General features: G+C 36.6%; 76 protein-coding genes and 1 pseudogene. 11 read left to right on the forward strand and 66 right to left on the reverse strand.

Features of this window, described 5'->3' with window-relative positions; all coding sequences use genetic code 11:
- Nucleotides 1-121 precede the first annotated feature (121 nt).
- The 37 genes from MKY00_RS29685 to MKY00_RS29865 all read right to left on the reverse strand — a co-directional run bounded on the left by MKY00_RS29685 (nt 122) and on the right by MKY00_RS29865 (nt 28,780).
- A complete protein-coding gene (locus MKY00_RS29685) occupies nt 122-523 on the reverse strand; it encodes a hypothetical protein (protein ID WP_153474204.1) in 402 nt (133 codons plus the stop codon).
- 12 nt (nt 524-535) lie between these two features.
- On the reverse strand, nt 536-1,909 hold the full coding sequence (locus tag MKY00_RS29690) for an outer membrane protein assembly factor BamB family protein (RefSeq protein WP_074585798.1): 1,374 nt from the start codon (nt 1,907-1,909) through the stop codon (nt 536-538).
- Nucleotides 1,906-3,417: a hypothetical protein gene (locus tag MKY00_RS29695; RefSeq protein WP_074585799.1), complete on the reverse strand. Its 1,512-nt coding sequence runs from the start codon at nt 3,415-3,417 to the stop codon at nt 1,906-1,908. Before MKY00_RS29695 ends, MKY00_RS29690 begins: the two co-directional genes overlap by 4 nt.
- A 4-nt stretch (nt 3,418-3,421) precedes the next feature.
- Nucleotides 3,422-3,994, reverse strand: a complete 573-nt coding sequence (locus MKY00_RS29700; protein WP_074585800.1) for a putative phage tail protein — start codon at nt 3,992-3,994, stop codon at nt 3,422-3,424.
- The gene (locus tag MKY00_RS29705) at nt 3,981-5,126 is read right to left on the reverse strand and encodes a baseplate J/gp47 family protein (protein WP_153474233.1); all 1,146 of its coding nucleotides are present in this window, start codon (nt 5,124-5,126) and stop codon (nt 3,981-3,983) included. The genes MKY00_RS29700 and MKY00_RS29705 overlap by 14 nt, the downstream gene beginning before the upstream one ends.
- Complete coding sequence (locus tag MKY00_RS29710; protein WP_153474234.1) at nt 5,123-5,578, reverse strand: DUF2634 domain-containing protein; 456 nt, start codon at nt 5,576-5,578, stop codon at nt 5,123-5,125. Before MKY00_RS29710 ends, MKY00_RS29705 begins: the two co-directional genes overlap by 4 nt.
- A complete protein-coding gene (locus MKY00_RS29715; protein WP_153474235.1) occupies nt 5,565-6,011 on the reverse strand; it encodes a hypothetical protein in 447 nt (148 codons plus the stop codon). The genes MKY00_RS29710 and MKY00_RS29715 overlap by 14 nt, the downstream gene beginning before the upstream one ends.
- An 8-nt stretch (nt 6,012-6,019) precedes the next feature.
- Entirely contained in the window at nt 6,020-7,009 is a 990-nt protein-coding gene (locus tag MKY00_RS29720; protein WP_262726457.1) for an XkdQ/YqbQ family protein, read from the reverse strand.
- Between the two features lie 11 nt (nt 7,010-7,020).
- Nucleotides 7,021-7,668 carry an SH3 domain-containing protein gene (locus MKY00_RS29725; RefSeq protein ID WP_153474199.1) on the reverse strand — a complete coding sequence of 216 codons (648 nt, stop codon included), beginning with the start codon at nt 7,666-7,668 and terminating at the stop codon, nt 7,021-7,023.
- Nucleotides 7,665-11,375, reverse strand: a complete 3,711-nt coding sequence (locus MKY00_RS29730; protein WP_074585892.1) for a phage tail tape measure protein — start codon at nt 11,373-11,375, stop codon at nt 7,665-7,667. Before MKY00_RS29730 ends, MKY00_RS29725 begins: the two co-directional genes overlap by 4 nt.
- A 15-nt stretch (nt 11,376-11,390) precedes the next feature.
- Nucleotides 11,391-11,555, reverse strand: coding sequence for a hypothetical protein (locus MKY00_RS29735; RefSeq protein ID WP_153474111.1), 165 nt, complete (start codon nt 11,553-11,555; stop codon nt 11,391-11,393).
- Between the two features lie 14 nt (nt 11,556-11,569).
- Entirely contained in the window at nt 11,570-12,046 is a 477-nt protein-coding gene (locus MKY00_RS29740) for a phage tail assembly chaperone (RefSeq protein WP_074585893.1), read from the reverse strand.
- 62 nt (nt 12,047-12,108) lie between these two features.
- Nucleotides 12,109-12,555, reverse strand: coding sequence for a phage tail tube protein (locus MKY00_RS29745; protein WP_074544195.1), 447 nt, complete (start codon nt 12,553-12,555; stop codon nt 12,109-12,111).
- A gap of 15 nt (nt 12,556-12,570) precedes the next feature.
- Nucleotides 12,571-13,962 carry a phage tail sheath subtilisin-like domain-containing protein gene (locus tag MKY00_RS29750; RefSeq protein WP_074585894.1) on the reverse strand — a complete coding sequence of 464 codons (1,392 nt, stop codon included), beginning with the start codon at nt 13,960-13,962 and terminating at the stop codon, nt 12,571-12,573.
- Between the two features lie 4 nt (nt 13,963-13,966).
- Nucleotides 13,967-14,161, reverse strand: a complete 195-nt coding sequence (locus MKY00_RS29755; protein WP_074544193.1) for a hypothetical protein — start codon at nt 14,159-14,161, stop codon at nt 13,967-13,969.
- Nucleotides 14,162-14,166: 5 nt separating this feature from the next.
- Nucleotides 14,167-14,625 carry a hypothetical protein gene (locus MKY00_RS29760; RefSeq protein ID WP_074585895.1) on the reverse strand — a complete coding sequence of 153 codons (459 nt, stop codon included), beginning with the start codon at nt 14,623-14,625 and terminating at the stop codon, nt 14,167-14,169.
- Nucleotides 14,606-15,082 carry an HK97 gp10 family phage protein gene (locus MKY00_RS29765; RefSeq protein ID WP_074544191.1) on the reverse strand — a complete coding sequence of 159 codons (477 nt, stop codon included), beginning with the start codon at nt 15,080-15,082 and terminating at the stop codon, nt 14,606-14,608. The genes MKY00_RS29760 and MKY00_RS29765 overlap by 20 nt, the downstream gene beginning before the upstream one ends.
- Nucleotides 15,079-15,435 carry a hypothetical protein gene (locus MKY00_RS29770; RefSeq protein WP_074544190.1) on the reverse strand — a complete coding sequence of 119 codons (357 nt, stop codon included), beginning with the start codon at nt 15,433-15,435 and terminating at the stop codon, nt 15,079-15,081. Before MKY00_RS29770 ends, MKY00_RS29765 begins: the two co-directional genes overlap by 4 nt.
- Complete coding sequence (locus MKY00_RS29775) at nt 15,432-15,758, reverse strand: hypothetical protein (RefSeq protein WP_074585896.1); 327 nt, start codon at nt 15,756-15,758, stop codon at nt 15,432-15,434. Before MKY00_RS29775 ends, MKY00_RS29770 begins: the two co-directional genes overlap by 4 nt.
- A complete protein-coding gene (locus tag MKY00_RS29780) occupies nt 15,758-16,753 on the reverse strand; it encodes a major capsid protein (RefSeq protein WP_074544188.1) in 996 nt (331 codons plus the stop codon). The genes MKY00_RS29775 and MKY00_RS29780 overlap by 1 nt, the downstream gene beginning before the upstream one ends.
- A 15-nt stretch (nt 16,754-16,768) precedes the next feature.
- Complete coding sequence (locus tag MKY00_RS29785; protein WP_074544187.1) at nt 16,769-17,119, reverse strand: hypothetical protein; 351 nt, start codon at nt 17,117-17,119, stop codon at nt 16,769-16,771.
- Between the two features lie 13 nt (nt 17,120-17,132).
- On the reverse strand, nt 17,133-17,804 hold the full coding sequence (locus MKY00_RS29790; protein ID WP_074585897.1) for a phage scaffolding protein: 672 nt from the start codon (nt 17,802-17,804) through the stop codon (nt 17,133-17,135).
- A complete protein-coding gene (locus MKY00_RS29795; RefSeq protein ID WP_074544185.1) occupies nt 17,804-18,808 on the reverse strand; it encodes a minor capsid protein in 1,005 nt (334 codons plus the stop codon). The genes MKY00_RS29790 and MKY00_RS29795 overlap by 1 nt, the downstream gene beginning before the upstream one ends.
- Complete coding sequence (locus MKY00_RS29800) at nt 18,805-20,385, reverse strand: phage portal protein (protein ID WP_074585898.1); 1,581 nt, start codon at nt 20,383-20,385, stop codon at nt 18,805-18,807. Before MKY00_RS29800 ends, MKY00_RS29795 begins: the two co-directional genes overlap by 4 nt.
- Nucleotides 20,386-20,395: 10 nt before the next feature.
- Entirely contained in the window at nt 20,396-21,808 is a 1,413-nt protein-coding gene (locus MKY00_RS29805; protein ID WP_074585899.1) for a DEAD/DEAH box helicase family protein, read from the reverse strand.
- Nucleotides 21,801-22,664, reverse strand: coding sequence for a phage terminase small subunit (gene terS / locus MKY00_RS29810; RefSeq protein ID WP_341035570.1), 864 nt, complete (start codon nt 22,662-22,664; stop codon nt 21,801-21,803). Before terS ends, MKY00_RS29805 begins: the two co-directional genes overlap by 8 nt.
- Nucleotides 22,665-22,949: 285 nt before the next feature.
- On the reverse strand, nt 22,950-23,222 hold the full coding sequence (locus MKY00_RS29815) for a Thoeris anti-defense Tad2 family protein (protein ID WP_000990090.1): 273 nt from the start codon (nt 23,220-23,222) through the stop codon (nt 22,950-22,952).
- A gap of 14 nt (nt 23,223-23,236) precedes the next feature.
- A complete protein-coding gene (locus MKY00_RS29820) occupies nt 23,237-23,476 on the reverse strand; it encodes a hypothetical protein (protein ID WP_000525645.1) in 240 nt (79 codons plus the stop codon).
- 206 nt (nt 23,477-23,682) lie between these two features.
- Nucleotides 23,683-23,874, reverse strand: a complete 192-nt coding sequence (locus MKY00_RS29825) for a hypothetical protein (RefSeq protein WP_341035569.1) — start codon at nt 23,872-23,874, stop codon at nt 23,683-23,685.
- Nucleotides 23,875-24,272: 398 nt separating this feature from the next.
- The gene (locus MKY00_RS29830; protein WP_074585885.1) at nt 24,273-24,512 is read right to left on the reverse strand and encodes a hypothetical protein; all 240 of its coding nucleotides are present in this window, start codon (nt 24,510-24,512) and stop codon (nt 24,273-24,275) included.
- A 933-nt stretch (nt 24,513-25,445) separates the two neighbouring features.
- On the reverse strand, nt 25,446-25,817 hold the full coding sequence (locus MKY00_RS29835; protein ID WP_074585887.1) for an ArpU family phage packaging/lysis transcriptional regulator: 372 nt from the start codon (nt 25,815-25,817) through the stop codon (nt 25,446-25,448).
- Between the two features lie 138 nt (nt 25,818-25,955).
- On the reverse strand, nt 25,956-26,585 hold the full coding sequence (locus MKY00_RS29840; protein ID WP_074585888.1) for a Holliday junction resolvase RecU: 630 nt from the start codon (nt 26,583-26,585) through the stop codon (nt 25,956-25,958).
- Between the two features lie 38 nt (nt 26,586-26,623).
- Nucleotides 26,624-26,842, reverse strand: a complete 219-nt coding sequence (locus tag MKY00_RS29845; protein WP_016718361.1) for a hypothetical protein — start codon at nt 26,840-26,842, stop codon at nt 26,624-26,626.
- Nucleotides 26,843-26,859: 17 nt separating this feature from the next.
- Nucleotides 26,860-27,108 carry a helix-turn-helix transcriptional regulator gene (locus MKY00_RS29850; RefSeq protein ID WP_016718362.1) on the reverse strand — a complete coding sequence of 83 codons (249 nt, stop codon included), beginning with the start codon at nt 27,106-27,108 and terminating at the stop codon, nt 26,860-26,862.
- A gap of 210 nt (nt 27,109-27,318) precedes the next feature.
- On the reverse strand, nt 27,319-27,630 hold the full coding sequence (locus MKY00_RS29855) for a hypothetical protein (RefSeq protein ID WP_061182770.1): 312 nt from the start codon (nt 27,628-27,630) through the stop codon (nt 27,319-27,321).
- 97 nt (nt 27,631-27,727) lie between these two features.
- Nucleotides 27,728-27,991, reverse strand: a complete 264-nt coding sequence (locus MKY00_RS29860) for a hypothetical protein (RefSeq protein ID WP_016718364.1) — start codon at nt 27,989-27,991, stop codon at nt 27,728-27,730.
- 33 nt (nt 27,992-28,024) lie between these two features.
- Entirely contained in the window at nt 28,025-28,780 is a 756-nt protein-coding gene (locus MKY00_RS29865) for a DNA cytosine methyltransferase (RefSeq protein WP_016718365.1), read from the reverse strand.
- A 128-nt stretch (nt 28,781-28,908) separates the two neighbouring features.
- Between MKY00_RS29865 and MKY00_RS29870 the strand changes: the two genes are divergently transcribed.
- Nucleotides 28,909-29,376, forward strand: a complete 468-nt coding sequence (locus tag MKY00_RS29870) for a hypothetical protein (RefSeq protein WP_060630990.1) — start codon at nt 28,909-28,911, stop codon at nt 29,374-29,376.
- A gap of 72 nt (nt 29,377-29,448) precedes the next feature.
- On the opposite strand, the gene MKY00_RS29875 is transcribed toward MKY00_RS29870, so the two are convergent.
- The 23 genes from MKY00_RS29875 to MKY00_RS29985 form a co-directional block, all read right to left on the reverse strand.
- Nucleotides 29,449-29,670: a hypothetical protein gene (locus tag MKY00_RS29875; RefSeq protein WP_001216585.1), complete on the reverse strand. Its 222-nt coding sequence runs from the start codon at nt 29,668-29,670 to the stop codon at nt 29,449-29,451.
- 508 nt (nt 29,671-30,178) lie between these two features.
- On the reverse strand, nt 30,179-30,745 hold the full coding sequence (locus MKY00_RS29880) for a hypothetical protein (protein ID WP_074585850.1): 567 nt from the start codon (nt 30,743-30,745) through the stop codon (nt 30,179-30,181).
- Between the two features lie 37 nt (nt 30,746-30,782).
- Nucleotides 30,783-31,025: a hypothetical protein gene (locus MKY00_RS29885; protein WP_229137026.1), complete on the reverse strand. Its 243-nt coding sequence runs from the start codon at nt 31,023-31,025 to the stop codon at nt 30,783-30,785.
- A gap of 203 nt (nt 31,026-31,228) precedes the next feature.
- The gene (locus tag MKY00_RS29890) at nt 31,229-31,735 is read right to left on the reverse strand and encodes a dUTP diphosphatase (protein ID WP_074585946.1); all 507 of its coding nucleotides are present in this window, start codon (nt 31,733-31,735) and stop codon (nt 31,229-31,231) included.
- Between the two features lie 13 nt (nt 31,736-31,748).
- Complete coding sequence (locus MKY00_RS29895; protein WP_167738248.1) at nt 31,749-31,916, reverse strand: hypothetical protein; 168 nt, start codon at nt 31,914-31,916, stop codon at nt 31,749-31,751.
- 10 nt (nt 31,917-31,926) lie between these two features.
- Nucleotides 31,927-32,166: a glutaredoxin family protein gene (locus MKY00_RS29900; RefSeq protein ID WP_074585945.1), complete on the reverse strand. Its 240-nt coding sequence runs from the start codon at nt 32,164-32,166 to the stop codon at nt 31,927-31,929.
- Nucleotides 32,167-32,232: 66 nt separating this feature from the next.
- The gene (locus MKY00_RS29905; RefSeq protein WP_080495939.1) at nt 32,233-32,427 is read right to left on the reverse strand and encodes a glyoxalase; all 195 of its coding nucleotides are present in this window, start codon (nt 32,425-32,427) and stop codon (nt 32,233-32,235) included.
- Nucleotides 32,411-32,554, reverse strand: coding sequence for a Fur-regulated basic protein FbpA (locus MKY00_RS29910; protein WP_074585943.1), 144 nt, complete (start codon nt 32,552-32,554; stop codon nt 32,411-32,413). The genes MKY00_RS29905 and MKY00_RS29910 overlap by 17 nt, the downstream gene beginning before the upstream one ends.
- A gap of 8 nt (nt 32,555-32,562) precedes the next feature.
- Nucleotides 32,563-33,276 carry a hypothetical protein gene (locus tag MKY00_RS29915; protein ID WP_074585942.1) on the reverse strand — a complete coding sequence of 238 codons (714 nt, stop codon included), beginning with the start codon at nt 33,274-33,276 and terminating at the stop codon, nt 32,563-32,565.
- An 11-nt stretch (nt 33,277-33,287) separates the two neighbouring features.
- Entirely contained in the window at nt 33,288-33,560 is a 273-nt protein-coding gene (locus MKY00_RS29920; protein WP_074585941.1) for a hypothetical protein, read from the reverse strand.
- Complete coding sequence (locus MKY00_RS29925) at nt 33,557-33,802, reverse strand: helix-turn-helix domain containing protein (protein ID WP_141114941.1); 246 nt, start codon at nt 33,800-33,802, stop codon at nt 33,557-33,559. Before MKY00_RS29925 ends, MKY00_RS29920 begins: the two co-directional genes overlap by 4 nt.
- On the reverse strand, nt 33,759-34,022 hold the full coding sequence (locus MKY00_RS29930; protein ID WP_074585939.1) for a hypothetical protein: 264 nt from the start codon (nt 34,020-34,022) through the stop codon (nt 33,759-33,761). The genes MKY00_RS29925 and MKY00_RS29930 overlap by 44 nt, the downstream gene beginning before the upstream one ends.
- Before the next feature lie 15 nt (nt 34,023-34,037).
- Entirely contained in the window at nt 34,038-34,796 is a 759-nt protein-coding gene (locus tag MKY00_RS29935) for an ATP-binding protein (RefSeq protein WP_080495938.1), read from the reverse strand.
- Nucleotides 34,780-35,655 (reverse strand): phage replisome organizer N-terminal domain-containing protein, encoded by an 876-nt coding sequence (locus MKY00_RS29940; RefSeq protein ID WP_074585937.1) that lies wholly within the window; start codon nt 35,653-35,655, stop codon nt 34,780-34,782. Before MKY00_RS29940 ends, MKY00_RS29935 begins: the two co-directional genes overlap by 17 nt.
- Complete coding sequence (locus tag MKY00_RS29945) at nt 35,656-35,916, reverse strand: hypothetical protein (RefSeq protein ID WP_074585936.1); 261 nt, start codon at nt 35,914-35,916, stop codon at nt 35,656-35,658.
- Nucleotides 35,916-36,092, reverse strand: a complete 177-nt coding sequence (locus MKY00_RS29950) for a hypothetical protein (RefSeq protein ID WP_000884829.1) — start codon at nt 36,090-36,092, stop codon at nt 35,916-35,918. Before MKY00_RS29950 ends, MKY00_RS29945 begins: the two co-directional genes overlap by 1 nt.
- Nucleotides 36,093-36,105: 13 nt before the next feature.
- A complete protein-coding gene (locus MKY00_RS29955; protein ID WP_074585935.1) occupies nt 36,106-36,774 on the reverse strand; it encodes an ERF family protein in 669 nt (222 codons plus the stop codon).
- 15 nt (nt 36,775-36,789) lie between these two features.
- Nucleotides 36,790-37,314, reverse strand: coding sequence for an HNH endonuclease (locus tag MKY00_RS29960; RefSeq protein ID WP_074585934.1), 525 nt, complete (start codon nt 37,312-37,314; stop codon nt 36,790-36,792).
- A 2-nt stretch (nt 37,315-37,316) separates the two neighbouring features.
- Nucleotides 37,317-37,799, reverse strand: a complete 483-nt coding sequence (locus MKY00_RS29965) for a siphovirus Gp157 family protein (RefSeq protein ID WP_341035563.1) — start codon at nt 37,797-37,799, stop codon at nt 37,317-37,319.
- A gap of 2 nt (nt 37,800-37,801) precedes the next feature.
- Complete coding sequence (locus tag MKY00_RS29970; RefSeq protein WP_262731621.1) at nt 37,802-37,966, reverse strand: hypothetical protein; 165 nt, start codon at nt 37,964-37,966, stop codon at nt 37,802-37,804.
- Nucleotides 37,967-37,978: 12 nt separating this feature from the next.
- Nucleotides 37,979-38,128 (reverse strand): hypothetical protein, encoded by a 150-nt coding sequence (locus MKY00_RS29975; protein WP_262731623.1) that lies wholly within the window; start codon nt 38,126-38,128, stop codon nt 37,979-37,981.
- Nucleotides 38,129-38,587: 459 nt separating this feature from the next.
- On the reverse strand, nt 38,588-39,361 hold the full coding sequence (locus tag MKY00_RS29980; RefSeq protein WP_153474126.1) for a phage antirepressor: 774 nt from the start codon (nt 39,359-39,361) through the stop codon (nt 38,588-38,590).
- Complete coding sequence (locus MKY00_RS29985) at nt 39,336-39,602, reverse strand: helix-turn-helix domain-containing protein (RefSeq protein ID WP_262731588.1); 267 nt, start codon at nt 39,600-39,602, stop codon at nt 39,336-39,338. The genes MKY00_RS29980 and MKY00_RS29985 overlap by 26 nt, the downstream gene beginning before the upstream one ends.
- Before the next feature lie 227 nt (nt 39,603-39,829).
- On the opposite strand from MKY00_RS29985, the gene MKY00_RS29990 reads away from it, so the two are divergent.
- Entirely contained in the window at nt 39,830-40,174 is a 345-nt protein-coding gene (locus MKY00_RS29990) for a helix-turn-helix domain-containing protein (RefSeq protein ID WP_001052324.1), read from the forward strand.
- Between the two features lie 309 nt (nt 40,175-40,483).
- Here the strand turns inward: MKY00_RS29990 and MKY00_RS29995 are convergent, their stop codons facing one another.
- The gene (locus tag MKY00_RS29995; RefSeq protein ID WP_000770087.1) at nt 40,484-40,636 is read right to left on the reverse strand and encodes a hypothetical protein; all 153 of its coding nucleotides are present in this window, start codon (nt 40,634-40,636) and stop codon (nt 40,484-40,486) included.
- A 34-nt stretch (nt 40,637-40,670) separates the two neighbouring features.
- Entirely contained in the window at nt 40,671-41,810 is a 1,140-nt protein-coding gene (locus MKY00_RS30000; RefSeq protein ID WP_001191118.1) for an AimR family lysis-lysogeny pheromone receptor, read from the reverse strand.
- Between the two features lie 529 nt (nt 41,811-42,339).
- On the opposite strand from MKY00_RS30000, the gene MKY00_RS30005 reads away from it, so the two are divergent.
- From MKY00_RS30005 to MKY00_RS30045, 9 genes and pseudogenes are all read left to right on the forward strand, one after another.
- Entirely contained in the window at nt 42,340-42,657 is a 318-nt protein-coding gene (locus MKY00_RS30005) for a helix-turn-helix transcriptional regulator (RefSeq protein WP_073530787.1), read from the forward strand.
- Nucleotides 42,658-42,972: 315 nt separating this feature from the next.
- On the forward strand, nt 42,973-44,070 hold the full coding sequence (locus MKY00_RS30010; protein WP_239693944.1) for a hypothetical protein: 1,098 nt from the start codon (nt 42,973-42,975) through the stop codon (nt 44,068-44,070).
- A 479-nt stretch (nt 44,071-44,549) separates the two neighbouring features.
- A complete protein-coding gene (locus tag MKY00_RS30015; RefSeq protein ID WP_239693945.1) occupies nt 44,550-45,590 on the forward strand; it encodes a hypothetical protein in 1,041 nt (346 codons plus the stop codon).
- Nucleotides 45,591-45,621: 31 nt separating this feature from the next.
- Entirely contained in the window at nt 45,622-46,284 is a 663-nt protein-coding gene (locus MKY00_RS30020) for a hypothetical protein (RefSeq protein WP_074585864.1), read from the forward strand.
- Nucleotides 46,285-46,565: 281 nt separating this feature from the next.
- Nucleotides 46,566-47,597, forward strand: coding sequence for a ParM/StbA family protein (locus MKY00_RS30025; RefSeq protein WP_073530784.1), 1,032 nt, complete (start codon nt 46,566-46,568; stop codon nt 47,595-47,597).
- The gene (locus MKY00_RS30030; RefSeq protein WP_073530783.1) at nt 47,557-47,889 is read left to right on the forward strand and encodes a peptidylprolyl isomerase; all 333 of its coding nucleotides are present in this window, start codon (nt 47,557-47,559) and stop codon (nt 47,887-47,889) included. Before MKY00_RS30025 ends, MKY00_RS30030 begins: the two co-directional genes overlap by 41 nt.
- A 130-nt stretch (nt 47,890-48,019) precedes the next feature.
- Nucleotides 48,020-48,400, forward strand: coding sequence for a hypothetical protein (locus MKY00_RS30035; protein ID WP_074585865.1), 381 nt, complete (start codon nt 48,020-48,022; stop codon nt 48,398-48,400).
- An 11-nt stretch (nt 48,401-48,411) separates the two neighbouring features.
- Nucleotides 48,412-48,942, forward strand: a complete 531-nt coding sequence (locus MKY00_RS30040) for a hypothetical protein (protein ID WP_074585866.1) — start codon at nt 48,412-48,414, stop codon at nt 48,940-48,942.
- 87 nt (nt 48,943-49,029) lie between these two features.
- Nucleotides 49,030-49,263 (forward strand): annotated as a pseudogene (locus MKY00_RS30045) (helix-turn-helix domain-containing protein).
- A 297-nt stretch (nt 49,264-49,560) separates the two neighbouring features.
- Here the strand turns inward: MKY00_RS30045 and MKY00_RS30050 are convergent.
- From MKY00_RS30050 to MKY00_RS30065, 4 genes are read right to left on the reverse strand one after another with little or no spacing between them, the layout of a single operon-like run.
- Complete coding sequence (locus MKY00_RS30050; RefSeq protein ID WP_341035581.1) at nt 49,561-50,625, reverse strand: N-acetylmuramoyl-L-alanine amidase; 1,065 nt, start codon at nt 50,623-50,625, stop codon at nt 49,561-49,563.
- Nucleotides 50,622-50,861: a holin gene (locus tag MKY00_RS30055; RefSeq protein WP_341035582.1), complete on the reverse strand. Its 240-nt coding sequence runs from the start codon at nt 50,859-50,861 to the stop codon at nt 50,622-50,624. Before MKY00_RS30055 ends, MKY00_RS30050 begins: the two co-directional genes overlap by 4 nt.
- A complete protein-coding gene (locus MKY00_RS30060; protein WP_000398738.1) occupies nt 50,861-51,097 on the reverse strand; it encodes a hemolysin XhlA family protein in 237 nt (78 codons plus the stop codon). The genes MKY00_RS30055 and MKY00_RS30060 overlap by 1 nt, the downstream gene beginning before the upstream one ends.
- Before the next feature lie 47 nt (nt 51,098-51,144).
- Nucleotides 51,145-52,104: a tyrosine-type recombinase/integrase gene (locus MKY00_RS30065; protein ID WP_341035583.1), complete on the reverse strand. Its 960-nt coding sequence runs from the start codon at nt 52,102-52,104 to the stop codon at nt 51,145-51,147.
- Between the last annotated feature and the right edge of the window lie 149 nt (nt 52,105-52,253).

A 52,253-nucleotide genomic window follows, 5' to 3' on the forward strand; every position in this document is an offset into this window, starting at 1 on the left:
AGGTATTTATCAATTCTTTCTTTGTAAGTCTTCATTTTTACGATAATAAATGTATACGTAAACACTTCATCAATCACTCGCTGTGCCATGTACTCAGCCATTCTACATCCGCTCCTTTTTATTAAATGCTTGCAATGATTAATTCATCCAAAGCCTTTTGCATCAACGCTTGTTGCTCATTTAACGCCTTCAATTCTTCCTTATCTGGGCTGTTAATAATAATTTCATCTAATGCTTGTTGCATTAATTCCTGTTGTTTTTTAAGTACTATTAATGCGTCTGCGTTGGAATCATCCGCTTGGATAACTTCCCACTCGTAATAAAAAGAATTCTCCTGCTTATTGTAGTAAACACGGCCAATTCGATTTCCTTCGATTTTATCGCTTGGTATTTCGCCATTATATAAAATCCAGCCTTGTTTTATAGCATCTTGTGCGTTTTTTGCGAATCCGTTTAATTCATCTAACGGCATTAGATGTCTACTTACAACTAGCCCTTTTTCGTTTGCAATAAATGCTTGCATCCATTTCACTCCTTACTCCCATAAAAACGGGAATGCTCCATACGGACTTTGATCTACAACTAATGTTTTTACAGAATCGACTGTAATTGGGTAAGTCCATACTACTTGTCCAGCTGATGAAATTTTCTTAACTGAATCCTTGAAAGCCGCAAATACATTTCCTGTTTTATCAACAGTAATATCTTTTATATCACCTGGTACAGACCAAGTAACTTTTAAATCTGGTCCCATCTTAACAAGCTGACTAGATAAACCCGCTCCATCGGTGTGAAGTGCATATAAATTTTTATATTGATCAAGAGTAGTGCGTAAAATCGCTACTACGTTGGTAGCGGCAGTAGCTACCTCTTTACCATTTGGATCTACTTTTTTATACGTAGCTTTATCATTACCAGCTGTATTCATAAATGTGTAAATATAGCCTTGGCTATCTATAGATAGATTGGGGGCTTTGTTTGACGCAAAAGAGTAATTCCAAATATCTTTTCCGCCAGGAGAAACCTTTTTAATTTGACTGTTGCCAGATGAATAACTAATATATACATTTCCGGTTACGTCTACAATGATATCCTCCAAGAAATCTGTTTGGTTAATTTCCCAAATTCTTTCACCATCAGGATTAAACCTCAGTAGTTGCCTAATATCGTTAAATGCATAAATGTATCCATCTTTATCTACTGCTAGCTTCTGAATACTTCTACTATAACTTTTAGACCATATTACTTGTCCTGTAGGGGATATCTTTTTAATTTCACCTATAGTGGCCGCTGCGTTCGGTGCTCCAGAAGCACTGTAAATATACCCATTTTTATCAACAACCACATCGTTAACAGCGCCGATATGGTTATTTACTGACCAAACCTCTTTCCCTGTATCGGGTGCAATCTTTTTAACCATTTTATCGGTTGTTCCAATATATACACTGAGCTCTAAATTGCTAAAGCTTCGCCAACTTGCGCCATCCCAATATTGACCGATTAACCATTCCCATTTTCCGTTTTTGTAAATACGAGAGGTACCAAGCAACGAGTAGACTTGCATAAATTTATTTTTTAAGACATTAATTTTGCTAGAATCCATTGAACTAATGAAATTCTCTCTTGAATACTCGATGTTAATTTCTTTTTTGTTAGAGAACACTTTAAGCGCTCGTTCTAACATGAATTTAATATCAATATCGTAAAGACTGATCCACAGCGTTCCTTCCACTTTCGGTGGCTCTAATCCATACTCTCGGAATACAGTTTTGGTTGCTGGCGTAGCAGACTTGATCCATACTGTACCTTTATCTTTTGTTGTTGGCTCGGTGTTTTGGACAAATACTTTTACTGCTCGTACCAATCCAAGGTTCGCCCCACCTATACCATGTTCCTCTAAAAAACTCATCGCGGCACCTCCTTTACAAAATCACCGTCTTCATCATATTTCAAATCGAATATTTTTGTTTTGTATGATACCCCATCTTTGTAATACGTAACGGTACGGACAAGGTAATTACCATCTGCATCAGGACTGGAAAGAACTGATCGTTTCCAAAGCTTTCCGTCCTCTTGTGTTTCCTCGTAGGTTGTAAAAATACCATTATCATCTTTACCGCTTCTAGATGGAATCTTTTCTTCTGCATCACTTGTTGTTAGGACTCGTTCACCTTTTACTTTTACCCCTTGCGTGTTTACTTCACCATCAGGATTTATCCATATAGCCTTTGCCCATTGCCAGTCATCTTTATTTGTAGTTCCTGATGGAATGAATTTCAATCCCTCTTGGTTCGTATTTATTAACCACCACTTTTTATCTTGTGGCCGGAACTGCATAGGATTAGGGTTATAGTAAGCGAAGTCTCCTGTTAGATTGTCCCCACCTTTAGCCACTAGATTATTTGCATTGACGATAAATTCCCCAGTTTTACGATTGAGAAACCACAGATATTTATCGCCTGGGGAGTTCCAAGCAAAAAAGTTCCCGTCACCATCTACAGCTAAAGCTGCCTGTGAAACACCTTCTTTTGTCTGGAACTGTAACTCTTGATTATTAAGGAATCTTAGCCAGCCATCCATCGTATCCCCTGATTTCTTCAAGAGATTGGTATTCTGCAGGATGTTAAACGATTTAGTAGTTGGATCGTAAATAGCGTAATCTATCCCATTCACTCCATCTGTAAAGTACGTCTTATTGTCCCCACCAGTAGTAATTGAATGGATATCTTTTACACCATCATTCCAAGCAATACCTCGGTCACGGTTGAACTTAAGAGGACCTGTCATGGTGTCGCCTGTTTTCTTTACAAGGTTAGTTTTAGAAGCTTTTAAATCAAAACCTCCATCTTTTGAGTAATGGAATATAAACTCTTTATTTGTACTGTCATATAAATTAACTGAAGGATTAGTTCCTGCATCAGAGTTAGTTAATGATACTGATAAGTTTGGACTTTTTAGGAATACACCTCTTTCTCCCTTAGCAGGTGCTACGATGTCTAAATTACCTGTCATGACATCTCCAGTTTTCTTCAGAAGATTAGTGCTAGAAAGTACATTGAAGGACTTTGAGACTGTATCGTATTCGAATGCTGTCAAGGCGTTTACATTATCATATAACCTTAGTTTATTCGCACTATTCATACCTAAATTAGTTTGAACAACATTATCTTTAGACCATTGGATGTCCCTTGCTGCTGTACCTGTTCTTTCAAGTTTTAAATCACCTGTCATGGTGTCACCTGATTTAGAAAGCTTTTTTGCTAAATTCTCATCGATTTCTTTTTTAGCTACATCAAAATCGCCCTGCAGCATTACTAATCTATCAATGTCTTCAAATATTTTATTCAACGCTACTCTATTTACATATTCATTACCATTCGGCAATGCGAATTTTAATCGATTTGTTAAGCTAGGCACATTCTCACACCTTTCTATACGTTTCTAATTGATCCCAAGTTAGTTTAAGAGCATCGAGTTGATCCCACGTATATTTATAACTTTCAAGTTCATCCCATGTTAGATATGTGAATACAAACTTCACATCCAAGTGAGCAGGAATGATTTCTCTTAGGGCCAACTGAATATCATCGATGTTAGGCGGAATACCGAATTTACTCGCAAATGTAATTGTGACAGTGTAATTCGGTATATCTTGCTTTACATCCACTTCACCATACTCAAATGATTCTGCTACTTTCTTAATCAGCATGAGCCTTGTGGAACCAGTGCTTCGCATTTTACTTTTTACAACCGACTTCCTTTGTTCTAACGGCTTTTTGCTATCAATCTGTATACCGAATTCAAATTCCCAATCACTAATGGACCAAGTAGCTGTATCGATATCAAACTGTAATCGTACATCTTCAAATTCCTGATTTTCTTCAATGGCAGTTCCTGCACTGATCTGCATAAGATTCACAAATAAATCCGAATCTCGGTACTCCTTCATGGAATCATTTAGAAACGCTTCTACTAATGCATCACGTTCCTTCATAGAAAATCACATCTCCAAGTACTGCAATTTGACCAGATTGAATGGTGACGTCTTTCTGCTCACCGTTCATTAATAGCCTATTTACTCGAATAAGCTGCATTACGTCTACTGCCACAGAACCTACTTTTAAATAACTAATTTGATAAGGTTCTTTTAATATGGATTGTTTACGTGCATTTTCGCGCCAATAAAGGCGGTTGGTAAATTTAAAGTATTCATTTATACCTTCAATCAGTTGTTGCTTTAATGCTTCTGCTTCTTGTTTTGAAGAAACATATACAGCTAAATTTACTTTTACTGGAATGGCTGCTACAACAGATACAGAAGCTCCAATTGGCGCCTGTCCCTCGCCCATTTCGTTAGAAGGGGCAATGTAATCTTGTACTCTCTTCACCAATTCTGGTGAGGCAGGAGTAAAGCTTGTATTGCATACCGATAGTTGTACAGTACCTTTCCCTTTCGCCACAGGAAAGACCAGCACGCCACCCACGTCAGGTATACTAAGTGACCAACGAATGTAATCACCGATATTCCCAGAGTTAGAAGATTCACGCAGCCATGTAAAATAGCGTGATCGTAAATCCTCATCACTTTCTTTTTCTTCTCCACCAGTGATTTTCTCTACATTCGTAACGTTAGCGACGCCAAATACAGCTTCGATTAGTTCAATTGTGTTTTCGGATGTGTTTCCGATTAAACCAGGAAGTACAGCTTCAATTTCAACAATTGTATTACCATTCGGGCCAATAACCGCATCTGCTAATTGCGTATATTCAATGATTTTATTATCCAAGTCATATCGAACCGCCACGTATACAGAGCCTTTCGCAAGCTTTGTGCCCTCATTACCTGAAACAGTAACCTTCCCCTTTGCTTTTTTGGCAGGATAGCGCTTCAAAGGAGTCCTTGATTCTACAACTGCATCCAAATCATCACCGGTTGCATATTGAGCGAATCTTGTGTGATACCATTTCTTAAATTCTTCACGCTGTTCCGAACGAACAATTGATAAAGGCTTTAAAACATCATAAATAAAGCCGCCTTCTCGTTTGTCCCATCGTTTATCTACTTGATTTAATGCACGATTAAAAATTTCTTGTTCCGTTTCATTCCACCACGCAGGAGCTGTCATACTTTCACTTCCCTTCTTACCGGAACGTCACCGTATATTGTGTAGACGGTATAGGAAGCTATATAAGTATCTTTTTCGCCTTTTGTAATCCCTATTTCACTTACATCTATAATTCTCTCGTCATAGATCAAGGAATCTCTTATCGCTTCTTTTACCCGTGAAATACGTCCCTTTTCACCAAGTTCACTATCTAGTAATACGTTACGTACCTCAGAGCCATAATCGTCTGTATAAACCCGATAGACACCTCTTGGGGCACGGTGTGTTTTTTCAATAAGGTTTGCTATTCCTCTTTGTCCATCATCTAGCACAACTGCCCCACTAGCATCCGTAAAAAATTCACCCTTTGAAAAATCAAAAAGAGGTGTCATATACCCGACAACCTCTTCACTCTCAAAATTATTAACTTCAGGTAGTTCCCATTCAATTCGCGGTAATTTAGGAAATTGCATACGTATTAATCACCACCCATAAAGAATTTGACGAAGGGAAGCGATTAGGAAGCAACATCACATTCGTTCCAGGACTAATATTCCATGGACAAAATGTTTGTGAAGCAGGGTAGCGCACTTTTTCATCAACTATCGATACAAATTCCGAACCAGTATAACGGCATAGCGATACCATTTCATTGAGTGGCTTTACTACAAATTGCCGATCCGTAGCACCTGCTCCAGATATACGTTGTATTAAAACTGTTTCTCCTCTAGAAAACTTCACATTTGGCATAATAAAAAATGCACTCGGTAAAGCTTTATCGGATCCGTGTATTTGGATTGTAACGTGCGGTTCGGCTGTGATGATTTTCCCTAAAGAAAAAGAATCCTCTGTTATATCTGGTCCGTGCATATGATGTAAAATACGTTCAATTCCTCGCTTTTCCACCTTCTCACCTACCCTTCATCGTTTTGTTGCGGTGGAACATACTCTTTATCTGGCAAAGCAGCTGAATGAGCAATGTCAGCACTAAAAATAACCCTATTTTTATAGATTTGATAAGCGGCTTTTTTTACATAGTACCCACCAAGTATTGTACTAGTTGGGTCTTCCAAATAAATAAAGTCACCGGACCATATCCGTGGCTCTTCTATGCTGTGTACATGTTCGATTTGCCGTGAAACTTCCGGTAAAGTCCTTGTTCTAAGTAAACTATTGGCATAACTAATTGCAGCTGCTTCCGTTTCACCACTGAAATCTTCCACTGTATACAGAGGACCGTATTTCCGAACTGATTCTTCATCTGATCTAAACACGAATATATTTTTTTCTCTGTTTACAACATTGATTCTGTTCTTAATTTCCTCGGTAGAAACAGTCTTTTCAACGTTTGTTAATCCTGAACCTAGTACCGGGATGAATTTTGCAGGTTTCCACTCAAATACCCGTAGTCCCTCAGGCTCAAAACGAATCCAATACTTCTTACCTGTTACCTTTTTGCTTTCATATAAAATAACAATCAGCATTTCAAATACACTTTGAGCACTATTACTATCTAAGTACATAAGCGGGAATATCGTATTAATTTCTACTAATTCTTTAATCGGATAGTTGTACTTGCTCAATATAGAACGTATCATTTGGCTTGCTGTACGATTTTGAAATATAAATTCATCGCTAGACTTAACTAAGTTAAACAGGTGATCGTACGCAGTAATATCAATATTACGACTCTTTGCATTTTTGTACGCTCTCACTACTCCAGCAAACCAAGTTGTTCCATTAACGATTATTTGTATCGGTTTCCCATCAATTTCATCTAATTCTTTTTTATAAATCAAAGTCATTTCCGCTTTTACTGGTCCCGACTGATAATCATCATCCAATTTGATAGGAGGAACAATAGCATCTGTTACTACCATGTTCCCAATAATAACTTCTAACATCATTCTTCCTCCTATCTAATATAATTTGCAGCAGCATAACCATGTAAACTGCCTGATTGAATGTATATCCATCCTGATTGGTTTTTCCTGTCTCTAGCGAATGTTACACTCGATCCCTGTTTTAACGTCCCAATAATTTTACCGCTTTGTGACGGTGCATCACGAACTGCTAACATGTGCGTGCCAGTCACTTTACCATCAGTTAATGCGTATTTATTTAAATCATTGGAAGGCGGTCTTTTAATGTTTCCTGCCCCATCTTTATATCCAAGTTTAATTTCACGATATTCTTTAAAGGTAATATTAAATTCGATATAACCAGGTGCATCTTTCCAGTATTCAAAGTTCTTCACTATCATTTCCCTCTTATAATTGATATCAGGAATGTTTAATAGTACGACTTCTCCCGATTTTTTTAGATCTGAAAGGAAACGACATGACGAAAGCGGATCTTGTCTCACTTCTTCGCCAGGTACTTTATTAAAAGAAAAGAAGGAGGTAAATGTAACCTCCTCCAGTTCCTTCCCATCAAAAAAAGGAACAACTCCTTGTCCCAATGTATTTACTTCTTCTATTTTGGCATCGCCACCTTTTGGCCCGACCCCTTTAGGAGTGTGGGGAAAGGTGTATTTTGCCCATTTTGTAAGGAGAAATATCACGACTCCATCACTCCTAAATTAACTTTTGTTTTTCCTGTAGATGCATCATCTAGTTTATCAGCAATATAATTTACAAGTTTATCAGCTAACTCTACGAAAGTACCGTCATCACCATGCATTGCTTTTGCTGTACTACCAGAAATATTAATATTAAATTCATTCTTAACACTAGTCGTTTGCGTTTGATTTCCACTTGTAGATGATCCAGAAGCTACTTTACTTGGAGTAGCAGGAGCAAATGGTACGCTAACATCTTTAGCTATTTCTACAGCTTTATCGCGTGTGTAATCCTTACGTGCTTCAATACCACCCTCTAAACCTTGCATAGTCCATATACCATATTGGTGGAAAAGCTTCGAGGGGCTATTTATACCAAGCAGTTTTTTTACCGGCCCAGGAACAACACTGTCTATTAAACTAGACACTTTATCTCCTAATCCTGCTGCTGCAGACTTAATACCATTCCAAAGACCTTCCATCATATTTTTTCCTATTTCTAGGAATTTTGCAGGTAACGATTTTACAGAATTCAAAATATCGTCCCAAGTGCGTTTAAAGAAATCTTTTATACTACCTAAAATTTCTTGCACCTTATTTTTCATGCCGCTGATCGCTTCTGTTACCCCTGTACGCACGCTATTCCACGTCGTAGTTGTAAATTCTTTCACCGTGGTCCAGATGTTTTTCACGATATTCCCAGCAGCTTCTAAACCTGTAGAAATGGCATTTCTCACTGCGGAAACCGCAGATGTAACTACTTGTCTTATCCCATTCCAACTCAGACGGAAAACATTCCAAATAACTTGTAAAACAGTAGTAATTACATTTCTGATAACTGAAAATCCAGTATCTATTACTGTACGGATTAAATTAACTGAACCTTTGACAACATTAACTGTTCCATTAAATGCAGCTTTAAATCCAGTCATCAAAGCTTTTCCGATTGCATTAACTGAAGTTGTGAAAATGTTTTTAGCGCCATTCCAAACTGCTGTAAGACCTGTCATGAATCCAGTTTTTATGGCAGCCCATCCACCAGTAAAGATTGCTTTCATAGCGGCAAAACCAGCTTTGAATACACCAAGTAACCGTCCGACGAATAGTAATTGCACACCATTCCAGATAGCCATAAGAGCATTAGTGAATAAGGATTTTACCCCTTCCCACAATCCTTTCCAGTTCCCAGTAAATAATGAAGCGAAAATTTTAATGATTGCTAGAATTACACCAACAACACCTTGGATAAATCCAGCTATATTTTGAAGTGTACCAACTACAATTATTTTCAATACTGTAAACACAACAGAAAGAACAGGTTGCATTGTTTTAAAAAGTGTTATTACTGATTTAATGATAGTTGATACAGCTGACATAATGCCAGGACCGCTACCTTTAAATGCAGAGGCTATTTGTGTTACAAGTGATTTCACAAATGAAACAATTCCTGAAAAGGCTTGTTTTACAGCGGAAACAGTGGATGTTATTTGCCCAACCATTTCAGGCGAAATGCCAGCCATCTTTAAGAAAGATGCGCCTTCCTTAGTTTGTTTCGATCCACCTTTAAGAATCATGAAAAGACCTTGTATAGCCATTTTTACGCTATTAATCACACTAATGGATTGCCTAATTGTAGAAGGGTCTAAACCAGCACTACTTAATAACGAGGTCGCTTTTCCTTCGTTACCACCAAGCAATGCCCCAAAGCCTTTAACGGTATTAATAACGGATGAAATAGCATTCTTCACACCAAAAATAACCCCGATTGCACCATCGGAAAATCCAAGTGTTTTTAGAAAACCACCCGCTTGTGTGTCATTTCCTGCCACTAAGGCTTTAATGCTGGAGATGGCCAATTTAATATTAGTGGAAACGCTCATCACGGTTTTAATTGTATCTGGGCCGAAACCTAGACCTCCTAAAATAGAAGCGCCTTTTCCTTCATTCCCAGAAAAAATAGCTTTGACTCCTGACCAAGTAGACACAAGGAATGACTTAACTTGATTCACCTTAACCATCAATGAATCAAATGCAGATTTCACACCAGAAATTGCACCATTCACGATATCTCGGAAAGTCGTACACTTATTATAAAGAACTACTATAGCTGCCCCGATGGCTACTACTGCAGTAACTACACCAAAAGCAATTCCAATAGTTGTTGCTAATGCACCTGCTGTTAATCCTAATGCACCTGCAATAAGTGTAAACCCTGATACAACACTTGGAACTAGCGCTAGTACAATACCAAATACACCGCCTAACGCAACGAAAATCCCAATAATTGCAGCGACAACAGCGATTGTTGTTTTTGTACCATCACTCAAACTATTAAACCAGCTTACAGCGGATTGCAAACCAGACACAACCATTTTTATCGCAGGCAATAACGCATTTCCTAACGATATAGCTGCACCTTCTAGACCAGACGTTAATTCTGTAATCTGCCCATTGAGGTTGTCAGTCATAGTTTTCGCCATTTTAGATGCAGCGCCATCAGCTTGCTCTAATGCTTTGGTATTCTTCTCTAATTTACCACTACCTTCAGCAAGTAATGCAGCCCAGTTTTTATATGCTTCTGCACCAAACAAGGTTGTTAATGTCGCTGATTTTTGCTGTGCTGTCATCTTACCCGTTTTTTCTTCTAAATCTTTTACAATTGATGGTAGTGGTTTGATATTACCCTGCGCATCAAAGAATGATAGATTTAATTTATCCATCACTTTTGACATTTCCTTCGTTGGTTTAGCAAGACGCCCAAGCGAGGTTGCGAATGCTTGGCCGGCAACAGACCCTTGTAAACCGCTGTTACCCATCGCCATAATTGCTGCTGCCGTTTCTTCCATACTAAAACCGACCGTATGAGCGGTACCAGCAGCATATTTCATCGCTTCACCCATTTGACTAACGTTTGTATTTGCGTTAGCGGCTGAAAAAGCCAATACATCCGCTGTATGACCAGCCCTATCAGCTGATAAACCGAACGAACTCATGATATTAGAAGAAATATCAGCGGCAGCTCCAAGATCAAGAGCTCCAGATGCAGCTAAATCCAACATACCAGGCATAGCTTTCATGATGTCTCCGGTTTTAAAACCCGCCATCGCTAGATATTGCATACCTTCTGCCGCTTCTGAAGCAGAATATTTAGTAGAGGCACCTAATTGCTTTGCTTGTTCAGTAAGCTGCCCTAATTCCCCTCTTGAGGCACCAGATATCGCTGCCACTTTACTCATGGCTTCTTCAAAATCAGCAGCCGTTTTTACACTTGCTCCAAGACCAGCAACTACAGCTCCGCCTGCTGCACCAGCAACTGCACCCGTAGTAAGTAATGACCCTTGCGCTCTTTCAAGTCCGTTCAGCATTTGAGCATTTCTTTCACTCACACCGCCAAAACGTTGTTGGAGCTGGCTCATTCCGTTACCTGCTTCTACTGCACTTTGACCGGTTCGCCGTACCGAATCACTGGTTTGGTTCGCTTGTTGATTAGTTTGTTGCATAGCAACATTAAATCTTTGCGTTTGTTGGGTTAATTGCGCAGTTCTCTGTGTTGTTTGTTGTAATGCTGCTGCCCCTGTGTTTTGTATACGCAGCGAACTATTTAACTGTCTTGCAGCTTGCGATGTCCGCTCCATTTGTTGTGTAATTCGCTTTAAAGGAGCGGACATAGCGTCCATTAAACTAATCTTACCAGTTACTTCTTTACCCATATTCCACCGCCTTTATCATTCTTGGGCCTCGGCAGCTGCATTATCTTGTGCTTCTTTATCCCGTTCGTCTTGAATTAAGCAAGAAGCAATTAAAAAGAGTTTTTTCTCATACTTCATGAGAAAAAACTCTTCAGGATCAATATGATGTTGTTGAAACAGCCTATGGGCCCAAGATGCCATCGGGTCGGTGCTTATTAGTTTTTTACGTCTTCAAGCTCACTTTCAAATGAACCTGAACCTAGTCCGGATAATTCGATAATGTATTGTGTAGCCGTAACAATACCGCCTAGAGATAACATTTTAGGGATAATTAACCATGGGCTTGGTACAGGAACACCAACTTTTTGGGCTAATTCAGGACTATCCCATCTAATATCAGTACGAGTTTCGTCCGTAGCTGTAGCGATTAATAACGCATTGTACTTTTGCTCATCTTGAACCTCTAAGATTTGACCATTAGGCTGTTTGACACGCTTAGTTGCAGCTTTGCGAATATTTTGCTCTTCTTCTGCTGTAATTGACTTAAATGGAATGGCTAATCTATTACCATTGATAGCTTGAATTTTTTCTTCTCCACGAACACGGTCTTCTACGTTTACTCCAAATAAATCTTCTAAACTAGCGAATTTTGATTTTTTAGTTTCCACTGCTTCTTTATTTAAATTAGTCATAATATAATCCTCCGTTTTTTTATTGTTAATAGAAAAGAGAGGGAATCCCCTCTCTTTATTGTTTATAGAAAGTCGTAATCATCAAAAGTGAACGGGAAATCTCGTTCAATTACATCTTTTGTTTTAAATGCAGCAATTGTTACCTCATCAAATGAAATGTTCTTAAGTGCTACCTTCGAATTGGCCGAACCTACCATTTCATCAGGATCATGCAGCTCTGAAATAAGTGTAAGTAGTGCATCTGGATCGTTTAAAATATCCTTTGTCATTTCCCATGTTTCTGCTGTTAAGTAGACCTTCATTTTCCCTGATCCACTTGCCCCCATAATTCTGTTACCTTCCATAAATGCATTCGCTCGTTCAATCTTCTTTTTATCGAACTTGATTTTCGCTTCGAATTCAGTCACTTCAAGTAATTGGCGTCCTTTTTGGTCAATAACACCGCCATATTTACCACGTACAGTCTTACGAGTATTTAAAGTTGGTAAACTATTATCGAATACTGACATACGCTCTCTCCTTTACTAAGCTACTTTATTTTTGTTGTACACTTTTTCAATCGCGTCGATTACAACGTATTCTGTAATGAAATAAGCTTCATCTTTATATACCACCTTACCGTTACTTTCAGTATGGCGAGGATCTTCATAACAATTAAATGTACCTGTTTCAATAACTTCATTTTCTGCTAACTTTTCAAGCAGTTCATCCTTAATCGCTTGTGCTGCTGCTAATCTACGAGCCTGTGTATTCGCTCGTGCCATGAAACGATTGAAAATCTTTTCTTCTGCTGTTGTAATATAATCAATAGCTTGTACTACTTTAACCTTTTGTAATGTACGAATAGCAGAGCGCTCATCAGCTTCTTTGGAAATACCAACTGCTTCATCGATATTTCTAATCGTCGTCATCGTATTAACTGCAGTGTTAAAACGAACTGTTTTTCCCTCTTGGAAGAATAATAAATTACCTTCTGCTAATCTACGTTTCGTTTCAGTTACAGATAATTTTTCTACTGAAGTGAAAGGTGTCTCTTTTTGCGTCATACTCTCATTCAGTGGGCAGGAAATTAGTGCTGCAGCTACATAAACGGCTACTTCTTCAGCTGTATATTGTCTGTCATACGTAGATGCTTTTTGAATATTGTTTGTTACTGCATAATAATCGATTTCTTTCGCGTCTTCTCCACCTGTGTAACCAGTAATAAGTCTTCCTGAGGAACGACTAGTCTGCACAAATTGGGTTAGCATTGTTTTAACAGCTTTGTCTTGTACGCCATCAAGACAAATTCCATTGAAGTCTTCTTCTTTTGCTAAGGCAAAGAAATTAGCGTAATCCTCTACCTTCACTGCTTCACCACTTACACCGCCAGCAAGAGGTACATTGTTAATATCTTCAATTGTTTTTGATCCATCTACCTTAGTAACTGTTATATACAAACTATCCTTCGTTTTCGTTACCAACTCGTCGATTGCGGAAAATGTAATTCTTTCAAGCTCCACGTTATTTTCAACAAGAATTAACTGTTTAGCGGATTCATCACCGATTTTAGGACGAATTGTTACTTTGAAATTATTCCCTCTTGTCCCTGTGTAAAGGGCTTCAATTTTGATCGCTTGCAAATCTAATGCTGCTTTCTTCGCATCCTTTGTAGCGAGACGTACTGTTTTTAATGTTTGAATAGGCGCTTTAAAAGCAAGATCTAATAGATGTGCCGTTTGGCCAATGAAATTCGCCTTCGCTTCTTCTGGAGAATCTAAATCCACTACAGTGTTCTCTATACCCCAATCCGCCTTGATTGGCATGATTAGGACACCACGTGCATTTTTATTAATCGCTTCTCTAACAATTAATTCTGTATAAGAGTAAAAACCTGACTCTACTTCATTACGCCCTTCTTTAAATGCTTTTGGCATCTTACTATTCCACCTCTTTCTTTAATAGTGCTTTTATCTTTTTTTCTGCAGTGGCTATGTCTATTTCTTGAATATCTTGTAACGCTGCAGTTGCTATATAATTTGGAACATTGAACAATTCACTAGCTTGTTCAACTATTTCAGCTACTGGATAAACAGGTGCTGATTTAACGTTTTCTACCTTTTCACTTCTGGCCATATCTATCACCTCACGTTAATACTATTGTGGACCTTACGTAACGGCTGAACCTCTTCATCTAAACTCAAAAATCTCTCACCTTTAACAGTGAAAGTCCATACATCAACATCAACTTGTTTCATTTCGAACTGTACATCCTCTAACCGACCCCCACAGGGAATATATTTATCGTCAACTAAAGGAATATCAAAACAACAAAGTAGCAACGCTTTTTGGATATTCGTTTCGAAAAGCATTGCTACAGATTCCGGCTGTTTCTCTTTATCTAAAAATAAGGTTCCATGAATCAACGGCCGATATTTGAAGAATCCAGATGAATCCTTAGTCGGCTTACCGACTGGTGATTTAAGATAAAAAAAAGGAGGATCTGATTCCTGCCTCCTTCTTGTTGTGTATCCTTTTATATCAGTTGTATCTTGAAGAAATTTCAATACCGCTTTTAAATCAGATGAAACCAAGTTCATTCATAACCTCTCCCACTCTGTCCTCAAGCCAGCGTAATGCTTCTGGCTCGAATTCATGCCAAGAGTCTTCTAACATATGAGCGCCTTCTACCCATTTACCTGCTTTTTTTGCAGCTTCTCGGCTCATTCCACTATTTCTTGTCCTGTGACCTGCTTCAACGTACTCAGCGTATTCTAAGTTCGAACCAACCACAATTTCAATGCCGTTTCCCATGCCAACCTTTAAACAGACGGCACCATCACCATCCACACCCGCTCCAGCAGATAAGAAAGAGTTTCTTAGTGCCCCTTGGTCAACTGGCGTTTTCTCAGCAACCATCGTCATAAGTTGAAGAGCTAATGCCTCTGCCCATACTTCAAGTAACTTAGGAAGTTCACGGTTTATTACGCTTATCATTTGCAACATCCACTGATCAAACCCATCTAAGGTAAAGCCACCTTCAAAATCTCCACTCATACCGTAACATCCCCCTTTAGGTCAATCTCAAAATGATGAATGCCTTCTCGGTCAAATACCGGATATGGTTGTGAAGCGATATAACGGCCTAAAAAATATTTTGTCTTCGGGTCGTATACATCAATTGTGTCTCCTGCTTTTACACCAGGGTAAAGCGTGTGAATGAAGACGACGTTGTCAATTTCGACTCTGCCTAGTACTTCATTCACTTTGCTTTGGTTTTTCTTAACGAGGGCGCAGGGAAGATCAGTAGCGACTTCTTTTAAGTCTTGCTTACTGTCGTACTCACTCTCATCAGAAGAAATACGAGAAACAGTCATTCGGTGAAATAGTATCGATTCATATCTACTCAAAAGAAAAACACCCCTGATTCGTTCCCTGTTTGCATGTATGGCTCAAGTAAATCCATTGCAAGGTCACGATAGGATGTACCTTTATCAGCGAATGTTTCTTTATAATCAGAACGCTCAATACTTTTCACCTGCTGCGGCTCTTTCTCGTCTTTCACAAGATAACAGACAGCAAGTTTGATATCATCAGGGACTTGCTCATCTATTTTTTTTACCTTTGAGCACACAAAAATAGAAGCTCGTAATAGTGCGGCTTCCAGATCATTCACGTTATTTAGTTCAGCAAATAAGCTTTTCGCTTCATCTGCTGTAATTAAGCTCTTCATCACACATCGATTTGCATTACGCCTGATGGATAGTTTAACTCAGGGAATGCAGCTTTACCGATTTCAACGAATTCATCACCTGTATTATCTTCTTCCCATGTTTTCACGTAAACGCCTGGTTGTCCTTTTTTCGCTTTCGTAGGACCTTCTACAGTAGAACCAAGCGACTTCTTACCATCAATACCTAAGAAGACAATACGATTTTCAGGTAAGTAACGTTCTGTCTTTCCATTTTCAAACGTGATTTCTAAATCATTCATTACAATCGGTGGGATTTTCCAGTTTTTTAGGTATACTGCTAATTCATCCGGTGTTACTACACCACCTGCAATTCCTTTAATTTGAGCGACAATCGCCTTAGACTGCAACATATCAAAGTAAGAAGTATAGGACATATGGAGTTCTTGTGGTAAACGTCCAGCATTCGCCTTTTTGAATTTCTCCATCATATCGATTAAATCCTTAACTGGATTAGAATTTTCATGGTCACTCCATTTTGTTGATACTTTCACTGCTTTTGGAACATTAAATGGTAGTTCAATTGTAAATCCATCAATATTGTAATCAATTTTACCTTTATACAAAATGGATGTACGTAGGTACTCTTCTGTTTCTTCAACACCCATTTTAAGATTGTCGATATGATCAAGGGCTTTATCAATTATTTGTTGACGCTCTTTATCATGACGAGGATTCATAATTGTTAATGCATCTCTTTCGTCAAAGCGGTATTTATGGTTCATTTTAGCAACTTCACCAAATACTCGTGCTAGTCCTTGTTTATCACGCAATGGAGCAGGAGTGCCAAATTCATTTAAGTTTGCTGCTACTACGTTATGTTTTTCGAAGATATCCATTCCGAAATCTAACGAGAAGATTTGCTTATCACGTGGTAAAAATTTCAGTGTTGTTGAGGTAAATGGAATTTCTAATGCTTCAACATAACCAATTAATGTTTCTCGTTTGAATTCATCTAATTGTAAAAATGTTCCCATTCAGTTTCACTCTCCTTATCGAATATCAAGCATTTTTGCTTTTGCTTTAAACTCTGCTGTAATTGCAGGGCATTTCGCTTCATTTACATAGCCGCCTACAAGCCCTACTCCTTGCACATCGTTCTCTCCAATACGGATATCACGTAACAATAGCGAGACTTGACCTGTAGCTTCTGCATCCGTTGTTTTATCAAAAGGACGCGTTTTCTTTGATGTTGCATCAAAGATTAATGATGTACCAGCAGGAATAACACCTGGTGTAAATGCAGTGTGATCTAATGTAACTGTAATCTTTTTAGCACCAACAATATCACGTAAAATTTCTTTTCCTGCTACAATCGTTTCACTTCGAGGATATAGATTCAATTTGCTTCACTCCTTAATTTTTTTGACTACGTCTCTTCGCTAATTCTGCACCTTTATCGTAGTCTGTTTTCGATGCAGGAGGATTTCCACCACCTGGTGCAGTACTTCCTGGTCTTTGTTGCCCACCACCTCCTTGACCACCTGGCGCTGCTTCCTCACTCATAAATAAGAATGGTTTATCTGTTTTCACTTGTTCTAGTACTTCTTTCATATTCGTAATCTCGCCACTATCTGGATCAGCTTGTAATAACGGCTTTACTGTAGCAAAAAGAATATCTGCATCATGTGGTTTATATGATGTAGCAGCTTTTACAAATGCAAGTTCTGTCTTCAAACTATTGTTTTCTGAAGTAAGAGTTTCGTTTGAAGTACGTAATGCTGCATCTGCTTCTTCTTTCGTTTTTGCAGCACCTAATCTATCTTGTAAATCTTTAAATGACTCCACACCCAATTTCTTATATAAATCCGCTTTTGCTTGCGTTTCTGCAGCTTTCTTAGCATCAGAAAGCTGCGTATCCAGTTGTTCCTGCGTATATGTCACAGGTGGATCATTCGGCGGATCTGTTGGTTGTGGGTCTTGTGGCGGATCAGCTGGCGGATCAGCTGGCGGATTTGGGTCCGAAAAGTATTGGAAGTTACCTAAACGTAATCTAAATGTCGGTTTTACTTTTTCATGTAATTTCACTATTCTTCACTCTCCTGTTTCTTCTCTTTTCTGTACTGCTTATGATAGTCAGCAGCAGTACTTACATTTTGCTCTTTTGCGTACTCTTCAAAGGTCTTCGCATCAGTACGATACGTTTTTCCTGTTTCAAGGTTCCTTGCTGCACGTTGACGATTTGAATTATCGAAGCCTTTAATGACAGATACAAATGTTCTACGGCAATTTGGATGGGCTATTTCTGCGATATTTTTCGATTCTGCGACTGTGAACTCTTGACCATCGATAGCACGACAAATTGGGCACGTTCGATTATCTAACGTTTCTAGTACTCTAACACCAGCGAGTAAGCTCATATTTAATTCGTCGCAGCGTTCATCAAAGTCATACATATATTCCTTCTTCGCTGCATTACTAGCTGATATAATTTCAGTTCTAACAAGTCTTTCACTCTTATATGCTTCTTGTCCAATTCTCTTCTGCAATTTAGCGGCAGTTTTACGAAAACCCTCACCACGTTGCATCGAATTAAGCAACGTCACTCGAAGTTCCTCTTGAAAGTTTTTTGTTTTACCCCATAAGTTATCAGAGAAATGACCATTTCCCCAGTCCTTATTTAAGAGCTTTTTTATTGCTCTTTGCGGAATAACTGGTGGCACAACAATATAACCTTCAATATGAGCGGCAGCTATATAAGAAGCAAATGCATAATCTACTTTCGCAACTGTTTTAATTGATGTAGATGTAGTCGCTATAGCTTCTTGACCAATTCGCTCTATGCTTCCTTCCATCTGCCTTAGGATTGCTTCTAAATCTTTCCCTCTTCTGATTTCGTCCCAATCCCATTTATCTTCTGGTGCTCCTAAGCTTGTACGTGTATATAAATAAGAAAGCTCTTTATTTATGTCTTGCAAAAACTCTGCATACACTTCAAGCAGTACGCGAATACGCTCATCTTTAAACTTAATTAGCTTCTTTTGTTGCTCTATTGCCATTTCCTGAAGCTTTTTCAGTTCTTCATGATTCATAGCTCATCATCCGTTTTATCGCTCTTCTGCATACGTTTATCACGGTTTGCGATGTGACCCTGTATGTTAGTTAAATCCACTTCTTGTTTCTCTGCTGCTTCTTTTTCTTTTCGTTTTAATTCCTCTTGTACATCTTCTACAAACGGAAGCAGCTGAAGCAGAGTGAACTCAGATAATTCCACATTACCGATCTTCATAATCATTTCTACAAGCTCTTTCACATTTTGTGGTTTATTGCGATGGATTTCCCACCAAATCCACTTATGATTATATAAATCGTTATTCTCATTACGTGGATTCAACGTTTCTTTTAACGCTTCTGCCGGATTATCATTGCCACCATCTATTAATTTCTGTGCATTTAGCATTAAAGTGATAATCATGAACTTACGTCTGATATATCGCAGCAGATATATTTCCTTCTCATTCACTTGCAAATCAAGTGGAGCGTATAACTGCTCAATTGCTACACCTGATAAATCGCCAAGTGCTTCCTGCTTATATATTTTAGGTAGTTGAGAAGTTTCAAAGATTGAATCAATGATAGTTTTCGCTTGCCATTCAATCGGTTCGTTCTTCATATCAGCAATTAAATACTTAACATCTACATTTACTCCTGGTTTCCCTTTAATACCGATACCTCTGCTTTTTCTCATTTCTAACATTTTATCTTTGTCAGGATATTCTCCTATGAATGCTAGATATGGATCGCAGAACACATCTAATCGATTTGAATTATCCGATACTAAACGTGCTAATTCTTCAAGTTGCGAAATGACATCATCAGATAAATTACTTGGGCCATACTGAATCTTTCCACCCCGTGGTTTAGCGAATTCTCCATTTTGAAAATACGCAGCGGGTACAACAGGTATAGAATGAATTACTGGATTTGTAGTGTAACGTTTATCCATTACAAATGAACCATTCTCATGCACTAAATAAGTAACTGTTGCCGCATCATATACTTCTACATACTCAACTTCCTCATCTCCTACTCTATCCTTATAACGATGAATAGCAGCAAGCATATCACCCTTATAATCGAATACAGGGAAGCATTCATTTATTGGATATGATTTGTATTTAATCTCACCAAACTCATCAAAATAAAAAAGGACTGTCGCAGCACCTGCAATCAATCCACGTTTCGTATTCAAATAATCAACTGCATGGTCCTCATTCTCTTCTAATACATGCTTTAATTGTTCCCTAAATTCTTCAACTACTTCTTTATTTACTCCCTTATCAATTACAGTATCAGGAACATCATAACTTACTGGTTTACCTAACATATATGAAGCTGGCATACCGCAAATAAGCTTCGAGTAATTGACTACAATTCGATGGTTCGGATCGTCATCGCGCTTCTTAGGACGCTTTAATATTTCAAAATCACCATCAAATATATTTTGTCTTTTTTCAATATCTAATAATATCTTGTCGTGCTCTTTTAAAATATCATTCAAAGGTTCCCACTTATCTTTCATTAACAGTTCTGTATAACTCTCTTTCACATTCACACCTCCTTTTTGTTTAAAAAGGGTGCGGAACCACTCTTTTAAGCGTTCAAACATAGCGCACCTCCTAGAATACACGTTCAAATGATTCAAATGCTGGCTCAACATTTGCAAATGCCAGTATAACTGCATCAGCACGGTCAGGTGATTGCAAGCCGCGTTTCTTCATATCTTCTTTTTTCTCAAGAGCAATCTTGCCTCTCGATGAAATCCGATACTTACGAGTTGTTAATTGTGAAATAAGCTTTTCATCATCAGGAATACTAAGTTTAGGCGCTTCATTTCTCATGTAACCTGAGAAGTTTTCTTCTAATAGCTCTCGCATATTCGCCCATAATTCTGCACTCAGATTTTCGTAACTTATATCACTTGCAGAAGAGCCATTGTGAATTGGTATAACTTTGATATGACTCAACCCCTCGTCATAAACAACCTCGTCTAAACGGTCTACTACACCGCCACCAACACCATCAGCATCGACTTTAATGTGTATTTCTCTTATAAATGGATATTGCTTCATATATTCTCTTGCTGCTTTTAATACCTCACCAGCAGTTTGCGTTGTACCTTGCTTACTGAACCTTTTTAATTCAGTCGCTACCATACCAATACGTGGTACGATTACTGATTCATCATCACCAAAACGAGCAACGTCCACTCCTAAATGAAGTATTCGTTCTCTCTTATCAATTTGAATAGGTGTAGCAGCTGCTTGCTCTGCATATTCAAGTGGAATAAAAGCATCAGCTTCTGCTTTCGGAAATTCTCCTAATACACGAACACGATACACATCACTATCCTCGTTATACTTACGTTTTAACATTTCAATATTGTCTTTACTTGTACGAGGTGAGTCCATACTGGATACTTTATGAGCTTTGTACATATCGCGGTCTTTATTATGGGAATCATAAAAAACCCCACTTGTTCGAGTCGGGTTTCCACATAAAAGTAATTTATTTTCTTCACCTGATAACGTACCAAGAATCGCTTCCATGATTGGATCAGCAATACCAGAAGCTTCATCACATACAAATAACATGTAATCTTCATGGAAACCTTGCATATTCTCAGGTTTGGTCGCTGTTCTTGCAGTAGCAAACCAACGTTCTTCACTACCAATCATGTAAACTCTTGTTTTTGTCCACTTGAGCAGGTTCTTTACTTCGCTACGTTCTAACCATTTAGCAATTTCAGCCCATAATACAGTAAATAACTGTTCCTTTGTAGGAGCAGTACAAATAACTTTAGGGTTAGGTCTGCAACATAAGAACCAAAGTACTGTTACCGACTCAAGCCCTGTTTTTCCTACTCCTTGACCAGAACGTACTGTTACCTTTGGACTCTGTGCCAAATCCATAAGTACTTTCTTTTGCCATTCATCAGGATAGAAACCAAGCATATCTTCAGCAAACGCTACTGGGTCATCCCAATAAACATCGATTATTTCCATAAACTCGTTAAATGAAGTATTACTCATACTTTTCAGCTTCCTTCATTTTACGTCTACGTTCCGCTATCTTCATAAGTGATTCTTTCCAATCCTCTGTGTTTTGGCCAGTATCACTATCAATCTTAATAGCAGCAATTTCTTTCTTAAGTTTTTCAATACGCAGTTGCTGTTCTTCTGTTTTAGCTAGCTTATCGCATTTTTCAATAAGGTTGACCAATGTTGTCATCGCTCTGGATTGAGCATTCATAAAGGTAGCATGACGATCCCACGCGAATTGAAATTCGCATTCTTCCTCAGTGGGTACTGTTGTTATGGCTTTATTATCATCTTGGAAAACTTCACTTCTTATTTTTTTTAATTCCTTTATCATTTCTTCTTTTGATTCAACGAACATAATCCGTTGCGCCCTAATAATGGCTGTATATTGAATCGTTATATTTTCCAATAACATATCGATCGGGTCTTTCTCCATTATCTCAGCAGCCAAGTCAGCAACCTCGTCAGGGAAGTGTTTACGGAAGAATCCGTGTGTTACAGCATTGTCATTCCTTTTTGGTGGACCATGCCCTACTGCATTTTTATTCCCATACTTAGGGTTACGATTCCCTGGATTACCAACCGCATTTTGATTTCCTTTTAAAGCAGCCGATAACTTTTGCGAAGTACTACGTTTCTTCTTTGCAGTACTACAATCATTTTCTTTTGCAGTACTACAATCAGAGCCATCCAATTTAGCTACCCATTTATCTCTAGATTTCCAAGAAGAAATTGTTTTTTCTGGTTCTTGGAGAATCTCAGCAATCTTTCGATTTTTAATTTCTCCATTGTGCTCCTTGAAAATCTCAAATGCTTTATCTCTGTTCGGGCTTCTAGATTTTGCCACGACCACCACCTCATTTTAATCAAAGAATCTTATTTTAAAAAATTCATAACGAAAACTAATTTATGCAGGGAAATGTATAATATACACAGAATAACTGCCGATAACTTGCATTATGTAAATAAGACGGATGGGAAATACCTTGATATCAGTGTTTTTGTGATTTCCTATGAATAAGAGGTATTCATAATTTTATACATTGGCTTAAAAACGCCATTTTCAGCACCTAAACACCGTTATTTCCTGCATAAACTTCACCTTATTAACTATCTATATTTTCGTTCGGTTTTATTCTACAATCATCCAGTCGTCCGCTAACATATCAGATTGGTACGCTTGAGCAGGAGCAACACCGCCCATATCTTTTAAAACCGCAAAAATAGTTGGACCTAAATAAAATGATGTCTTGTATCCTTCGTCCTTTGTTTCATTAAGATATGGTTTATTTGATAAAAACCAATAACCACCCCAAATAGCACGAGTTACTTTCTTGCCTTTCTTTAATGCATTTATCGCATCACCAAAACTTAACTCTTTTTCAATTACACGCTCATACATCATTATTATTTCCTCCTCTATTTTCGTTCGTTGTGTTCGTTTGTTTTGTAAATATGATCTCCTACAGCAATAACTAACTTCTCAAATATCTCTATCTCACTATCAGTCAATTGTTTTAATAAACCATCAAAAGAGTTCATTCCGTATTTACCAACTGAGTAAGCAGCCGTTTTAATCATAACCCCAACAAATTCACTTGCATCATATTCTTCACCGTTTTTATAAGCAGTGTATCTTTGTAGTTCATTCATCCCCATATAATCCATCCTACTCCCAATCCAATCAAGAACACTCCTAAGGTGCGAAAAGCTAACCAGAATAATGCTTCAAGAACCGCTTCACCTAACCCGTACATTCCTCTCACCCCTTATCCCTAAATGCAACACGTTTGCGCTTATCTTTCCTTAACAACAAATAAGACACTAAACCGATCACGGCAGTGCCTACGATAATTGCTATTGGTTTAATCATTGTCATCCGCAATTAGATGCTCTAGCCCTTTTACCGCCTTATCATCAACATACATAGGTATCCTCTTTAGAATTTCTAGTATGTCTTGAACAGATTGAATCTTATCTGGGTCAATTTTACGACGTTTTATCGATTTTAACTTTATTGTATTATTTGGCGTAGTTCTCCACATCGACTCATCCATCATTCATCCTCCTAACCCAATGTCCATTTTGTTCAATCTCACGTTTAATGTGTAATTTCTATATAACAAAGAAAAAAGCACCCGTTATGGATGCACTTTTCTTAATCTATAATCTTTACTGTTTTTCCGTCTTCTTGTAGGGGTACCGCCAGCATTTCGGAAAAAAACCACGTTAAGAATTTTTCGGTTAATGTTCCCCTGATTTAAGGACAATACAAGGGGAGAAAGAAACATCTATGCTGAAAAGTGTAACGTATACTTTTGGAAAAGGTTTATGGCAATCATTTTGGTAATTACTTTTGGTAAAAGACTACCTCTTTGCTATCAAGAACCTTAACCAAGATTGAATAAATTACAAAAATTATGGTTTTTGGTAACTAAAGTTTTCCTTAACGCTGTTAAAAGTACTCGTTTTTATGTTGAAATTTGCTTAACGTGGTTTTTTTCCGTTTTGCGGTCTGTACCCCTTGTAAAACTAATTGCTTATTACATTTAACAGAAACTTCTCCAGCTTCAATACGATACTCAATTATAGTTCCGTCATTGTACTCACTTACACTAACTATAGTTTTAGCTGTACGCTCTAATATTTCGTTTTTTACTAACTCTCTACCTTCTAACGCGATTTCCATTTCCATATTATCCCCTCCTCTCCTATTCTATCTATTCGACAGAAAAGAAGAATATCCTACAAAACAAAAAGCCCCATTACTCCTACTAATAACCCAAGTGGAACTTGAGCCTTCGAAGTAATCAGGCTTTTTCAAGGGGATGGGAGAAACATTCACGAAAGGGGAATTTCGCAATCATTTCAAGGTCAAGATTACTCTCAACCTTCTCCAAGCCACCGCATCAACTGTTTTGGCTACACGCCCTGTGTTCGGTGACCTGGAGAAGACTAAGAATCTTCTCGTTTTAAGTCCGTGGACTCGAGAGCTAGGGACTCTCTTATAAAGGTTTTTTAATTTATATCCAGAGGGCATATGTTTATTCCGGCCCCCTGTTTGAACCAATATACAAGGAGGACAGTAGACTGTCTATATTGGCTCAAACAAAGAGCGGAAGCTCCTTGCATAGCGAAAATTCGTGAGTAATCGCTATATGTCCTGTTCAAATTGATGAAGAAGCCTATTTTAATATTTGTTTTCTTTCCATAAACGCGATGTTCATTTAATCATAAATAAACCACCCCATTCCATTTCCAGAAACAAATAACAGAGAGTAATAGACTTATATTCACTATCAACCCAGAGGACGCATTCTGGGTTGAATACTAAATATAATAGAAACAGCATGACGAATGCGAGTTATCTCACACTCGCCACACTGGAATATGTCTTCATTTGTTTTAATTGGTCTTTTCGTCTTTTGCGGATTCTTACCGCCTTGCCCGCCCTACTATGCGGTATACGTTACCGTGACATTCTCGCATAAGAACGTTTCACTGATAGGTGTACTAATCCTCTTCGATATGCGGTTGTCAAAGGGCTTGTACATATAATTTATAATTTTTGTCATTTTATTTAGTCCCCCAAAAAGTTCGCATTTTGACCGCGTTTTGTTCGCTATTTTTAGATGATTCCAAGTGCTGTAGCAATCAATTTAACCGCACTCTGCTTCTTCTCATAGAAATATGTCTTCTTGAGTAGTAGATCATGATAAACATCTGAATCTTTTACTCTCTCGTTAGTTAAAAACTTACGCTCAACGATTTTACGCTCATCCTCATCTAACAAATTATTAAGTGCTTTTTCTACCTGCTGGACCTTCCATTTACTCGTATTTCTTGAATCACGCAACTCAGGGAATAAACTAATTCCTTCCTGCTCCACGTCATTACTGAATCTCATCTTGAGCGCTCTGTATTCCTTTAATACACTTACTACTTCCTTTTGTACCTTCTTATCATCGATATCCGGTAATAATGTTAATTGTTTCTCCATGAAGGAATCCCCCTATTTCTGAATTTGTCTTTTTACATTCACATCAGGTACGTGAAATTTTACTATCTCTTTGTTGAATAAGGGAAACATGCATAGCGAGTAGCCCCCACCATCCACTCTGCATGGTTCCGTTATCCATTAAGCCTTTAATAATTTGCGTTTCTTGTTGGCCATCTTCTCTTTCGCTGCTTCAATGTTATTCGCTACTTTCTTATGGTCCTGATCAAATTGAATCATTCCATCAAACATAGATGGTGCTATAGCTTCATCAACGTATTGCAAGTAATCAACTGACGCTCGTTCCGTCTGTTCTACTAGGTACCCATAAATATCGAAGTCTGCTCTTGGTATAGACTTCTTGCCCTTCGGTTGATGAGACATCCTTACATAAGATTGAATGACCGATAGTGGTACAACGAATATTGACTTGTCCTTGCTAAATTCAATAAGGAAGAAACAAATCGCTCCCATCTTCTCTGCTTTCTCCAGATAATCTAATTGATGCTGTGCGATGTTCTTTAAATCAAATCGTCCAGGATTCTCTGTAGATTTGGCTTCGAAGGCTATAGCTCGTCCTTTATACACACCGTCATAGTCTACTGTACTTTTAGCTTCATAGAATCCATTTAGCACACGGCCACCTTTACTTTTCAACACCTTCACAGGAGTCGGACGCTTGTTTATAAGCGCCACTCCACCTCTTTGATACATTTCATTCGCTAGATTGATAAGCATTTCAAATGCCATCCCACGGTTTTCTAGTCCCATTGTTATTCCTCGCTTTCTATTCAAAGGATTATTTTGTTCTAAATTTTCCGCCCTCGTTTTTCTCGAAGTAATTGGTAATTACGTATAATGACGCCCTTAACGTTATTTCTTTCCTCTATATCATTGGCGATTGCAAATATCATATTTCTGTTCATTTTCTTAGTGATCGTTATTGTAGCGCTACTCTCATACTCACTTTTGTCTTTTTCATCATAAAAAGTGTAATTAATAAAATACTCACAATATCTTGCTCTCATTTCCCTCTACCTCCTTTTTAGTATCGAAAAGAAATATAACTCGGATCTACCACACTAGTTACAAATGATTTGCTATAAAAATACTTTGATTTAACATGAAATGTTCTGCATAGTACTTGTATTTGATTAAACGATGGGATAATTCTTGACCGCTCTATCTCAATCAACTTATTAATATCAACCTCTAACAATTCAGCAACTTGTCCTTGAGTCATTCCGAATAAATGCCGAAGTTCCGTTAACTTCTCACCGTTAAAATTACTCACAATATTTCGGTCCCTTCTGAATAAAACTCAATATTTCGTTAACACTATAGGTGAGGAATTTTTACATACCCGTTAATTCCTCCCTTTTTTTAAGGGTTGGGCAGTTAGTTTCCGCTAGCTGTCCTTTATTCATTTGAATAATTAGCATAACTTTGTGCATACTATCTATAAGCTGCTTTCTTAACAGTGTTGGCAGCCCGGAATCTTTTGTCAAAAGGAGTAGTTAGCTTTTGCTAGCTGCTCTTTTATTTTTTTTACAACATCTTTTGGGCAAGCACGTAAAATGTATGGCAATTCTCCTGTTTTAGATAAACCAAAGTCCCCTAATCTCGATACCATTACCACGGTATATTCTTCTCCTTTATAGAAAACTTTTTCACCTTTTAAAATACCGTTATAACCAACTATCCTGTTGTATCCATACATTGTTACACCTTTTAATTTCTTATCAAGTTCAATCATTGCAATTGTCTTAATACCATCATTATTCTCTTCTGCTTCATGCCACTTTATATCTTCCAATCTTTATTCCCCCTTGAATAAAGCCCAAAATCTTGGCCATACTATAAATAACACTTAATGATTGAACTTTCTTCTTAACGTTTCTTTCGTAGAGCAGTTAGCCTTTGCTAGCTGCTCTTTTATATTCCTGTAATTCCTTCTCGAGTCTTTCAATATGTTCATCCCTTATTTGAACATCATCTTTTAAAAACTCAATTTCCTCTTTAAGTTTCATCCGTTCGTTAAACAATTGGCGATATTCGTGTATAGATGAATCACGACTTGCTCTAAGAAGCCCAATTTCTTTATTCCTCTGTTTAAGCTGCTTTACAGCATGATCGAAATCAGCTTTTAATAATTGATACTTTGTAGAGCCTTTCATCCTAGCACCTCATTTCTCTACAAAATGAAATTTTTATAATAAACCTTCAATCTTGGCTATCGCTTCAAATATCGGATAGATCTGTTGTGGCACCACCGCATTACCCAGAAACCTCAATCTATCTTCGTCCAATCTTGTGGCAGTCCCATCATCCATTCCACAAATTGAGGGTTGATTTTCTTCCCAATATGTTCTGGAAAGTGTTCCCCTATTGACCCCGGCAATGTTTTCCCGTGGCTGCCGTTTGCTTCTGAAGGGCACAACTCTCGGATCGGCTTGTAATTTTGACTTGTCGTTGGAGTGGCCAACAATAAATGTCCGGTATCTTTGATGTGGCGCCCCGACACTGACAGCCGGTAATACGAACGTCCTTGTCGAGTAGTTTTCTTCTTCCAAGTCGGAGAGCACGGTGTCCAAGCCCATTGTGACGTGTCCAGCAACATTTTCTCCAACAAACCAAGTGGGTCCGAGTTCTCTGATGAGTCGGAAGACTTCTGGCCATAACCATCTTTCGTCTTCTGCACCTTTTCTCTTTCCGGCCATGCTTTCTCCCTGACAGGGATATCCTGCTGAAATAACTCCAATTGAATCAACGTCAACACCTCCATCTAGTAATGATTGTTTCGTAAGTTTATATAAATCCGGGAAAATAGGAATGTTAGGATAGTTCTTTCTAAGTACTTTCTGATTGAACTCTTCTATTTCGCAAAAGGCTGCTGTATCAATCCCAGCCCAATCCGCTGCCATGCTTATTCCTGCAATTCCCGAACATAGATCTAACATTTTCATACCCTATTCCCCTTTGTTTTAAAATAGCGTTTTTGTTTAAATCCACCTTTTTTTAACTATGGCTTTACTAATAATTTCATGCTAAAATCCACTAGGGTGTTTATTTTTATATTATTTTTGGAGGCTTTATGAACAATCAAAACAACAATGAAACAAACAACATCAGTAGACTATTAGCTCTTTTTCTAATAGTATCACCACTATTAATACCTATCGTGCTCCCTACAGCCATAATTGTAGGAATGAAACAATGGATGCCTAATGACGTTGAATACCCAAGTATAATGTCACTATTGATCTTATGTATTGGATTTTTCATAGTTGGGATCATCTTCTCATTTGTATTACGCGTATTTAAATTATCTGAAGAAAAGCTAAAAGAATTAGGTTTCTTAGGATTTACAATTTCAATTGTTAGTACCTTCCTGACAATGTATGTCGGATATTTTTGGCTAGCAAAATTTAATTTCACAGCAGTGCAATTATCACCACATGCTGTATTAATCTTTGCGATTTTATCTACTATTCTTTTAGAAGTAATCTTTAAAGTGATTGATAAATTTGATACACCTGATGCAGAAGAAACACTTAAATAGATATTAAAATGATCATCTTAGAGTACATATCAACATGTGCTCTTTTTTCTTTTAATCAAATAACGATTTTGTTTAATTTCTAACTTTTATCACATTAGTTTTAAATGCTTCACCCTTACGGTTAAAGGATACAATATTCATACCATGATAATCTCTGTGCCACCGGAAAGTTGGATCTAATCTATTATTAAACTCTCCATCAAACTTTCGTATCGTTGAAATTTTGATATTCTTCATTCCCATAAAATTTTCTTCACCTATTTTTGTCATTTGTCTATTTCTTGTATGTCTCATCCGTTCCATTCCCCTCCATATCTTTTATCACTAAATGTAAATATTAAGTTGTAAATTTAATTTACTTAGTGCTATAATTCGAGAGATCGATAGTTACATTCACTGATCAACCTCATGTAATTTTAATAAAAGTTCTCGAGATTCAGCCCCTAACAGCGCACCGTTAGGGGCTGAATTCTTTCCAAATAAAGATTTTATTGTACAACTACACATACCTAAACAACATGCATACATTATGGTGTGTATTCATTCAATATAAGTTTTGGTAAGAGAGTTCTTTGGCAAGAGCTCTCTATTTTTAAAATAAGAATTTTGTTTTAATACTCTACGCAATCCTCACACCAATACAAAATTTTGTTTTTATAACTCCAATCATTTATGCCTCGGATCTGGTTTATATTTAATTTCTTGTCACATAAGTAACAAGTTTTAACTTTTGTTTTTCTCCATCTTTGTTTCTTCATCGCCGCTCCTCTTTTCTTATTCGAATAACTATTTTATTAAGAAATTAACCCTCTTTTTTCACCATACTTTCTACGAAATAAACAGGGTTTACACTTGTTGCATCGAACAATTCTCCATCTATTAAAACTGCATTTTTATCCTTGTAGTACTTAATTACTATCAATAACAATTTGTCATTATCTAATGGTGTTACAATATCACCATTTTTAAACTCGTCCAGATCACGACCGCCTTTTGAGAACATCCTACGACGCTTTTCCTGCACAATTTCCTCTGCAGTAGCTTTTCTCAATCCGTCGTCCCAATATGCCGCTAACCCCTCTCGCATATTATCTGTACTAACATATCTACCGTCTTTTTTAGTAACCTTCCCAATCAATACATCCTCTTCATGGCATACCCAATCATCAATTTCAAATTCATTGATAACATCCCACGCTTCAGTTACAGCAGCTACCTCAACAGGATTTCCACCCATGTATCGCAATCTAGGAAATACAATTACGATTTCTTTTCCATCTGACTGACGTTTAAACTTGTCGCCATCCTTAAAACGCCCTTTCTCCATACCTACCAGGATTTCTCCTCTTGATAATTCCTTTATTTTCATCTTTCATTCTCCCTTTCTATTCAAATAACGCTTTTGTTCAATCTTCTATCAAGCTATTAACTAAGTCACACAATTTTTTTACTTCTTTCTTTAGAGCCCGTTTTTCATTATCCAGTTTCTCAATTTCATCTTGATAAAAATAATACGGTTGATTACCACACCAAATTTTGTATTCATCATTTTCAGAATCATAATTTACTGACAAGCATGATGGTGGCTCTAACGAACGTACAACTTTTATCATTTCATCCCACGTCTTTGCTGTTGTATACATTGACATTTCCGTTCCTCCATTTCTAATAAAATTCAAATTTGGTCTTTATCAAAAACTTCAATATCATGTAAAACCTGCGTAAAGATTACATTGATTCATCCTATCTACCCAATAAACGTTATATAATGAACTTGCAAATACCCGATTTGCACAATACTTGCTTTCCATACGACTTATGCTTGAGTGCTAGGAGAAATCCTAGCCTTTTTTTAATATCCGCTCGCTAACCGATCATAGTTAACTTGGTTCTTATCAAAGTACGACTTTTCCATATCTCCAAACGTCATTCCCATTCTTAAACCTATTTTTATTAATGCTGCTAATGATAAGCAATAACCGTCCAATTTATTAAGGTTTGATTTGTAAATGAGATCGAATAGATCGTGAAAACTATGAGAATCTACAAATTGCAACTCATTATGAATATTGTTAATATCAATTACGTTTTTTGTTAATTCACTATGCCCGTACTTATTACCTAAACTGGCTATAAAGTGCATGCAATCCGCCCACTCATCATACTGACGTGCCTTATCATCCTTCTTGTTTTTCTTCCAGTACTTGAAGAATCCAATCTCATTACTTAGTTCACCCAACTCCGTGTATAAAGCCTGCGTTACGTCTCCAGTTAAGTTTTTCCCTTCTAACCCATGAACCTCAACAACCTTACAATCTAGCTTGTCCTGCGCTTCAAAAATCTTTTGTATATTTAACACTTATATCCGCTCCTTATAAGTAACTTTTCAATTTCTCTTTCTGTTTCTTCAACACTTCCAAAGAAAGTTGTGTTTTCCGCTTCTCGCTATTCAATCCAACCAAGTGATATTCCATTTTGCGAATCTCATCCTCTACTACTTCGAGTTCGTTTTGCACCTGCACAGCAGTTTCTTTCTTCACGCGATCCCTCCTACAGTCCTAATGCGTTCATGAGCTTTCCTTCATCAAAACCATAAATGAAATTACCGTTTTCGAATTCAAAAGTAGGAGCTGTTTGTATTCCTAAAATTTCTTGGTGTGCTTTACCTTCAGGTGTCTCTAAATTAATTTCTGTAATCTCAACTTCTACGGGACAAGATGCAAATAACATCTTAGCTCTCATGCAATTAGGGCAATTATTTTTCGTAAACATAGTGATCTTAGTTGCCATTCTCTTCATTCTCCTTCGCCTCTGCTAATAATTGAGTTACTTCAAACGTGCCGTGCTCTGTATATTTCATTGTGTTTCCTCCTTATGATCAGATAATAAATCTTCTAATGCGATTGCCGTTCCTTCAAATGCGTGCCACTGCCCGTTATAATATCCTGCTAACCCTAAATCTCCACTATCAAAAGCCTTGTCGGATTCCTTTCTACTATCTACTGCCGATTCATGCAATCCTCTTATAAGCTCTTCAATCGCTTCTCTCATTCTCTCCATCTCCTTTTAGTAGCCCCGCCAGTTCCTCGCAACTCCCCTCAAAGAGATCACGCCCATCGGGTAGCTTGTATATGTGATTATCGATTAATTTATTGATTAAAACGTCTTGCCTGTCCATGTTGCCTCCTAGCTGATTTGTTTCTTTTTCGTACTTCCACGTTTGTCCTTCGGCTTTGTTGCTGCTAAGTATGGGTGCATTCCTCTTTCAACTCTTTTATAGAAGCAAATATCATTTATTCCGTTTTCTCTAGCTATTTCTATATATGCTGTATGCCCCTTAGGTTTCATGGCTGCATCGCGTGGTGACATTCCCTCTCTAATTCTTCTGTAAAAAGTTGAAGCGCTTATCCCGTTTTGGCCAGCAATCACTAGCATTCGTGCATTATTATCTTTCTTATTTCTCTTTTTAACTGGATCAGTTATAGCTCGTTCAATACTCCAGTCATACGAATCCACCCTCTGATTCACGTTTTTTCTAGAAATTCCGTTTTTCTCTGCTTTTTTATAATCTTCTTCTGTAAGAGAATTAGCCTTTGTTTTCCTTACTCTCCCTGTTCTTTTAGGAGGTATAGTTGCCGCTTCTTCAGGTGTCCATTCGCGAACTGTCTTTTTGGTCATCCTTGCATGAAATGTTCGGTAAGAAATACCGTTTTTTTCTGCAATTTCGATGTACTTCTGATATTTTTTTAAAAACTTCCCATTCTGCAATGGTTCTGTAATTGCTTGTTCTACCGTCTTTCCTCTATAATGAATCCGCTGGTATACCGTCTCTTTGCTAATTCCGTTTTTGGCAGCTATTTCATATTCTTCTTCAGTTGGTACTGGCATATAAACCTTCATTCTTATTCCTCCTAATCCAATGCCATTATTTCTTTTCTCGTACGTTCCGAATGTTTTATTTCAATCTTCTGAATACCTTTACCATGTTCTTTCACTGCCGCGCCCCATGCTTCGCTCTCTGTTTTAACATCGAACCAATCTATCTTTTGTCTTTCATCCTGATCGTAGAAATGAACCTCATATGTCGGTGTTATAACGGTTGGATTCGCAAGGAATCGCTCGGCTGTGCTTGTTGCTGTATAATCAAAACTCCCCACAACATCCTCCAGTGTTAGCTGTTTCATGCCCCTAACCCCATTGGACGAGATTTAATCATATTTTTATCTGCCTGATCCATAATCAAAGCGGCGATTTCTAGCTGATGTCTCCCTAGCTCTTTTGCGATTTCAAGGATTCCTTTGTCTTCCTTCCACATTTCTTGCAATCGAATTACTTCGCTTTCATCAAATACCAGGTCCAACTCTTCTAAAGCGATATATAAGTTACGACGCGATTTCTTCATGTACTTTCTCTGTTGCAACGCCATCGTATAATTTTCCTTTTCTAAATCCGTTCCAAGTCTTGGCATCCCATTTCCCCTCCATTTGTAATTGATGAATTTCTTTTAGCTCCGCCATAACAGCATGACGCTTTCTATCTACTTCCTCAGGTGTTTGATTCGCCGCTTCGCAAATGCATGGTCCAAACTGATACATACCCGTTCCAATGTCGTTCTGAATTACTCCCGTTCCGTTACATGCACACATTTCAATTTCCCCCTTTTAAAATGGCAATGCCTTTCTTCTGTAATCCTTTGTTTCTTTGAAAGTGATCGTTCTAAAATTATTGAGAATCCGTGATACAATCCGTTCATCGTATGCCTCATCTAAACGCTTCCCTGTGAGGTTTGTCGTGAAGATAGTAGATTTACCTTGCCTACCATCGAAAACATCGAATAGCACCCTATTAATGAAGTTTGTCGCTTTTGTATTCGCATCTAACGCACCTAACTCCGCTCCCAAATCATCGACTATTAATACTTCCGCTCTTACTAAGCTTCTTATAATTGCATCTTCAGTTAATGTAGAATCTTTACTGAATGTACTTTTAATCTTCCGTAGCAATTCACCAACTGTGACGAAAACTACTGACTTCCCCGCTCCTGCAAGCTGATCCGCTATAGCGTAGGCAAGATGTGTTTTCCCTGCTCCGCAATTCCCGGCCATAATCGTGTTAAAAATCTTTCCGTTGAGATAATCCGTTGCGATGACCTTTGCAAGTTCAAGGTTCTTCGCTCCTTCCTCACTAGTAGGTTGGTAATTATCAAAGTTAGCTTTCTTAATGTTGCTATCGGCAATCATGCTTTGTTGATGGAACATGAATTTCTTTTCGTTTGCTTTACCTGCATCGTATTTCGCTTGTTCCTGCTGCTGAAGCTTCTTACTTTCGTTTTCAAGGAAGCATCGAGGGCAAACAACTTGTCCACCGAACTTCATCTTATTCATGCCATGTGTATCACACACATCAGAATCCATAGTCATATTCACCTTTTTGGCTATATCGGTTGGTATTGCTGCCGCCGCTCTCTGCATTGTTCTTCGCTCCCTTTTTAGAATTCATTTGAATAGTTAGTTGGTCGAACTTCTCACGTAGCTTTTTAGGAGATAAAATGTTACCTTGCCAGAATGGATCAGCTTGGCACCAATCAATAACATCCTTAATCTCTTGTAATTCACGATTATCCTTTTCACGCATCAATCTAAAATCGTTTGCCCATGAATCAAAGTTAGGCTCTTTTTGTTTAGGGTTGTTACCCTTAATTTTTTCAAACAAATACTTAGCCCCGTTGGTGTCGCAAGTTTCAAACTTGTGACGAGAAGGTTTTTCTTTCTTCTTTTTATCTTTTTCTTTATCTATATCTAATTCTTTATCTTCTTCTATATCTGTATCGTCACGTGACGTCACGCGAACGTCACTTTCTTCACTTTTGTTTTCTAGTGCTAATTGCTGTTGTTTCTTGCGTTCGCGGTACTTTCTGTTTCGTTCTGCATTCAATTGTTTTACCCGTTCTAATCCATCAATGTTCTGATGCTTCTCCCAATTTGAGATGCAAATGTACTGATCGTCTGTGATATCAATCATTCCAAACTGTTTGAACGTTTGTAGTGCAAGCCTTACTGTTGCTATCGGTCTATTAAAAAGTGTTGAGAGCATTTCTTCTGTGAAAGGAATGTTTTCGCTCAAGAAAATGTAACCATTAGCATTTGTTCTGCCCGCTTGAGACAACAATTTAATCCAAATGATTAGTAGTGTGTCTGCATCTGGTAAGCTTTCAATCAATCGAATCTTTTCATCTTCAAACATGCTAGTAGAGAGTTTTATCCATTTAACATCTGCCATTTAGTTCACCTTCTTCATCACAAACAAATACTCAACTGTATCTGTGTACCCGTTAAATTTATATCCACCGTTTCCAAAGTTACGGCTCATATCATAATCAAAACTTTTCCTTTGCTTATAAATCTTTTGATATGGTTTTACATGTTCATACCCATCTTGTTCTAATTCCCTAACACGTTTAAGTAATTTAGTAAGGTTGTAACCTCTTACCGGAATTGGTTTGCTTGTATCTCGATTATGCTTATTCCATTGAAAACTCATCACATCACGTCCCTTTCGCATACCGCTATGTCGCCTTGAATTTTGATTATTTTATATCCTGGGTAGCGATCGGGAGTAATGTACTCAATCGCCTTTGCCTTTGCTTCTTTTTCATTCCGTGCGCCCTTCCACACCCACGCCGGAAGGACGACTTTTGATTGGCTTTTATCTAACATAGGTTTTCACTCCTTATCCCGCTTGGCTATATTGTGTTTCCCAACCAGATAGTACTTGTATCGCTTTAGATGCTAACTGTGAGCTTAAATCACTTAAATTTTCAGCATTGATATTACCTTTTAAAGTATCTTCAACTGTTTGTTTATCTGTTTGTGTTAATGTCGCTACATGCGCTATTTTTGCATGTATCATTTTCATTTGTTTCTCGGATGCTTTACCGTTACCACTTCCTTGTGGTTTGCTTGGATTGTGTCCGTTGTTACCTTTAGGTTTAGGCTTGTCCTTTCCATAAGTAGCACCGTTACCATCATCATCTTCACCTGTGTTTAAGCTAAGGAATGCTGCTAGTGAATATCGTCTTGCGTATGTTATGCAACTTCCTACTGCTTGCGGATCGTTCTTTACTGGTTTCATTGTTAGTTCGTCCGATTCAAGCCACTCACCACTCTCATGTAAGAGAAGTGTTTTTAACGTTACGTTTTGACCGTCTCCGCTTGGTATTTGCATAATACTTAATCCGTGTTTAGAAAGGATTGGTCTAATTTCATCTATAATCGTGTCTAGCGTTGCGTAATTGTTTTTAAAGAAAGGATTATCTGCATCCTTAGCGATTTTGTTAACTTCTGAATTGAATTTCACTAATGCTTTAGCTAGTTCGGTGATCGTTTCACTTTTATTCATTTTTCATTCCTCCTGTCATTCCACATGATCCCAAAGCTTTCTGTTAATAATTTTCCAAACCGTATCCTTATTAAGATTGAATATTTTTGAAATTTTAATTTGGCTTAATCCACTCTTATGCATTTCTCTCATTTTTTTAACATCAGATTCATTCACTTTACTCATCCCGTTTTTCATCCCTTTAGAATCTCCACGCAATTTGTTTTTTACCGCGTGCTGCGTATTCTCTTTCGGAGTGGTCCATTCTAAATTGCAAACACGATTGTCTGTTTTTATGCCGTTTATATGATTAACTTGCGATTTGTTATCAGGATTAGGAATGAACGTTTCTGCAACTAGCCTGTGAACATGTACTCTTTTTTTCACCTTGTTTTTGATTAACCCAACAGATGGATACCCTTTTAAATCAGATTGTTTCATTTGTTTTCTTTGCAATTTAAGATCGTAGCCATTGATTGTTTTCGTAATTCGTTCTTTCCTAAAAACAATTCCGTCATCTGTTATTTCATAAAGACCTTCATACCCTTTAACGTCTCTCATGGTTAACGAATCCTAATTCCTTCAGATTGCTTCAACGTAATTCCGTCCCATTTCATCCCATCTTTAACCGCTGCAAGTAATGACTTCTTATCAACTTTCGCTGGCTGAGGAATCATGTACTCCGGTGGTACAACTGCATCTTCTGCTATATCCAAGCTCGCTGGATTCTTCTGAATTCCTACAGTCACGATTGTGCCTTTGATACGCTTTACTTCTAATAAAGTCATTTGCTGGTACAAGTAATCTTTTAAGCTCTTACAATTGTTTTCTACCGCTATCCTACGTTCTGCTAAACGCTTTTCTTCTAACTTAATAGCTTCTGTATCTGCTTCAAGGTTTTTAATTAGTAACGCGATGTTTTGCGCTTTATCTTGAATACTTTCCTCAATCGCTTGTAATGTATCTTCCAATGCTGATGGATCTATTCCATCTTCAATCATCATTTGTAGTTCGTTATAGTTATTTGTTAATTCATAAAGTCTCATAGTTATTTAACCTCCGAGATTTCTATCTTGTTTCCGCATTCGTTACATAAAATTTCATCCGGAGAGTGATAATACGTTATCAAATCCATGTCCGAACCATCGCAATTATCACATTTTATTATTTTCACTAACTCTTCTTTAGTAATGTTTCTGATTAAAATATCCATTTTCATATCCTCCTAGAACGGCATTGAGCCATGTGGTTTATTTGTTAAAACCGTGATTACATAGTCAAGATCCAACTTCTTCACGATGTCTTTTTCTTTTTCAGACATTTGTTTTAAAGTTTCAATTGCACGTTCTTTTTGCTTGTCTAAAACATCTTTCATTTCCACATTCCTCCTTATTTACTTAGAAGAAACGACTGTGATATAATAGTGGTAGAAAATATTGCGTCGTTTCATGAACCAGTCGATTAGGGGTAATCGGCTGGTTTTATTTTGTTTTGATGCTGTGCGCATCATCATGACCAGAAGCGAGGTGGAGGGGAAAGGGTGTCCGCTCCTGATCATGATGACAAGCGCAACGCTTGTCCTATTTAGCTAGGGTAATAAACTCCTTATGCATTTCCCAAATCCTATATGCACTTCTATGTAACCCTTTTTCTTTTAAATCACGTATCATTTTGATAATGTTCGCTTTCTCTTCTTTGTCCCGCTGCTGTCTATCCATCACTTTTCATCCTTCATAAACCTTTTGTCTATCCAATCCATCAGATGAATAAATCCTGCGACTAAAATGACAATTACCAGAATCATTAAGTGTGAGAATGTGCTTTCTTCCATCATTTAGATCGCTTCCTTTCCGAGAAACTTATTAATGAAGTAAAGCTGACCTTTCCCTGTAACTTTTGTAGTGAATGATGTTACGAACTCACCTTGGCTATTTGTTCTTACATATTCTTGTGATTCAAATAACTCTAAATCCATTGAATACTGAGTTGGTGTGTTGTAAAGACTACCTTTCTTCTTGCAAAGATATCCGTTTTCTCTGAACCATTCGAAGAGTCTGTTTTGACCTGTGTCGATTCCTTTTTGTCTCATTAAGTTTGCTAACTGTTTGACGGTTATTAGGTTTGTTGATACTTGCACCGCTTCAGCAAATGTTACAAGCGGTTGTTGTTGTAAGATTGTTCGTTCCGCTTCAACTCGCTTTGCTTTCTCTTCTTTTAAGTTTGTAAGAAGACCAATCATAAAGTCTGGATTAGTTACCGCTTGTTCCAAGACTTGATCTGTCATGTATGCTCCGTGTTTTCTAATAGAAGGAAGTACCTCACTTGTTACCCACTTTTTGAATTTCTTTGCGCTTGGCAACTTACTTGAAAGGATTAAAGTGTATAACCCAGATTCGTTAATTACTTTCTGGTTTCTATTTTGTCTGCCGTCCCAAATTGGGAGGTCAGCTTTTTCATCTTCATCCACATGCATTTGAATAGCTTTCGATGTGTTGTTGTATCCTAAAACCTCCGCTACATCTTTAGCTACAAACCAAACATCTTCACTTTGTGTTACTGTTCGAACTTGTCCGAACTCTTCATTATTGAAAACTTGTAATTGATTCATTTTCTTTTTCCTCCGTTTCGTTAGTTGTCATTCCGACAACATTTTGAGCAAAAAAAAGTTCATTTATTGATACTCCAAGCGCATTTGCTAAAGTTGGTATCTTTTCAGCATCCAATCTTCTCTTGCCATTTTCTATAAAAGAAATAGCTGAAGCGTGGCTAAAATCAAGCTTCTTAGCTAGTTTTTCTTGTGTTATATTCTTTTGCTTGCGAATATCTCGAACTCTGCTTCCGAAAGTCATATTCGCTTCACCTCCTGTCGTTGTCGTTTTGACAACTTCTTGATTTCATTATAGGTTGTCATTTCGTAAATGTAAACCCCATTTTGTCATTTTGTTAAAAATATTTTTACAGATAGTGAAAAGTTGTCAAAAAGTATATATACTGTAATTAAAGAACAATGCTTTGCAATGCAAAACATTGCAAACTACACAATGGGATCTTATTTATAAAGGGGAATAATAAAATTATGAACTTAAACGAAAGATTGAAAGCGTGTCGCGAAAAGAAAGGTTACACACAGACTTTCATCTCAGAAAAATTAGACGTGAACAAAGCCACTTTATCTAGTTACGAATCAGGAAGACGTAAACCTGACTACGAGACATTAACTAAACTAGCAGACATATACGAGGTTTCAGTTGATTACTTATTAGGAAGATCAATACATCAAAAATTAACAGTAAAAGAAACAGAAGAGATCAGTAAAGAGACTAACGAATGGATGAAACTAATCAACCAACTATCAGAGGACAACAAAGAGTTATTTAAATCAACAATTCAAAGCTTTATATCTAAAAATAAAACTCCGTGAGACTAATAATTGTCTACGGAGTTTTATTTTACTTTTTTTCTGTATTTGATAATTCTAGTAGCATTTCACGTAGATGATCAATGTTTACCCCTTCTGTCTTCTCCATTAATAATAATTCAGATACTAAATTCTCCATAATACGTTGTCCCCCTCGAAATGTTTATGTATCAGCTTTTATAAGACTGTTTTGGAAAGCATTTGACCACATGGTCGATTCGCTTCCATTCCCCTTAAATTAGAAATGACACTATCAACAATTGATAGTGTCATTTCCTTTATCTATTAAATTCCCGTTGTGTTGCGACAGAATCAGCCGCCTGTCCCACCGGGATCAGCTTCCATATATAGTACAGGTTGTTCTGATTTAGCAACCTGTTGTGTTTCTTCTGTTTTTACTGCTGTAAAAGAAAAACAAGCTACAGCGGCAATCGCTAAAATCGATTTAATGACCTTTAATTTCAATCATTTCACCACCTTTATGTATGCCTTCATTATATCATTTCAAAGCCATTTTAGGTAGGGAAATATAGAAAAAATCACCTGTTTTTTCAAAATCTGCTATGGCCTCTTCAAAGAATGTTTTATCTCCTGTAGCAAGACCTTTGTAGTATTTTTGGAAAGGAGAAAGACTGCCATATTTCTTTTCTAACCCCTCTAAAATAATAATCGCCTCTTTCTCTCTGCCTATTTTTGCGTATAAATGTGCTTTTTCAGCTAAACTCGACGGGTTTATTTTATCAAGATTCTTTTCATGAACTATATTAAGAAAATCAAGCGTGTTTTTTATAAACCCTTTACGATTAAGAAGTTTTTTATTTGTAATGATTGGAAGAGTGGCGAAAGATTGTTCTAAAAAATAATGTGCCTTTTCATAATCCATCATATGCGTTTCGGCCAATGTACAATAAGCTAATGATTTCATACAATCATAAGGATTAGTTTCATCATTTATAATTTCGAAACATAATTTCCTCGCAGTCTCTAAATCATTTCCTCTTTGTGCACTCATTGACTCCATTTCTTTTATTCGTAATGAATATGATTTTCTAATGGTATCTTTACTAACATCATCAATCATTGGTTTCAATTGATTTGTATATTGTGAAACCATTCGATAGTCGCCAAAATTTAGTTGAGCATATATAAACGCAAACCCTGATAATATTTTAGCTTCGTTGTTAGATGTTTTAAAAGAATTCCTCATCTTGTCCGTCTCCACAAAAAAGTCATTATTAGATATCCTTCCAGACAGTCGCAGAGCAAGTAAATCATAAATAGATGCTATTTTCTTATTTATTCTTGCGTTTTTCGTAGTTTTATCTGAGTTTATTATTTTAGCGGTCAATTGTTTTTGTAATCCGTATTCGCCATACATATTCAAAACTTCCATGGCTACCCGTTCATTAACTGGCGTTAATTGTTCGAACATTTTTTTGACGCATTCTCTTCTATAGTTGATGTTATTCGGTTTATGCAACCTCAATGATTCTACAAAGTGCATAAAGTCAAATTCACTAGTCGCTTTAAAATAACTGTTCACAGTTGTGTGACTAACATCGAATCGTTTAGCTAATTTACGATTCGTGTACCCGTTACTCTTTAAATCCTCATGCATGTTACTTAATAAACTCTGCATTATTTGTCCTCCTCGTGGACAAAAAGACACGTAAACCCCATTTTCTTACATAAAAGGAAAACGTGTCACTCTCACTCTAAGTTGTGTTATAATATGTATGTACAAGATCCGCGACAATGTTCCCTAGTGTGGTTAGGGGGCAGTGTAAGAGTGTTGGTAGCACTACTTACACCGTGGGTCTTTTTTCACGTCCGTTTATTTTATTTGTTTTCATAATATCACATTTTTGGCAAATTTCAGTCATGGAGTTATCTGATAATTATTGAGAAAGTTGAGAAACCGCTGTACAGCAACGTTTCTTATGTTTCACGGAACCAAATATGCAATTCTGCATACCCTTCGCAGGATTACCTACATGCATATTTTACCACAAAACCGAACTTTTGTTCTAACATATTTTAAAACGATTCAAAACTAATCGTTTTGTATGCAAAAAGTTTCTTAATTAATCGTTTCATCCAAATATATACCATTCACTTCTCTTGTTCGCTTATAATTGTCACAGATTAAAAAGGGCGGTGAATAGTCATTGCTGAGCGAACGACTTATATACTTTCGCAAAAAAAACAAACTAACTCAAAATGATGTTGCTTACCATCTAAATGTTGTTCGTTCTACTTATACCAATTGGGAAGCAGGACGATCAGAACCTGATATTTCCACTCTAATCAAGATTTCCGAACTATATAACATCAGCTTGGATAACTTGGTTGGTAGAGAGTACCGAATCCCACCACAAGTCGAGGTCATATTAGATCAAATTTCCGATTTAGGCAAAGAGCCACAAAAGAAAGCATTAAACCTTTTAGTGGAATATACATACTTGATAAAAAAGTATTTTATGTAGGCCTCACACTCCTTATTTTGACACATAAACATCTTTACACATCAAGATAACACAGAATCTGCTATTAAGATTCTAAAACGAAATATGAAGTGTTGCAGCGTTCAATATTTCAAATTAAAGATATTGTATTTGAATCAATAATAAAAGAAATCATTTCCATTTTCTAGAGGTAAAATTTTACATAATTTTACCATATTAACCAATGAGGGCTTCGGCTCTCTTTTTTTATTTTCATTCGACAAAATATGACAATATACAAATAACTTGTTTGCTACCATGAGGTGAGAAATCTTACATTTTGAAAGGGGAAACAATATGAGCAACAACCAAAAGGATAAAAAACCTAGTGAGAGCAAACTAGCAAAACAAGCTATTGCTGCAATATATAAACAAGATTCAAATATTACACCTAATATCGTTACAATTAATTTACCTCAAGGAACTGGATATGCTGCTGTAACAAAAGATCACATTCAATGTTTTAAATACGATAAAACCATCAACGACGTAACTAGCATATCTAAAAATTCACTATCGGAATTCTCTTCAGTTACAGTAGACCATTACGCCTTAAAAACTGTATTCTCCTTCAAAGGGACCGTAAGACCATTTACTTTCATTCCTCAAGAGAAAGGTAAAGAAATCGAAAGGTTTATCCAAGATAATACATCCATTAAAATTGAACGTTTACAAAGAAAATGGTATCAAAAGATTTTAGGTTTCCGTTCCGGTAAGAAGTGGAAAATGGTAGTTGCTTGTCTTATATACATAATGATTATAGGTACAATTGGAAATATGATTTCTGGAAAAGACAACAAAAAAGAGGCGAATAATAATACAACACAAACTGCTTCTACTGAGCCAGAAAAACAAAAAGATGTTGAGAAAGAAAGACAAGAGGCTATAAAACAGGTTCAAGATGAAGAAAAAGCAAAAGCTGAAGAAGAGAAAAAGAAACAAGAAAAAGAAGCTGCTGCAAAACCTATAGAGAAAAAAGAAGTAACGCTTGAGGATAAAATAAAAAAACTCACAAATAAAAAATTTGGTGAGAAAAAAGTTGAGTCTGTTAAGGTAAATGACAACTTAGGAACCGAAGATCCAAATGATAAAATTGTGTTAATTACTACTGAAGCCAAAGAAAACATATCAGCAAATTACACTAAAAAAGGCATGTGGATTGATACCATATCCATATTAAAAGATTTAAAGGATGAGAAAAATATAAGCGAAATTGCTTTCTTTTATAAATATCCACTAGTAGATCAGTATGGTAACGAGAAAAAAGACAATGTTATGAAAATCACCCTTAACCGTGAAACACTAGACAAGATTAACTACGATAATTTCCTACATGACAACTTACCTAAAGTAGCTAATCAATATTGGGAGCATCCGGCATTGAGTAAAAAATAATTTACACTTGATAGAGCGCTTTTCTTTATGAATTAATCTATAACAGAAGATTAGACAGCGAAAATCACTTTATCCACAATATTTAATGAACACATGATTAAATTGAAAATAAAAAACATCAAACCTGTGGATAAATAAGGTTATCCACAAAAAAGACCGTCATTAATCTGACGGTCTTCTCTTTTACTCTTCTTTTTTCAACAAAGTTCTGCTATCATAAAGTGGTAGATATATAAATTGCAAATGTAAATTTTTCATATAAATTATAAAAATAAAAAAACCCCGACGAAATTTTCATAGGTTGGAAGAGTTTGGCCGCCCGACTAACCGATGAAAATTGAAACACGAGGTTTGTATTAACATATTTAAAGTTGTATCGCTATGTCTATGATAGCATATACTTTAAAAAATGTGAACTACAATCCTCTATTTTCCTATACCCATTTTTGGTCGGGGTGGAAATTGGAGGATTTTTTGTTATGTCAATTGTTAGAAGAAAGAAAACATCAGAATACTCACCACTACATAATGGTCTATTACAAGACAAAAGATTAAGTTACAGCGCAAGAGGTTTAGCTAGTTATCTTTTATCTCTTCCTGAAGATTGGACTATTATTAAAGATCAATTATATAACCACTCAGAAAAAGATGGTCGTAAAGTAGTAGATAGATGTTTTATAGAATTGCTTCAATATGGATACATGATTGCAGGGTATGGATATGGTTTAAAAGAAGGATCACGTTCTAAACGTCCAGTAAAACAGTATGAATATATAATTTCAGACATACCTTTTATGGCAGATGAAATTGATGCGTTTTATTTAGAATTATGTCAAAAATGGAAGAGTGCAGGTATAAATCCTTGTAACTACAGTGATTTAAGTAATGTCCAAAAGGTACAGTACAAAAAGAACAGTACAAAAGGTACACCTACAAAGAAAGATCTTAAAAAGAAAGATTTACAAAAAGATCTTGAAGAAGAAGAAATTATAACCAACCCTGTCACTGAATCTATAATTCTTGATTTAATGAATTCAAAAATAAAAGAACGAGAGATTACAAACGAAAAAACAATTACAGCAATTCTTGCAGTTGCTAGTAAATGTAAAGTTATTGGAACTACTGATATAGCAGCCGCTGAAAACTTTGTAATTAAAGTTGTAGAAGAAAAAATGTCTAAGCTTGGCCAAAAACAGAAAGTGCGAAAAGGTACAGTAAAAACAGGAAGAAGCGAAATACTTCCGGAATGGGTTAAAGAAGAACGAGAGAAAGAAAAACAAGAAGAATACTCTTATACACCAGAAAAACGGGAATTAAAAAATTGGGATGATTTAACACCGGAATTTAAAAATGTAATTTTACCATCGATTAAGAAAGCAATTAACAATGATAAGGATGATGAAAGTATTTCAGCTGTATTCGGGATTGTTGTTCAAGATATTGCTTCATTACGTAAAACTATAACTGAGGAAGATCAAAAACGTTTAAATGAATTATTGAATAAACGTAAAAAAGATTGACTACATATAGGCACTGAGGAGTTGTATACGTATGCCAAGAAAATTCAAGTTTACTGAAGAAGAACAATTACGATTTAATCATTTTGTTACGACAGATGAATTTGCAGAAGTATTAGCTATCGCCTGGAGATACGGTTCTAAACGAAATGACAGTTTCTCAATAAGAAGTCAAAGAAAATGGATTGTTACTCGTTTTTCGGAGTTAGTTGAAAGAAGTTGGTCTATGAGATATTGCGAATACGGCGGTGATGAACCTTATTGGGAAGGAGCAGTATGCTTAAATCACCCTTTAGTAAACATGCTAGTTGAAATGGGTTGGTCCCAAGTTACTAAAGAAGAGCGTTCTTTTCCAATAGGCGATTTTAATGAAGTAGTGTTTGTAAAGACTTTTATTCTACTGTTGCACGATTTAGGAACGATTCGAGAAAAGAGAAAAGGTAAAATATTAGTTCGCCCACGATTACGAATTCATGGATCAGTTGATGTATTAAATAATATTGGTCGGGTCCTCCACAATGAACTAAATATCGGATTTAAAAAATTGCAAAGTGATCAAAAGGTTCCAAGAGCAAAAACAATTTACTTCCAATCTAAAACCGAAATACCAAAGATTTTAGAATTCGCTGGAGCTGTAGAATCGTTAGATAAATTTAATTCGCTTGATTTAGGATTTAAGGAATTAATGACAGTATAAAATTTCACACACCGTACTATTTTTATATTTTCGAAAATCCGTATTTAGGGAATTTCAACGAATCTTAGGGAGGACAAGCCTATGTCTTCCCTACCTCGCAACATGCATTTTTGTAGATATTGCGAAGACTTGGCGCTGCCCTACAACCTTGCAAATTAATAATCAATGATTAACCAATGATATTTTAATGTTTTTGGTATATTTCATTGGATTTAGGCGTAAACATCTGTTAGAATCAAAAATACCAATGATTAATCAATGGTTACGAAAGGGGAATGAATATGTTATTAGGAAATCCATATGCGATTGACTTAGGAAATGGGTTTACAAAGCGTGCATCAAAGAAAAATAAATCATTAGAAGCAGATGTTATTACAGAATTATCGGTATTAGCTCCGGTAGATGACTATTACAACGAGGCAAGTTTTACAAAAATTGAACTAACAAACACTGACTTCCCTTATTACATAGGAGAAGAAGCTAGAAAATCAAAGCTTCCATTAATTCGCGCTCTTGGTGAGAACAAAGCAAAACGTTATGAGGATCCAACGTTTAAAAAACAATTATTCGGATTCATTGCGAAAGATTTTAAGAAGAACGTTACTATTCCTCTACTTGTTACAGGACTTCCAGTTTCACACTTTGGAAATCAACGCGAATCGATTCAAAAAGTAGCTATGGAAGAAACAGCTGTAAAAGTAAATGGCCAACTAATCACAATTAAAGTAAAACAATGTTTAGTAATTCCGCAGCCCGTAGGAACACAATATTACCTAGTTAAAAAGGATATCATCAAAAAAGAAGATCGCATTCTTATTATCGATGGTGGATTTGGTACATTTGATGTTACTGACATGTCTGGTAATGCTGTTATCGACCGCTTAGGAACTGAATTAGGCTGCGAAAAAGCATTCATGACTATCGAACAAATTGTTCGCGATAATATTGGAGAAACACCTGATTTAAGCGTTTCTAACATGCACTATATCCTTGAGAATGGTTACAAATATAATGGTTCATTATATGACCTGTACACTCATAAAGATGTAGCTGATAAAGTAGATGCTGAATTGCAACGCCATTTTGAAGCAGCACTACGTGAGGTTTCTCAAAAGTTCAATTTAGCAGTGTACGATAAAATTGTTTGGACTGGTGGAATGGCTGCTCTTCATCAGAAACGAATCGAGAAGAAAAAAGAGCAATTCCCTACATTTGCAGTTCTAGAAAATGGTCAAGAAGCTAACCTATTAGGATACTACTACTTAGGATGTGATGTTTTTGACAAACTTACAAAAGAAAAAGCTACAAATTGAGCTTAACCCTAACAATGATAAGGTCCTTTATAATTTTGTAACTCGTTTAGAGGAACAAGGAAAAGGACAAAAAGGTTATGTGAATAAACAAATTAAAAAACGATTAGAAATGTACCAGGTGCTTGCGGAAGTTGCTGGAGAAGAAGATCCACTTCAATTAGTGAAGAAATTATTAATAAATATAAATACTCATGGTATACAGAATGACTCCGGAGAAGATGAAAAACCTTCTGAGGAAGCTGTAGACAATGCTATGGATTTACTTAATAACATCAACAGTGGTAACTGGTAGATAATTATCTAAGAAGAATATAATCTCCCTCCTCTCTTTTAACCATTTTTTATGGAATATTGGAATTATGGAAAAGTGTCCCTGAGATAAACAAGAGAGAGGAGGTGATTTTTCGAAAGAGGGGAGCAACTTGAGCAATGTTAACCCTATGTTTGAACCTCAAAAACAATCTACTACAATAACAAACTTACAACCTCGTAAAACACGATCTGATAAAAAGAAAGATATAAAAATTCCGGTAAATGAAATTCAACGACAGTTAATAAGATCCTCAGCATTCCAAGAAGGAATAACCACTACACAATATATGTCCAAATTAATCACAGAACACCTCGAAATTGATTATATAAGCGAAATACATGCATACGAATATAAAGACACTAAAAAGTACATCCATGCGAAATTGGAGCAGGAAACGCACTCTAAGCTTGTCCAATTAGCGATTGAATGGGGAGTTTCACAAAGAGCAGCTGCAACACGTATTTTATGCTTTGCATTACGCACAATGTGAGAGGTGACAGTATGTACAGTAAATACGATGTTATGACGAAGGAAATACAACTTATGAGCGCTAGTAATTGGTGGGAACGAACTAAGATTGAATGGAAATTAAAAGAGAAGTACCGTTTTGAAGTGAAGATGCTCAAAATATACTTATTCCGCATGAATATCATAATTGAAGATATGGAAGAGGAAGAATACGAGTGCAATGCTAGTGATTTAGCTGAAATACTAGTCGAGGATTTTCTTGAACATATAAGATCCAAGAATAGTATGGAGCAGTTGTATCAAATTCTAGAGAGTAAGAAGCACTATACAGATTGCGAATTAGAATTTAATGAAAATGATGAAAGGTACGGAACAGTTGAAGTGAAGATTGATAGAAGGACATTGAGAAGAATTGAAGTGTTTTTCTCTGATATGGCTCACACCTACCCTATGCATGGATATACCGCTGATAAATTGATTAATATCTTAATGTGTGACTACATGAAATATTATGCTGAAGAACCTGGAAAGAAACTATCCCTACTGAAACGCAGATTTTCATAATAATTAAGATTCCTATTTTCGGGATGTTTAAAAAATGAAATCTTTGGCCACTCTTGTACTAAGAAATTTAAAACAGGAGTGATTACAGTGAAATGGCTTATTTCTGGTAAAGGGAGAAAATCGAAGCTCTCCAATTTTCTGGAGAAGAATAAAATTACTTAGCAGGAGTTAGCAGAAAGAAGCGGAGTTAGTAAGTCTACAATTAGTCGTGTGTGCCAAGGTGATAAATTTTCTCCAACTATGAAGAATGCACAAAAGATTATAAAGGCATTAAAGAAATTAACTAATAAAGATGTACATTACGATGATTTTTGGATGTAGCCCCGTTAAAAACGGGGCTATTTATTATTAGGGATAATTATTGTGTTTTTGGACATTTCTTTACTATGGAAAAATGTTAGGGGAGAAGTGTCAGTCCGTCCTAACAAATTTAAAAAGATTAAAACCATTTAAATACAGGTTATAATTGAGAAAAAACGTAAGAAATTGAACCCCAACTTCAGCGTACATATTTTACTATCATAATTAATATAATTCATCTCTTTAAATTTGTTAGGACGGCCTAACAAATTTAAACGGAAAAAGGGTTCGTCAGAATTTTGACGAACCCTTTTAAACTTACTTTACATACACATAGGCTTCACTTGCTGTGATATAGTATGTTTTTCCCTTGCTATTGTGTACTTTATATTGTGAGGATCCATTTACGTTTATTTTTGCGTCAATTGTAAAACCTAAACCTGCATCTACAGAACCCGCAACATCTTTATCCTGCCAAGATGGAGCATCGTAGAATCGCAGGTTATTAACTTTGGAAACAACGCGTTTACCTACAATAGAGGCATCTACTGTACTTTTCTTGCTAAATTTCACATAAGATGGATCATTTTTAACCCATTGATCACCGCCAAGGCTTAACCAACCATCTTTTTCAGCCCATACAACATAAGATTCCGGTTTATTTAGCTGACGAATCTTAGAATAGCTTGTACTAGGACCTTTACGTAAGTTCACATTGTAACCTTCAATATAAGCAATACCATCTGTTACAGCTGTTGGAACTTCCGCTGGTTTAGATGGTTTCTCCGGTACAGAAACATCCACACTAGAATTATTGTATGCTCGTTGTACATCAGCACGGAATTGGGATTCTGAAACACCGTGAGACTTTAAGTAATCAAGCGGGTCTTCATGATCTGTACCGCCAAGATATTTCGTCACATCGTAGTGAGTCCACAATCCTTTTTCTACTGATATTCCACGATCACGAAGGATTTTAGCCAATAACTTAACGTATTTATCGTAGCTACGTTTAAATTTTTCATAATCTCTTGTTTCGCATAATTCTACGTGAACAAATCGTTTATTCGCTCCTGGTCCTGCACCATAAGCAATGTATTTCGTATCAGCAATTTGGATTGTTTCATTCCAATCAACTGCATAATGTACGAATGCTGAGCGCCATGTACGAGATTCGTATTTTTGAATATTAATAGCCGGAGCCTCTGGAGTTGCTGTAGAATGTGCTACTACGCCCTCATAACCCCCTACACCATTACGGTATGGTTGTTTAGGTAAATCAGGAATAATAAGCGTTCTATCAGCAAAAGCACTTGTTGCAACGGATAAAGCTAAAACAACAGCAAAGAGTACAGAAGAAATATGTTTTAATGTTTTTTTCATTTTATATCAGCATCCTTTTTTATAATTTTTGTGTGGTCAAATAATCCACTTGCTGACAGTCCAATGATGATTCCTTGAAATACATTTGATTTAATGTCTCCTCCCAAAAATAAAACGCCTAGCACAATGCCAAGCGTTAAATTCAATAACGGAATATATTTTGTTTGTAATCCAATTGTTTTTACGATTTGGGAAAGGCCAACTACAATTCCAATCATTACAGCTAAATTAACCATTACATGCCACCTCCTTTCATTAAGAAAGTGAGAATTCCACCAACAATTCCGCCGACAATAAGTCGTAAGATCCAAGTAGTATTGGCACTGATTTTATCTAGCTGCTTGTTGATATTGATAATGTCTTTCTCGTTACCAGTTGTTCGCATTTCTAAACTTTTAATTTCTAAACGGATGTCCTTTATATCTTGCTTGATTTCTTGAACATCACTTCTTACTTCTTGTAGACCCTCCACTTCAATCACCTCATTTTCAAAATAAAAAGAAGCATAATTATGCTTCTTTACGCTGCAAAATAACTTGGATCCATTCCAAATATCTCTGCAATATCTTCTTCACTTCTATCTTTTAGATAAGACTCAGTTGTGGAGATATCAGAATGATTAGCAAGCGATTTTAATTTTTCAAGCGGTACACCCTGCACCTTTAAATTATCTAATCTACTGTGACGGAAACAGTGAGGATTAATTTTATATTCCTTACCTTCTTTTTCGTATAGCATTTCAGCAAATATTTTGCACCAGTAATTAAATACGCTTTTATTTAAAAGTTTCCGACCACCATTCTTATAAACACGTACAAACAAATCTGGAATTGTATCTTTACCTCGTTGCTCTATATATAAACGAATACATTTCTGTACTCGAGGATTATAATACAATCTGAATTTCTTACCTCGCTTACCACGTACTATATTCGTGAAATACCGTTCTGTTAGTTCTTCTTTTCGAACTTGATAAACTTCATTCTTTCTTGCTGCACTATAATAAGAAAGCGCTAAATAAGTTGCTAGCATATATTTTTCTTGTTCAAGTAATTCATCGATTAACCACTCAATTTGTTCTTCGGTAATAAAAGTAATTTCTCTGACCGGATTTTTAGGTAATCCTCTGACCCGTGAACCTACATTAAATTCATATTCATAGTCATCATCGTCCGCACAAAATTCAAGTGCTGAACGTAATGCGCTCATTAATCCATTCACACGTGCATTAGACATTCCCAGCTCTTGAAAAATAATAGATAAATTCCGAATGTCTTTACGTGTTAATTCAATTAGATTTTTATTTTCGAAGTTTTCATGTATTAGAAACAAAATAATTCGTAAATCCCAACCATATTGCTTTAAAGTGCTTGCCGCTTTCCCTTGTGCTTTCTTTTCAATTAGAAAATCTTTGACTAGTTTTTTGTTTTCTTGGCTAACATGCTTTTCATAAATTGCTTGGTCTACTATTCGTTTCACACTGATCATCTCCTCAAAATAAAAAGAGAAGCAAAATCGCTCCTCTTGATCTATGAATTGAATTTTTACTCAAAGCCTTATTTTGTTTATAATAAAAAGCCCACTATTGTGCGCTATCAGTAATTAAATCTGCTCTTCCATTGTCAGTT

The organism is Bacillus sp. FSL R9-9834, assembly GCF_038006905.1.
Classification (GTDB): Bacteria; Bacillota; Bacilli; order Bacillales; family Bacillaceae_G; genus Bacillus_A; species Bacillus_A pacificus.

What these genes read in the sequence shown, in the direction of transcription:
- MKY00_RS29825 (WP_341035569.1), bottom strand. Translation starts at nt 23,874, where the DNA reads ATGGATGAGTCGATGTGGAGAACTACGCCAAATAATACAATAAAGTTA.
- MKY00_RS29945 (WP_074585936.1), bottom strand. Translation starts at nt 35,916, where the DNA reads ATGAGTTTTCAATGGAATAAGCATAATCGAGATACAAGCAAACCAATT.
- MKY00_RS29985 (WP_262731588.1), bottom strand. Translation starts at nt 39,602, where the DNA reads ATGACTTTCGGAAGCAGAGTTCGAGATATTCGCAAGCAAAAGAATATA.
- MKY00_RS29880 (WP_074585850.1), bottom strand. Translation starts at nt 30,745, where the DNA reads ATGAAAATAAAGGAATTATCAAGAGGAGAAATCCTGGTAGGTATGGAG.
- MKY00_RS29915 (WP_074585942.1), bottom strand. Translation starts at nt 33,276, where the DNA reads ATGAAGGTTTATATGCCAGTACCAACTGAAGAAGAATATGAAATAGCT.
- MKY00_RS29830 (WP_074585885.1), bottom strand. Translation starts at nt 24,512, where the DNA reads ATGGAAATGGAAATCGCGTTAGAAGGTAGAGAGTTAGTAAAAAACGAA.
- MKY00_RS29940 (WP_074585937.1), bottom strand. Translation starts at nt 35,655, where the DNA reads ATGGCAGATGTTAAATGGATAAAACTCTCTACTAGCATGTTTGAAGAT.
- MKY00_RS29835 (WP_074585887.1), bottom strand. Translation starts at nt 25,817, where the DNA reads ATGGAGAAACAATTAACATTATTACCGGATATCGATGATAAGAAGGTA.
- MKY00_RS30025 (WP_073530784.1), top strand. Translation starts at nt 46,566, where the DNA reads ATGTTATTAGGAAATCCATATGCGATTGACTTAGGAAATGGGTTTACA.
- MKY00_RS29965 (WP_341035563.1), bottom strand. Translation starts at nt 37,799, where the DNA reads ATGAGACTTTATGAATTAACAAATAACTATAACGAACTACAAATGATG.
- MKY00_RS30020 (WP_074585864.1), top strand. Translation starts at nt 45,622, where the DNA reads ATGCCAAGAAAATTCAAGTTTACTGAAGAAGAACAATTACGATTTAAT.
- MKY00_RS29970 (WP_262731621.1), bottom strand. Translation starts at nt 37,966, where the DNA reads ATGGATATTTTAATCAGAAACATTACTAAAGAAGAGTTAGTGAAAATA.
- MKY00_RS29925 (WP_141114941.1), bottom strand. Translation starts at nt 33,802, where the DNA reads ATGGCGTTGCAACAGAGAAAGTACATGAAGAAATCGCGTCGTAACTTA.
- MKY00_RS29730 (WP_074585892.1), bottom strand. Translation starts at nt 11,375, where the DNA reads ATGGGTAAAGAAGTAACTGGTAAGATTAGTTTAATGGACGCTATGTCC.
- MKY00_RS29935 (WP_080495938.1), bottom strand. Translation starts at nt 34,796, where the DNA reads ATGACTATGGATTCTGATGTGTGTGATACACATGGCATGAATAAGATG.
- MKY00_RS29870 (WP_060630990.1), top strand. Translation starts at nt 28,909, where the DNA reads ATGAACAATCAAAACAACAATGAAACAAACAACATCAGTAGACTATTA.
- MKY00_RS29710 (WP_153474234.1), bottom strand. Translation starts at nt 5,578, where the DNA reads ATGCAATTTCCTAAATTACCGCGAATTGAATGGGAACTACCTGAAGTT.
- MKY00_RS30015 (WP_239693945.1), top strand. Translation starts at nt 44,550, where the DNA reads ATGTCAATTGTTAGAAGAAAGAAAACATCAGAATACTCACCACTACAT.
- MKY00_RS30000 (WP_001191118.1), bottom strand. Translation starts at nt 41,810, where the DNA reads ATGCAGAGTTTATTAAGTAACATGCATGAGGATTTAAAGAGTAACGGG.
- MKY00_RS29815 (WP_000990090.1), bottom strand. Translation starts at nt 23,222, where the DNA reads ATGATGTATGAGCGTGTAATTGAAAAAGAGTTAAGTTTTGGTGATGCG.
- MKY00_RS29735 (WP_153474111.1), bottom strand. Translation starts at nt 11,555, where the DNA reads ATGGCATCTTGGGCCCATAGGCTGTTTCAACAACATCATATTGATCCT.
- MKY00_RS29875 (WP_001216585.1), bottom strand. Translation starts at nt 29,670, where the DNA reads ATGAGACATACAAGAAATAGACAAATGACAAAAATAGGTGAAGAAAAT.
- MKY00_RS30040 (WP_074585866.1), top strand. Translation starts at nt 48,412, where the DNA reads ATGTACAGTAAATACGATGTTATGACGAAGGAAATACAACTTATGAGC.
- MKY00_RS29795 (WP_074544185.1), bottom strand. Translation starts at nt 18,808, where the DNA reads ATGAATCATGAAGAACTGAAAAAGCTTCAGGAAATGGCAATAGAGCAA.
- MKY00_RS29755 (WP_074544193.1), bottom strand. Translation starts at nt 14,161, where the DNA reads ATGGCCAGAAGTGAAAAGGTAGAAAACGTTAAATCAGCACCTGTTTAT.
- MKY00_RS29780 (WP_074544188.1), bottom strand. Translation starts at nt 16,753, where the DNA reads ATGGGAACATTTTTACAATTAGATGAATTCAAACGAGAAACATTAATT.
- MKY00_RS29905 (WP_080495939.1), bottom strand. Translation starts at nt 32,427, where the DNA reads ATGAGAGAAGCGATTGAAGAGCTTATAAGAGGATTGCATGAATCGGCA.
- MKY00_RS29930 (WP_074585939.1), bottom strand. Translation starts at nt 34,022, where the DNA reads ATGTGTGCATGTAACGGAACGGGAGTAATTCAGAACGACATTGGAACG.
- MKY00_RS29845 (WP_016718361.1), bottom strand. Translation starts at nt 26,842, where the DNA reads ATGAGAGCAAGATATTGTGAGTATTTTATTAATTACACTTTTTATGAT.
- MKY00_RS29975 (WP_262731623.1), bottom strand. Translation starts at nt 38,128, where the DNA reads ATGAAAGATGTTTTAGACAAGCAAAAAGAACGTGCAATTGAAACTTTA.
- MKY00_RS29840 (WP_074585888.1), bottom strand. Translation starts at nt 26,585, where the DNA reads ATGGGACTAGAAAACCGTGGGATGGCATTTGAAATGCTTATCAATCTA.
- MKY00_RS29690 (WP_074585798.1), bottom strand. Translation starts at nt 1,909, where the DNA reads ATGAGTTTTTTAGAGGAACATGGTATAGGTGGGGCGAACCTTGGATTG.
- MKY00_RS29980 (WP_153474126.1), bottom strand. Translation starts at nt 39,361, where the DNA reads ATGAATCAATTACAAGTTTTCAATAATGAAGAGTTCGGACAAGTTCGA.
- MKY00_RS29705 (WP_153474233.1), bottom strand. Translation starts at nt 5,126, where the DNA reads ATGACAGCTCCTGCGTGGTGGAATGAAACGGAACAAGAAATTTTTAAT.
- MKY00_RS29960 (WP_074585934.1), bottom strand. Translation starts at nt 37,314, where the DNA reads ATGAGAGACGTTAAAGGGTATGAAGGTCTTTATGAAATAACAGATGAC.
- MKY00_RS29950 (WP_000884829.1), bottom strand. Translation starts at nt 36,092, where the DNA reads ATGTTAGATAAAAGCCAATCAAAAGTCGTCCTTCCGGCGTGGGTGTGG.
- MKY00_RS30030 (WP_073530783.1), top strand. Translation starts at nt 47,557, where the DNA reads ATGTTTTTGACAAACTTACAAAAGAAAAAGCTACAAATTGAGCTTAAC.
- MKY00_RS29685 (WP_153474204.1), bottom strand. Translation starts at nt 523, where the DNA reads ATGCAAGCATTTATTGCAAACGAAAAAGGGCTAGTTGTAAGTAGACAT.
- MKY00_RS30055 (WP_341035582.1), bottom strand. Translation starts at nt 50,861, where the DNA reads ATGGTTAATTTAGCTGTAATGATTGGAATTGTAGTTGGCCTTTCCCAA.
- MKY00_RS30050 (WP_341035581.1), bottom strand. Translation starts at nt 50,625, where the DNA reads ATGAAAAAAACATTAAAACATATTTCTTCTGTACTCTTTGCTGTTGTT.
- MKY00_RS29820 (WP_000525645.1), bottom strand. Translation starts at nt 23,476, where the DNA reads ATGGGGATGAATGAACTACAAAGATACACTGCTTATAAAAACGGTGAA.
- MKY00_RS29920 (WP_074585941.1), bottom strand. Translation starts at nt 33,560, where the DNA reads ATGAAACAGCTAACACTGGAGGATGTTGTGGGGAGTTTTGATTATACA.
- MKY00_RS29745 (WP_074544195.1), bottom strand. Translation starts at nt 12,555, where the DNA reads ATGTCAGTATTCGATAATAGTTTACCAACTTTAAATACTCGTAAGACT.
- MKY00_RS29700 (WP_074585800.1), bottom strand. Translation starts at nt 3,994, where the DNA reads ATGAAGGAACGTGATGCATTAGTAGAAGCGTTTCTAAATGATTCCATG.
- MKY00_RS29990 (WP_001052324.1), top strand. Translation starts at nt 39,830, where the DNA reads ATGAACTTAAACGAAAGATTGAAAGCGTGTCGCGAAAAGAAAGGTTAC.
- MKY00_RS29800 (WP_074585898.1), bottom strand. Translation starts at nt 20,385, where the DNA reads ATGTTTGAACGCTTAAAAGAGTGGTTCCGCACCCTTTTTAAACAAAAA.
- MKY00_RS29750 (WP_074585894.1), bottom strand. Translation starts at nt 13,962, where the DNA reads ATGCCAAAAGCATTTAAAGAAGGGCGTAATGAAGTAGAGTCAGGTTTT.
- MKY00_RS29775 (WP_074585896.1), bottom strand. Translation starts at nt 15,758, where the DNA reads ATGAAGAGCTTAATTACAGCAGATGAAGCGAAAAGCTTATTTGCTGAA.
- MKY00_RS29910 (WP_074585943.1), bottom strand. Translation starts at nt 32,554, where the DNA reads ATGGACAGGCAAGACGTTTTAATCAATAAATTAATCGATAATCACATA.
- MKY00_RS29760 (WP_074585895.1), bottom strand. Translation starts at nt 14,625, where the DNA reads ATGAACTTGGTTTCATCTGATTTAAAAGCGGTATTGAAATTTCTTCAA.
- MKY00_RS30010 (WP_239693944.1), top strand. Translation starts at nt 42,973, where the DNA reads ATGAGCAACAACCAAAAGGATAAAAAACCTAGTGAGAGCAAACTAGCA.
- MKY00_RS29900 (WP_074585945.1), bottom strand. Translation starts at nt 32,166, where the DNA reads ATGGCAACTAAGATCACTATGTTTACGAAAAATAATTGCCCTAATTGC.
- MKY00_RS29885 (WP_229137026.1), bottom strand. Translation starts at nt 31,025, where the DNA reads ATGTCAATGTATACAACAGCAAAGACGTGGGATGAAATGATAAAAGTT.
- MKY00_RS29740 (WP_074585893.1), bottom strand. Translation starts at nt 12,046, where the DNA reads ATGACTAATTTAAATAAAGAAGCAGTGGAAACTAAAAAATCAAAATTC.
- MKY00_RS29765 (WP_074544191.1), bottom strand. Translation starts at nt 15,082, where the DNA reads ATGAGTGGAGATTTTGAAGGTGGCTTTACCTTAGATGGGTTTGATCAG.
- MKY00_RS29860 (WP_016718364.1), bottom strand. Translation starts at nt 27,991, where the DNA reads ATGAAAGGCTCTACAAAGTATCAATTATTAAAAGCTGATTTCGATCAT.
- MKY00_RS29865 (WP_016718365.1), bottom strand. Translation starts at nt 28,780, where the DNA reads ATGAAAATGTTAGATCTATGTTCGGGAATTGCAGGAATAAGCATGGCA.
- MKY00_RS29805 (WP_074585899.1), bottom strand. Translation starts at nt 21,808, where the DNA reads ATGAGTAATACTTCATTTAACGAGTTTATGGAAATAATCGATGTTTAT.
- MKY00_RS29720 (WP_262726457.1), bottom strand. Translation starts at nt 7,009, where the DNA reads ATGTTAGAAGTTATTATTGGGAACATGGTAGTAACAGATGCTATTGTT.
- MKY00_RS29955 (WP_074585935.1), bottom strand. Translation starts at nt 36,774, where the DNA reads ATGAATAAAAGTGAAACGATCACCGAACTAGCTAAAGCATTAGTGAAA.